Genomic DNA, 57671 nt, shown 5'->3' with positions numbered 1-57671 from the left:
CCATATTATTGTTTTTATATCTGTATCTCGCTGCTTTACACAAACGAACACCATCAATGATTGATGCGTGATTCAGCTCATCTGAAATAATAGCATCTTCTTCTGTAAACAATGGCTCAAAAACACCTCCGTTGGCATCAAATGCTGCTGCGTAAAGAATAGTATCCTCAAGACCTAAGAAATCAGCAATTTTTTTCTCCAAATCCTTGTGAATATCCTGTGTTCCGCAGATAAAACGTACAGAAGACATTCCGTATCCGTGAGATTGGATCATTTCCTGAGAAGCTTTCATCACTTCCGGATGGTTGGATAATCCCAGATAATTGTTCGCACAGAAGTTCAAAAGCTTTTTTCCGTTTGCTTCTATTTCTGCGCTCTGCTGAGAAGTGATAATTCTTTCTCTTTTGTAAAGTCCGTCATTCTCAATATTCTGAAGTTCGTTCTGTAAATGTTGAAGGTATTTTTCAGAGATCATTTTTAGTAATTTTTTAGATGTGCTAATTTACTAAAAAGGCAGTAAAATAAAACCTTTTATATGCTTAATTCTAAAAAATGAATATAGATTTCAGTTTTAACATTATTAGTCTATAAATTTAGTAGGATAATATTTATATTTGTTTAAAATTTTAATGCATGAGATTAAAGCCGGTACAAAAAATAAAGATGATCAGTTCAGAAACCTTTATCAATAACCATATGAAGCCAGGAGTTCCGGTTATTATTGAAGACTTTGTTCATCCGGAAAGTCCAGCTTTCAAAAAGTGGAATTATGAGTATTTCAAAGAAGTTGCAGGAGATCATATGGTGAATATCTACGGCAGTGAGCTTGATTCCCTGGACAGAGTGGCCAGTGATCCTATTGCACAGACTACATTTTCAGAATATCTGGATCTCATCCAATCTGCTCCCACTGAACACAGGCTTTTCTTATTTAATTTATTAAAAATAAAACCTGAATTGAAGAATGATCTCATCTACAATGATGTAACGAATGGTAAAATACTGAAATGGCTGCCCTTTATGTTTTTTGGAGGAGAAGGTTCTGTCACCAGAAATCATATTGATATTGACATGTCCCATGTTTTTATCACCCAATTTCAGGGAATCAAAAGAATCTGGCTCTTCCCGTGGGAACAGTCTGACTTCATGTATAAACTCCCCTACAACTTCCACAGTCTGGCTCAAATTAAAAATCCAGATTACAGAAAATATCCGGCGCTACTTTATTTAAATGGCTATGAAGCTGTCATTCATCCTGGCGAAACCCTTTATATTCCTTCCGGCTGGTGGCATTATATTCAATATGATACGGAAGGTTATTCGATATCAGTAAGAGCGCTGCCGTCAAGTGCCCTTGAAAAATGGCGTGGATTTAAAAATCTGGTCATTACCAGACATTTTGATAATCTCATGAGAAAAGTGTTCAAAGAAAAATGGTTTGAGTATAAAGTGAAAACAGCCAGAAAAAGGGGGGCCAGAGCAGCAAGAAAACAAAGAAGCTTTCAAATCTGAAAGCTTCTTTTGTGATATTTTGATTGATTTTGGTAAAAGTAATCATTCATACTTTACCGTTTTTCATTTTAATGTTTGATAAATTTAATATTCTTTTCATCAATCGTAATGAAATAAGCTCCCGGAACTAATTCTGCTATTCCAATCGCTTTACCTGGATGATATGTTCCTTTTCCAACCAGTTTTCCGTCTATGGCATGAATCGTAAAGTCCATAGCCTTATTAATTCCTTTCAGATTAATTTCATTTTTTGCAGGGTTCGGATACAAACCAAATTCTTCTTTCTCCACAGAAGAAACACTTAATGTATTATCCTGAACAACTGTAGAGTTCTTCTCAAGAATCTGGTATTCATAATTAAACTGAACACTTGCGATCGGGAATGTTACCGATTGTAAAAAGCTTTGGTTATTGGATGTATTATTAAGAACAAAATAAGCAGTCTGACCTGCAGTTCCGGTTACTTTAATAGGTAAAGGCATTTCAAAAAAGCTAACGTTAGCACTGCTTTGCGTCTGAGAAACTTTAAATAAAGCCTGATTTCCGCCCTGCATCCACTTGATGGTGTAAGTAGGATATCCTTCGCCATAAACCCAGTCATTGAAAAATTCTGTAAAGTCTTTTCCGGTAGACTGAAGCAAAGAAGCATTAAAATCAGCTGTACGCACATAGTTGTATGCCAGGTTCGGCCTCGCATGATAATCTTTAAGTGCCTGATAAAATGCAGCATCACCTAAAATCCACTTCAGCATTCTCAAAACATATCCTCCTTTAGCATAAGACAATCTGCTGTCAAATATCCTGTTGATGCTGGAAAGTCCGGAATCCGGGACATATACAGTTCCTGTTGTACTTGCAGTAATGTAGTTAGATTGACCTTGTAAGTAATTCAAAAATTCTGTATTGGTCATCAATAGTTTTTCATTGGCAAGGTGTTCTCCAAAAGTTGCAAAACCTTCATTCAGCCAGATATCATTCCATGCACCACAGGTTACTTTATCTCCAAACCACTGGTGAGTAAGCTCATGGGCAATCAGCTGCTTGCTCCATCCACCCATGGAAGACATGGTCTGATGCTCCATTCCTCCACCATACATAAATTCCATGTGTCCGTATTTTTCATTACGGAAAGGATAAGTCCCAAAATAGGTTTCAAAAGTATCCATCACCTGCTTTGTCCAGTTGATATTCGCAATGCTCGTTGCATTTGAATTTGTGGACGGATAGATATAGTTGACAAAAGGAAACGGAGGGTTTCCAATGGTATCAGTAAGTTTAACAAAATTGGTAATCGACAGTGCAATCAGATAAGCCGGCGTAGGATACATTGTTCTCCAGAACGTCAGTTTAGTGCCACCGGTAGGAAAAGTCTCAGACATCAGTTTTCCATTGGCTGCCACGCTGTAGTTTGAGGGAGTTGTAATTTTAAAATCAAATCTTTCAATTTTATCATTTAAACTTTGCTTTGTCGGAAACCAGTCCTGGGCGCCATAAGGTTCATTCAAAGTAGAAAGTACCGGAGTTCCGCTCTGAAGAGCAGTTTTGAATGCATCATTACTTGTGGACGGTGCTCCAGCATAATAAATGGTAAGAGAGTCCAATGTATTGGCAGGAATAGAAGCTGGAAAATCAATCTTCAGTTCTTTTGAAGGAAGCTGCTGAAAGCTTGTAATGTTGGTTCCATGATACTTCACCTGAGAAACGGTTAATGAATTGGAAAGATCAAAATAAATGCTTCCCATATTTTGATTAGGTTTAAAATGCGAAGTTACCGAACCGGAAATATTATACACCGCAGGATCCAGGCTCACATCCATTCTCTGATACTGCAAGTCGTAATTCAGCGTATTGGGATTGGTATTCCCGATGTTCATTTTTTGAGTGAAGAATTTTTTCTCTTTTTCAACGAGTCCCTTCATATCAATGTTTTGTTCTTGCTTCTGGCTATAGAACTGTTGGGAAAATAGAAATCCCAACACCAAAAGGTACAATTTTGTCATGTTTAGAAAAATTTAATCAAATATAAAAAAAACCTTTTAATCAATGATTAAAAGGCTGTTATAATATATAAAATAAAAAATTTTAAAGATCTAATGCGGGTTCAAGAATTTTTTCCATTCTTTTCTTCACCATATCTACTGATCCGGAATAGTTATTCACCATTAAAGAAAAAACTAACGTTTTTCCTGAATTGGTTTTCAGATAACCGGCTAATGTTTTTACTTTGTTCAAAGTTCCTGTTTTCGCAAAAACCTGTCCGTTACCTCCTGCATTGAACATTCTTTTCAATGTTCCGGATTGTCCTCCGATAGGCAAAGAAGTCAGATAAGATCTGTAGTATTTCTGATCCATCAGAGAAGTAAGAAATTTCACCTGGGAAATCGGGGTTACGTTATTACTTCTTGATAGTCCGCTTCCATCTATATAGTTAAGACCAACCATATCAAAACCGGCATCTTTCAGGTGATTAGTCACCACTATTCTTCCGGATTCTGAAGTCTGGTCACCCATTTTCTGATATCCTACCGTTCTCAGCAAAGCTTCTGCCAATGAATTGTCACTGTGCTGGTTGGTATAATAAATAATATCATTTAAAGTAGGTGATTTATACGCTGAAAGCATTTTTCTGTTTTCCGGCGCAGCATCTGTCATTTTCGGAGTTACTTTTCCGGTAACAGGAATTCCGCTTTTCACCAGTGTTGTTCTGAAAGAGTTGGCAAGATAAGCCGGTGCATCAGGAAGTTTGGTTGTTAAAACTCCGTTTCCTTCGTATTTATCAGCATACACCATCTGATGATTGTAAGGAGAAACGTAGAAAAATTTCTTTTCTGTAGAGAAACCACCTTTTTTAACGATCAGTTTTTCGTTGGCCGGGTTGATATCGCGGGTACTTCCTGCAGGTAAATAATAGTTATTGTTTTCCAACCATACAACATTTTCCGGAAGCACTGAAATATTGCCTTTGAAAAGCGCTGTCTGAATGATAATATCACCATTTACCTTTTTGATTCCCTCTCTTGAAACACCGCCTACGAAATCTGAAATAATATCTCTATAAGATGCTGCACCAGCTTTGTTGGTTCCCAAAGAAGGGTCTCCGCTTCCTATTATATAAAGATTTCCATTCAACACTCCATTTTCATCTATTGTTCCTGAGTACTCCAGCTGAGTCATCCAACGGTAGTTTTCACCCAGCATATTTAACGCTGTTTCCGTTGTAAGCAGTTTGGTAGTAGAAGCAGGTACTAAAGGAGTATTTTCGTTGTACGAAGAGATTACCTTCTTCGTTTTAGGATCATACACTACGAATCCCCAGGTTGCATTTTTCAGCACAGGATCCGCCATCATTGTGTTTACATTAATGTCTACCAGTTCTTTTGCTGACAAAACAGTTTTCTCCACCATCGTGGTAACGGGTGAAGGCAGGTTTAAACTGCTTTTCTGATTGTCATAATTCTGGGAATAAAGAACGGTAGATACGGTAGATTGAGCCAGGAAAAGACCAGAAGCCAACACCGCCGCACTTGAAATATATTTTCTGAAATTTACCATCTATCTTCTTTTTGTTCTGTAGTTTTGACTCTATAAAAAATGAAAGGTTAAATCATTCAGTAAAAGAGCCAAACACTTAATCAACGTCCAAAAGTAGAAATTATTGTTATATAACGGACCACCGCCCCGTTATAAAAGAGTGTAAAGTTTGTTAAAAATTGTTAAAAATCAACAAAAACATCTTTTTTAATGCTTTGATACGCAGTGATTTCATCAAATTCTTTCAAACTTATCAAAACCATGTTTTTGAATTTCTCATAGTTTTTCCCACGGGGAAGCTTCAGCATAATCTGGAACTGATAGAAGTTATTCAGTTTTGCAATCGGTGCTCTTTCCGGACCTAAAACACATTCTTCAGGAAGATATTTTCTGAGGATAGAACCCAGAAATTGTGATGCCCGATCAGCTTTATCCTCTCTTCTGTGTTTCAATTCAATCATGATCAGCTTAGTGAAAGGCGGATAATGGAACTTCTGGCGTTCGGTAAGGATATATTTATAGATCTTGGCAGGATTATTCATCTTGATCAGCTGAAATACGGAATGATCAGGATTAAAGGTCTGAATAAGGATTCTCCCTTTTCCGGAAACTCTTCCAGCCCTTCCCGAAACCTGTGTGATCAGTTGATACGCTCTTTCTTCCGCTCTGAAATCCTGTACATATAATAAGGAATCCGCTTTAGGAATTGTCACCAGTTCAATATGATCAAAATCCAGTCCCTTGGAAATCATTTGGGTTCCTACAATAATATCTGTTTCTCCGTCTTCAATCTTCTCGTACAATTTTTCGTAGGCGAATTTTTTGCGCATGGAGTCTACATCCATCCTGTCTACTTCATTTTCCGGAAACAATTTGGTAACCTCTTCATGAATCTGTTCTACACCTACTCCTCTTTCGTTCAGCTTTTCAGAATTACATTTCGGGCAGATTTTCGGTTTTGAAGCTCTTTGCCCGCAATAGTGGCATTTCATTTCATTTGCCGCTTTGTGATACGTCATGACCACATCACAATTAGAGCAGTAGTTCACATAGCCACAGCTTTCACATTCTATAACATTGGAATAGCCACGACGATTGTGTAAAACGATTGCCTGATTCTTTTCATCCACCGTTTTCTTAATCTCTTCGATAAGCTTCAGAGAAAAGTTCCCTGAAACCTTTTTAGATTCCTGAGCTTCCTTGAAATTGATCAGTTCATATTCCGGCAGATTGACATTCCCGAATCTTTCATTCAGGAAAACGTATTTCATTTTATCTTTCCTGGCACTGTAGTAGCTTTCAACAGAAGGGGTAGCTGATCCCAAAATCACTCCTGCGTTATACAGCCTACCTAAAACCAGAGAAGCGTCTTTAGCATTAAAATAAGGGGAAACTTCCCTTGGTCTGTACGCAGAATCATGTTCTTCATCAACCACAATAAGCCCAAGATTCCGGTAAGGTAAAAACAAAGCATTACGGGTTCCGATCAGAATACGGATGTCGTTCTGCTTAATTCTTCTCCAGACTTCTACCCTTTCAAAATCGGTCAGTTTTTGATGATAAAAACCGAGCTGTCTTCCATACTTCTTTTCTAATCTCTGGGTGATCTGTTTGGTAAGCGAAATTTCCGGAAGCAAAAACAAAACATTCTTTCCATCACGGACGCACTCATCAATTTTCTCTAAATAGATATGGGTTTTCCCTGATGAAGTAACGCCATGAAGCAGAACATTCTTCCCTTCTTCAAAAGCTTCATCAATTTCAGCTTTTGCTATTTTCTGCTGTTCGGAAAGCTCTTCAAGTTCCTCGATTTCTCCTTCATAGCTTTCAATCCTGTCTTTCTGCATAAAGTATTCCTCCACAAGGCCTTTGTCTGCCAAAGGTTTGAAGTGGGAACTTCCAAAATAACCGTCCTCAAACAGTTCAGATTTTTTGATGGGAACATCCGGATGTTCCGTCTGTTTTTCCAGAATAAGAAGGAAAAGATCTTTCTGTTTCTGCGCTCTGTTCAGTTTTAAAAGAATATCCGTAAGATTTTGATTGGCCAGAACCTCATCATTAATTCTTACGTAAGCCACTTCTTTGGCCTTATACTTTTCAGCAATTTTCTCATCAATTTCAATATACTGAAGGTCAATAAGAGAATTGATGGTTTTGATGATATCTTTTTTAGGAATAAAAGCTTCAATATCCGTCAGATTGATCAGCTGTCGTACTTCCAATGCCTGAATCAGATACATTTCGTTAACATCCAGATTTTCAAAATCTATAATGGCTCCTGGTTTTAGTTTTAAATAGGTTTCACTTTCCAGTTTTAAAGAAGAAGGAAACGAAAACCTGTAAATTTCTCCGAGGCTGCACAAATAGTATTCCGAAAGCCAGTTCCAGAAATCAATCTGTTCATGAGGAAGAATCGGTTGATCATCCAGCATGCTGATGACTTCCTTGGCTACAAAGTTTTCCGGTGCATTATCATGAAGCTCAAACACGATTCCCGTATAGATCTTCTTCCCGCCAAACGGTACCAGAACACGCATTCCAGGCTGGATTTCAGACATCATTTCCTGAGGAACTTTATAAGTGAAAGATCCTTTCAGGTTGAGGGGTAAAACAATTTGAGCGTATTGCAAGGGAAATATTTAAAGTGTAAAATTAGAATTTTCCTGAGAGAACTGCAACTTTGTGGAGATTCTTTAGTAATCTTTAACCAAGAACCTGAAACTGCATTCTATTCTTTACTTTCTCCTTATTTTTGTCTATTCCGTAGTAATGTAACCCATTCAGATATTTTTTAATGTCTAGAATTACATTGATCAAAAATAATGATATGACAGGCTGGATTCCTGCGGAATGACAAAGTGTGTAGATAAAAGAACAACCACAAATTCAGAAAGGATCGAAGAAAGGATTCATGAATGACTAAAAAAGAAGTTCTGTAATCTGATACCAGAATGCAGACGTAATAAATCCTACAATGATACTGACTCCAATGATCAGGTTGGTCAGTTTTGAGTTCAGCCTGAACTGTTCTGCAATAATACTTGAAGTAACCAAGGTTGGCATCGCTGCTTCAAATACTGTAATTTTAGCCACATCTCCTTTTATTCCGAATAACAGAGCCATTCCCAGAACAATTGCGGGTGCCAGAATCAATTTATAAAGCATGGACATCGACATTTGAGGAATCAGTTTTTTCCATCCGTTGAATTTCAGCTGTAATCCAACTGAAAACAGGGCTAACGGACTTACCGTTGCTGCCAGCTTATCAAAAAATGGTTCCGCAACAGTAAAGTCAATGAACTGAGACAATACCAAAGCTGAAATACAGCCAATTAATGGTGGAAATGTTATTAATCTCTTTAAAATAAATGCTGCACTCACCTTTCCTGATTTACTTCCTCCTTTTACTGCAGCAATAATTCCCAGGGTTGAAAGGGCAAAAAACATGGTCTGGTCACAGATAATGGCAATACTCAAAAGTCCTTCGCCATAAAAAGCACTGATCAATGGAAATCCGATAAAAGAGGTATTACTATATCCGCTTGCCAGTTCTAAAGTACTTCTGGACCGCCTTGAATATCCCCTGCTCTTACTGTAAAACATCATAAAAAAGAAACAGAACACAGAAATTAAAAATGTGGCTGCAATCGGGAACAGCATTTCTGTTGTCCATTTTACTTTGGGCAGATATTTAAACGAAACTGCCGGAAGAGCAAGATAAAGAATCCAGGTATTGATGCCTTTGTGAGCATCGGGGTGGATAGATTTTGTTGCTTTGAATATCATTCCTGCAATGATACACACTGCAATCAGAACAAAATTTACCATAACTGTAATAAAATATGAGGCAAATTTACGGCTGATTTTTGAGTTGGAAGGGTAAAATTTATATTTTTTTCGGTAGAATTTCTAATGAAACTTTCCAGTATTAAACCTTATAGGTTTAGAGACCTAGCTGCCGGAAATTTATAACTGCTTGAAATAATTTTTTCAGAATATATTTTACTTCTTTATCACCTCCCAAAGACTCATCACCTCTATATTTTCCAAAGGTTTTGAAAGGGTAATTCTTTTTGAAGTTCCTTGCAAAAGATCAAAGAAATTATCGCTGAAATGAGTATCGCCGATTAAATAAATGTCCTTAGCCAGCGTATCTGTTGAAATTTCAATTTCCGTGGGTGATATTTTTCTGATTTTAATATCAGGTTGTAAGAGTTTCAGATCTTTTGGTTTATTAAAGAAGAACAGCTTTTCGAATTTTGTATCTTTTTCGGAACTGACCTTTAAAACAGCTCCCGACAAATCAAACTGAGACAATTCCAATTTACTGATACTTCGTATTTTCTTGCTTGCATCAGCATTAATAAGATTTGACTGACTGGCTTTCCAAAGTATTTTTCCTTTGAAATCAATCAATTCAAATTTTGTCTCTGTTTTCAGTTCTTTCAGGAGATCGCTTATCAGATAGACATCATAGCTTTTTTCGGTTTCCGCTATTGATACCAAAACAGGTTCAAAGCTTCTTTTCGCCTGATAATGGAAGGCTTTCCAGTTTCCAAGATAATCAATGGAAGACCAGGAAACTACCGGCCAGCAATCATTCAGCTGCCAATACAAAGTTCCCATATTGTAAGGCTTTGCACGGCGGTGAGCTTCAATAGCAATCTGCATTCCTCTTGCCTGTAACAGTTGTGAAACGTAGTTGTATTGTGTAAAATCTGTTGGAATTTTATAATCACGCTTCAGATATTCATTAATGATGTTCCAGCCACGGGCGTGCTTTTCGTGAGCTTTAATGGTTGGATTCTGAAGGCTTAAATCCGGAGTTCCGGAGAACATTGATTTTGTAGTTTCAAGGCTAGGTGTACCCTGAAAGCCATATTCAGACATGAAACGCCCTACTTTTTCGTTGTAAATTTCAAAAGGCTGCTCACCCCACCAAACGCCCCAGTAATGAGAATCTCCTTCGGTAAGACTTTCTTTATGTCCCCAACCAATGGAGGGAGAACTTGGCCAATATATATTTTTATCCGATTTCAGATTTTCTGCCAATGCATTAGGAATTACCTCATGAAACAGCTTCTTATAATCTTTCCAAACCTGAAGAGAGTCATTTTTTGAATATTTAAACTGTTTCTGATAGCCCCAGTTGACAATCGCTTCATCAATTTCATTATTTCCGCACCACAAAGCAATGGACGGATGATTCTGAAGTCTGTTCACCTGATCTTTTACTTCTTCTTTTACATTGTTTAAAAATGCTTCATCTGCCGGATAAAAGCTTCCCGCAAACATAAAATCCTGCCATACTAATATCCCGTTTTCATCACAGGCTTTGTAAAATTCATCATCTTCATAAATACCTCCGCCCCAGATACGGATCATATTCATATGGGCATCTTTGGTATCTTTGATCAGTTTCTGGTATTTTTCTTTGGTCATCCTAGGTGAAAAACTATCTCCCGGAATCCAGTTTGTTCCTTTGATATATAATGGCTGTCCATTCACTTTAAAATAGAATGATTTTCCCTTTTCGTCTTTTTCCTGAACCAATTCTACCGTTCTTAATCCTATTCTGAGATTTTTAGCATCAATGTTTTTCTGATCTTTAGCTAATTTTACTTCAAAATCATAGAGATGAGCCTCACCACTCCCGTTAGGCTGCCAAAGCTTCATTCCGCCAGTTTCGTAAGGAACAGAGACTGTATTGATTCCTTTTTTCAGAGATACTTTTCTGTGGGTTTTATTAAGATCTAAGGTATAGTCTCCTGCATTTTCAGCATAAATTTCTATGTCAAAATGTAAGTCTGTAGAAGCTCCAGAGGTGCTTTTCTGAATATCTTTAACAGTTATAATTTTGGCGTTATTCCAGAATTCCAGCTGAACATCTTTCCAAATTCCTGCCGTAACCAATCTTGGTCCCCAATCCCAGCCAAACTGATATTGTGCTTTTCTCACAAAACTTCTTGGTGATTCCGGTAGGGTGAACGGAATTTTTTTCGCTAATTCCTTTCCGGTATTCACTGCAGATTTAAACTTAATCTGAACTGTATTTTTTCCTGTTTTCAGATATGGTTTCACCGGAATTTCCCATTTCCTGAACATATTATCTGTTTTCTTTAACAGTTTTCCGTTAAGATAAATTTCTGAAAATGTATCCAGACCGTTAAAAACAAGATCAATATTGTCATTTTTCAATTCCTGAGAAGAGACTGTAAATATTGCCTGATAATCCCAGTCTTCGTTTTCAACCCATTGTACTTTCTTTTCATTTTCATCGTGATAAGGATCGGGAATCACCTTGTTATTCATTAAATCCAGATGAACGGTTCCCGGAACTTTTGCAGGAAGCCAGTTTTGATCTTTTGAATTTTTAAGCTGCCAGTTCTCCAAAGACAAGCTTCTTTGTGAAAATTGCGCGGAAAGGATATTCTGCACAAAAAGGAAAACAAAAAGGATCGTTTTATTCATCAATAAATTTGTTTTGAATTGTTATCATACCAGCGATTTTGTCATTCCGAGGAATGAAGGAATCTCTATTTTTATTGGTTAAGTTCCCGCTACGCTTGGAATGACAACCAGAATGCATATTATTTATTCTTCAATGCAACCACTTCATCCGGGTTGGCAAAAGCCCCACCATCCGTAATGGCTGAAGAATGGAAGTAACCCGCATGAGTAAATGCTCTAATCTCTTCAATATTGGATGAACGCAGACCACCTCCAACAAGGATTTCTATTCTTCCACTGGAAAGTTCAACAAGTTTCTTAAGATTTTCTTTTCCTTCAGATACATTCGGTTTCTGACCGGAGGTAAGAATGGTTGTAAAACCACATTCGATTACTTTTTCCAGAGAATCTTCCAGACTTGCAGCACGGTCAAAGGCACGGTGAAAAGTACATGGAAACGGTTTTGCCAATTCGACTAAAACTTTATTCTGCTCTATATTAATCTCATCATTTTCATCCAGGATACCGAATACAAAACCATCTGCATGTAAAGATTTTAAATGAACCAAATCATTTTTCATCTGCTCAAATTCCGAATCCGAATAGGTAAAATCTCCACCTCTTGGACGAATCATCACAAAAATCGGGGCCGTAATTTTTTCACGAAGCTTCTTCATGGTTTCGAAATCCGGAGTAGTTCCACCTTCACTGAGTCCATCACATAATTCGATTCTGTCTGCTCCGTTTTCAAAAGCAATTACTGCTGATTCAGGATTAAAACAAGCTATTTCTATTTTTGACATTGTATTGTATCTATTAAATTTTATTTCGGTTCGTCTTGCCATACATCCGCAATTAGAAAAGAACCGTTTTCTTTTACTACTTTTATCACAGAGGGATATTGAGCTTTGAAGCCATCATCTCTCAATACTACATTGAATATATATTCATCCCTTGAAGACGACTTCAAATCGCAACTTTCTACTTCAATACTGTTCCAATCCTGAGCAGAGATCAAAAATCCTATGCCGACTCCAGCTTTACTGGTATCAAACTTAGACTTCCATTTATCCTGAAATTCTTTGTCGGTAAGACTTCCGTCTACATCCAGATTAACATTTGTTGCATCAGTTTTATAATCAAAATAATCTTTTGTGGTGATCTTCTGCATATTCTTTTCTTCACTTCCAATATCAGCTTTAAAATAGTGGACAATACTTTTTTCCAACCATTTTTGGGCTTCTTCAGCTTCATTGGACTCATTATGCAAAACTACTTTTTCTTTTATTGGCTGGATTTCACCATCTTTTTTTATCTCCTTCTTTTCTTCCTTGCAAGCAATAATCATAAACAAGCAAGCGATAATCGTTCTTTTCATATTTGTTTTATGTTTTGGCTAAAACCAATGGGTATCTTTTATTTGTTTAAATGGGCTGAAGCCCATTTCTATTGAATTTTTAATTATTTCAAAGCAAATTCAGGAGTTTCAAGGCGGTTTCCTTTCTGATCATAAACGGCAAAGTTGAATCCATCCTGAATACAATAAGATCCATATTCCCCCTGTTTATTGATGGCTATAAAACCTACCTGAATATCTTTCAGATTTTTATTTCTTCGCTGATTGATTTTTACAATTCTCTCTACAGCTTCTTTACAGGCTTCCTGTGGATTTCTGCCCTGTCTCATCAACTCAACCACAAGATGGGTTCCCACGGTTCTTATCACTTCTTCACCATGACCTGTTGCGGTAGCCGCTCCCACTTCATTATCTACAAACAGACCTGCTCCGATAATTGGGGAATCTCCTACCCTGCCATGCATTTTGAAAGCCATTCCACTCGTCGTACAGGCACCGGAAAGATTTCCTTGGGCATCCAAAGCAATCATTCCTATGGTATCGTGATTTTCAATATTGGCAATGGGTTTATATTGGCTGGTCTTTAACCATTCTTTCCATTCTTTTTCTGATTCGGGAGTGAGAAGATTTTCTTTTTTAAAACCTTGTGAAAGGGCAAACTGTAATGCTCCGTCACCAACCAGCATAACGTGTGGTGTCTTTTCCATGACAGCTCTGGCTACAGAAATAGGATTTTTAACATATTCCAGGCAGGCTACAGAACCGATATTATAATTTTCATCCATGATACAAGCATCCAGCGTTACCCTTCCGTCTCTGTCCGGACGTCCTCCATATCCTACACTTCTTTCTTTTGGATCTAATTCTACAAGACGGACTCCTTTTTCTACAGCATCCAAAGCTCTTCCTCCTTTTCCAAGGATTGTCCAAGCTTCTTCGTTGGCTTTTAATCCGAAATTCCAGGTGGAGAGTACAATAGGTTTGTTGACGATTTTTTTACTTTCAGGCAGATTTCCGGCCATCACATCTAAAGGATTAATGGTAAGGGCTGCTGTGGCAATTCCCAGTTTTTTAATAAAACTTCTTCGGTTATTGTTCATTGTATGTCAAAATTATTTAATACAAAGCAAATATCTTAAAAAAAATCGTTGAAAGTCTTATGGCTTTTTCACTATTTTTTCTTTCCTATTTTTTCTTATTTTTATATTGGTTATTATAATGAATATTTATGTTTAAAACGTTTAGAAGAATGGATTGCTTTAAGGAATTATCTGATGAAGAAATACAGGTCCTTGCAAGCATCAGTACTCCCAAACTTCTTCGGAAAAAAGAAAAACTTTTAGAGCCTGGCCAGCCATTTAACCATTTATTTATATTGACAGGTGGTCTTCTGAGATTTTTCTTTGATGATGAAAACGGAGTTGAAATCAATACTTTTCTGCCCTCAGAAAAAGAGGTTGCTTTTATGGAAAGCCCGGAATCTTATTCCCCGGAAGGCACAAAAAAATATACCATACAGGCTGTCATTGATTCTCAAATTTTTCTTTTTAATAAAGGCGAATTTGAGCAGACTGCATTTCAGCATAAAGGAATTTACAATTTGTACTTAAAATCTTTAAAGCAGATTATCAGCATCTTATCCGCACGTACAGAACAGTTTTGCAAAAGTTCTCCGCTTTCCCGCTATGAAGATTTCCTGAGCAGCCATCCGTTTGTGTGTCAAAATGCAAACAGAAAGTATATTGCCAATTTTTTGGGTATTACCCCTAATTCTCTTTCCCGTATAACTGCCCGTGACAATAAAAAAAAGAATCAAGGAAAAAAATAACTTAAGAATATTTTTAATTATTCTGTTCAGTATAATTTTGTCCGGTCAAAAACTTGTTCTTCACCAATAAAAAAACCAAATGAAAAAAAATATAATCATCTTCCAAGCAATACATCTTATAGAATAGTCTTTACATCTTAAAAGAGTAGTATGTGAATGTCCGGGTTTTCATCCGGGTATTAATCTGTATTTTCTTAAGTCAACATTTTATTACCATTTTATACCAATTTATGCAAAGAATAACCACCATTCTCTGCCTGTTATTAGCATGCAATTTTGTGCAGGCCTCTACAGGCAATGTTGAAGACAAAATAGCCGACGGAGCATCCTGGCTTATCTTATTTGTATTGCCTATTGCAGGGATTTATCTCTTCTGGAAAGTTCATATTTACCCGGAAAAAGTAGCAGAAAAGAAAAACCATCCCCAGCTGAATGCTATCAAAAGTATGTGTCTTCTTTCTCTGATCTTTGGCGGTCTTTTATGGCCGGTTGCCTTAATTTGGGCCAACTATGACTATGGAAACCAGACGGCTCCTGAAAGAGAGAAAGACAACACAGATTTGCCTGAAGAAGAATTAAAACCTATCGAAAATTAAAAAACATGCTGGAATTACTAGTTGCAATATATGCCGGAATATGCTGGCTTCTTATTAAAAAATTAAAACTGATCCCGTGGACATTTACCACACAGGTAATCGTATATTCATTGCCTATCTTCGGATCTATCGCTTTGATATTAAGTTTAAATTATTATTGCCCTATTACCTCTGATGTAAAGGTGGGAAACAGAAGTGTGGATATTACTACGCAGGTTTTGGGAAAGGTGAAAAAAGTATATGTGAGTACCAACCAGGAAGTAAAAAAGGGAGATACTTTATTTGTACTTGACAGGGAACCTTATATACAGGAAATTAAATCACTGGAAGCTAAGCTGAGCAGTATGAAAGCTACTGTACATTCTTATGATGCAGATATTTCGGCTTCCAGAAAAAATATTTCTGCATTACAGTCTCAGCTTGATCTAGCCAACAAAAGAGTAGCGCAATATCAGGAGCTTGTACAGGCAGGAGCAGCCAACAAGTTCGATCTTGAACAGGCGATCACGAATGTCCGCGATCTTCAGTCAAGAATCAGTGCTGCACAATCACAACAGCAGTCTTTGGAAACAAAGTCCAATGCTTCTTATGGCGGAGAAAATTCATCAGTATCTGAGATTCAGGCTAAGCTGGATCAGGCAAAATGGAATCTTTCCCAGACCGTTGTTTTAGCACCAACAGATGGGATAATTCCGAATGTACAGCTGAATGAAGGAGCTATTATGGCTCCATTCAAATCAGCATTTGTTCTGATTCAGAAGCAGCAGTCAGTTATTGGATTTTTTGCTCAGAACGAGCTTGAATCTGTAAAAAATGGAAATGAAGTAGAGCTTGCTCTTAAAACAGAACCTGGAAAAGTGGTAAAAGCTAAACTTGAATATGTAATTGATGCTACAAGCCAGGGAATCATGAATAATGCAGGAGGAATGCTGGGTGGAAATGGTTCTACGGCAGGACTTCCTGATACGGCAAGACAATTACCTGAGACCGATGGAAAATTGATTGCCAAGTTTGTATTGGAAGATAACCAGAAACAACTTACAGTGGGAGCAAGAGGAATGGCTGTGATCTATTCTGATCATATTAAACCTCTTCATCTTATCAGAAAAGTAATGGTGCGAATCAACAGTAAAATCAACTTCCTGATTCCTAAACTTCATTAACATGTATAAAAAGTTAATTTTATTGAGCGTGCTCACTGTAAGCTTAAGCTCATGCATCGGTTATAAAGAAGCTACGAAGGAAAATATAAATGAGCTGAAAGAAAAAAGTGAAATTGCTTCTCATATACAAATTCCGGATGACTGGATTTTTGACAGAAAAGCAAATTCAAAATCAATTTCCTATGACTGGATCAATGATCTTAAGACCTCACAGCTTGAAGCTTTGATTAATGAAGGAATGTTGTATAATGCAGATCTGATTATTGCCAGAGAAAAGCTTAACCAGATTGAGCTGGCAATGGAAATTGCCGGAAGCGACCTTTATCCAAGCGTAAGTGCTGTAGCCAACAATTCGAATAATCTGGTTAGTGGCAGCCAGGTTCAGCGTCTTGCGTTAAAAGCCAATTGGGAAATTGACCTTTGGGGCAAAAATAAATCTTCACAGATGGCCAGCACCAGCAGCTATTTTTCTGCAAAACATCAGAATACACTGCTGCATCAGTCTATTGCAGGAATGATTGCCAAAGCTTATTTTCTGAATATTGCAGGAAACATTCAGGAAAATAAGATTGAAAGCTATATTCAGAAGACCAAAGACCTGGAAAAACTCTACATTATTCAAAAGAAAGTTGGAACGGCAAATGCTATTGATGTGTCCAATATTTCTGCCGAAATTATTTCCCTGCAGGGTTATCTTGAAAAGATTAAAAATGCCAATATGCAGTCGAGAAGGTCTCTGGAGCTTCTTACCGGAAAGTATCCGGAGGGAAAACTGGCAACCCAGAATTTCTTTAATACTGTAAAAAGCAGTATCCCTGCATCTTTTCCTCTGGAGCTTCTTGAAAACAGATCAGACATACAGGCGAGTCATTTCCAGATCGAAAATGCTTTTTATGAAGTACAGGAAGCTAAAGCGGCAAGACTTCCATCCTTAAATATAAGCTCATCGCTTGGGAGTGCAGGAAGTAATGTGGAATCTATTAATTCTTTATTTTCCAACCCTTTAATAAAAGTGGGCGGAGGATTAGTTTCTCCTCTATTCAATGGTGGAAAGCTTAAAAAGAATGTAGAAGTAAAAAATTCTCAGCAGAAACAAGTCGTTGAAGAATATTCTAAAGCTGTTCTGAATGCATTGAACGAAGTGGAATCTTCTTTAGCAAATCTCCGTTCTATTGAAAAACAGATGACTTATACAACTAATGCTGTCAATGAACTGAAAAACAATATTTCTCTTACTGAAAAACAAATAAAGGTCGGTACCAGCAACAGTTTTGTACTGATTCGTAAACAAAGGGACCTATTGAAAAATGAAATGAACCTCATCAATCTGGAACTTCAGTACAGAATAGAGCGTATAAATCTTTATATGGCTTTAGGTGCGGAGAACTTCATTTATTCATAATTTTTATACTTGAGAGACTGCAGATTTTTTCTGCAGTCTTTTTTATAATTTATCTGATATTAATGAGGCAGTTTATCTCTGAAATATCCATATACCCATGTTCCGGCAATTGCACTTAACAAAGTAACAGATACTGCTAAAGCTCCTGTTCCAATCTGAGCAAAAAGAGGTCCGGGACAGGCTCCAGTAATGGCCCAGCCAAAACCAAATATCAATCCTCCATAGATCTGACCTTTATTAAACGTCTTAGGGGTAAGAGTAATAGGTTCCCCATCAATTGATTTTACCTTAAATTTTTTAATCAGCCACACTGAAATCATTCCTACCAATACGGCACTTCCAATGATTCCGTACATATGGAAAGACTGCAGACGGAACATTTCCTGTATCCTGAACCAGCTGATCACTTCTGCTTTCACAAAAATAATCCCGAAAATAATTCCAGCGGCGAGGTATTTCAGATTGTGATACCATGGATGGTTAGCCGTACTTTCGTTTACACAAGTGGTATATATATATTGTTCTTTTTCTTTGATCATAATGCAATTCTCTTTTTAAATTATACTTATAGGGAAAGGATGATAGGCAAAATAAGGTTAGCCATTAAAAAGCCACCAATCATAAAACAGACTGTTGCCACCAAAGAAGGCCACTGTAAGTTGGAAAGTCCCATGATTGCATGACCGCTCGTACATCCGCCCGCATATCTTGTTCCAAAACCAACCAAAAACCCACCCACTACCATCATAATAAATCCTCTCAGGGTCAACAGGCTTTCGAAATTCATCAGTTGTTCCGGAACCAGATTACTGTAATTTGTGATTCCATATCCTGCCAATTCTGCTTTCAGATTGGGATTGACTGTTATTTCATTAGGATTCACTAAAAATTGGGATGTAATCAATCCTCCGAAGAAAATCCCCAGTACAAAAAATAAATTCCAGGCCTCTTTTTTCCAGTTGTATTTGAAAAAATTTACATTGGCAGGAATACAGGCTGCACAGATATGTCTCAGCGAGGAACTGATTCCAAAGGATTTATTTCCCATAATCAATAAAGCAGGAACGGTAAGTCCAATCAATGGTCCGGCAACATACCAAGGCCAGGGTTCTTTTATAATTTCTAACATTTTTTTATTTATTTAAAATTTTAGTCTGACACACAAAATCACTTTTAGGAATCTCTGTAGAGCTAATTGCTTTAAAACCTCCTTCAATTTCTGAAAAGTTTCTGTATCCTCTTGCCTGAAGGATGCTTGCTGCCATTGTACTTCTGTAACCGCTACCACAATGCATGTAGAAATGTTCTGTTGGTTTTATCTTATGAATCCATTCGTTGATATAGGCCAGAGGTTTGCTGTAAGCTTCATGAATATGTTCTGCGTTGTATTCACTTTCTTTTCTTATATCAATGATTTTGGCTTCTTTTTCTTTGATTTCACTTTCAAACTGTTCCGCAGAGATGCGATTGACAAAGTCTGTTTCTTTTCCGCTTTTTTTCCAGCTTTCAAAACCTCCATCCAGAAAACCTAAAATATGATCGAATCCTACTCTGCTCAAACGAGTTACCGCTTCTTCTTCATATCCTTTTTCAGTAACCAGCAGAATAGGCTGGCTGACATCAGCAATTAAAGCTCCTACCCACGGGGCAAAATCACCATCCAATCCTATATTGATAGACTGTGGGATAAAACCTTTGGCAAATTCACGATTGGATCTTACATCTAAAATCAAAGCACTTGAGGCTTCAGCAATTTCCTCAAAGTGTTCAGGAGAAAGAGCGTGCAACCCTTTTGAAAGTACTTCATCAAAACTACTGTACCCTTTTTTATTCATCATCACATTCATTCCGAAATAAGCTGGCGGAGGCAAAAGCCCATCTGTTACTTCTTGTATAAAACTCTGTTTATCCTTTTGATTCAAGGCATAATTGGTTCTTTTTTGATTTCCCAATGTATCTACGGTTTCTTTCTGCATATTTTTGCCGCAGGCTGAACCGGCTCCATGAGCGGGATAAACCGTAATATCATCTTGTAAAGGCAGAATTTTATGATACAAACTATCATATAAAAGACCTGCCAGCTCTTCCTGAGTCATATTTGCTCCTTTCTGTGCCAGATCAGGACGGCCTACATCTCCAAGGAACAAGGTATCACCGCTAAAAAGAGCCTTTTCATTACCATTTTCATCAATCAAGACATAACACGAACTTTCAAGCGTGTGTCCTGGTGTATGAAGAACTTTAATTTTAATATCTCCTAGTTCAAATATCTGTTCATCTTCTGCAATAACAGCATCAAACTCGGGATTGGCTGTCGGTCCATAAACAATTGGAGCTCCGGTTTTAAGGCTTAAATCCAGATGTCCACTGACAAAATCTGCGTGAAAATGAGTTTCAAAGATGTACTTCAATTCTACTCCATCGTCCTTCAGTCTGTTGATATAAGGCTGTGTTTCTCTTAAAGGATCAATAATTGCGGCTTCGCCGGCTGAAGTAATATAGTAAGCACCCTGTGCAAGGCATCCTGTATAAATCTGTTCTATTTTCATTTTATTTTATTTTGATTTGTTATCTGATACAAATTTCCAGCTTTCTGCTTTCCCGTACAGCTACTTTTGTTACATAAGAACATTAAAGGAAGATTTCTTTCGTAATGATATAAATACCCATGATCAGGATAAACCACCCAAATGCAGGTTTCAGTTTTTTGCCGTCTATCTTTTTTGATAGTTTTGAGCCCATTATAATTCCTGCAACAGCAATCACCGTAATAGAAACCAGCAGTTTCCATTCTATTTTCACCTGGTTTACTGAAGAGAGGAAACCGATTAAAGAATTGAAAGAAATAATCATTAAGGAAGTTCCTATTGCAGTTTTCATGGGCACTTTTAATAGATTCACTAATGCCGGGATAATCATAAAACCGCCTCCTGCTCCTACCAATCCAGTTAAAACACCTACTATTGAACCCTGTCCTGCTGCCAGAAAAGCACTATTCTTATTCGTAATGCATTCTAAAGATTCTTCTGAAGAATTTCTTTTTATCATTTTATAGGAAGCCAGAATCATTAAGCCTGCAAAAATCAGTAGTAAAAAAATATTTTTGGTAACCGTAAAGTTCTGTATCTGGAATACGTTTTCAGGAATTAAAGGAAGAAGATATATTCTGGTCAGAAAGATAGAAATTACCGAAGGAAGTCCGAATACCAAAGCCATCTTAAAATTAACCAATCCCTTTTTAAAATAGGATACAGAGCCTACAAGACTGCTGATTCCCACTACAAAGAGAGAATATTCTGTTGCCAGAAAAGCATCAATCCCGAAGAGATAAACAAGTACGGGAACCGTGAGAATACTTCCTCCACCTCCTATTAAACCGAGAGAAACTCCTATTAAAACTGCGGCTGCATATCCTATAATTTCCATTTTTATTCAACTAATTCTGATGCAAAAATGGGAATGCGGAAAGAAAGCTACAGCTACTTTTGTTACATAAGGAGATTTTTTAACACAAATGAAGACTAATGGTTTCACAAAGGACACAAAGAATTTAGAGTAATTCCGCTTCTTTGAGATTGCTTCACCTTTGGTTCGCAATGACTTTAACTACCCCGTCAAAAATTCTTTGAACTTTTGCCACCCTTCCAAGAAAGAGAAATATGAGTATTTTTGATTAAATTGAGAGAGAATTTATGAGTTCAGGGCTTTCAGGAGGGTGATTTTATTTCTGCCTAACATGAGTTTTCCGTCTTCTTCCAGTTGCTTCAAAAGTCTTGACACCACTACTCTTGCGGTTCCCAGCTCATTGGCAAGCTGCTCATGAGTGGTATGAATGGTTTCAGAGCCGGTGAGTTCAGATTTTTTCTGCAATAGGTTGAGAAGTCTTTCGTCTACTTTTTTGAAAGCGATGGCATTGATGATATCTAATAGCTCTTCAAATCTTTTATGATACAGTCTGAAGATATAATCCAGCCATTCCGGATGTTCTTTGATGAATAAAGAAACTTTGTCTACGGGTAAGAAAAGTATTTCTGCATCCTCTTCTATCTCTGCTTTTACAATACTTTTTTCATTATGCATACCGCCCAGAAAAGACATGATACAGCTTTCTCCGGCTTTGATGTAGTATAATAAAATTTCACGTCCGTCTTCTTCTGTTCTGATCACTTTCAGCATTCCTTTCATCACAATAGGAATGGAACGGATGGAAGCATTTTCATCTAGAATAATATCTCCTTGATGGTAATTCTTCGTTATACCATATTGATACAGTTTTTCTACCAATTCTGGTGATGATGAGAATTCTGAAGAAAGTATCGTGTCGTTCTGCATTTTTTTATTCTAATTTACGCCAATTTCATCAACAAACAGCCATGCTTTGGAATCTGCACCAGGATTTCCTGCCGGAATAATGCCTGCATTTTCAATAGTTACTTTCAGATATTTCGCGTTCTGCGTTCCTACATTCACTTTGATTTTTCCGCCGGCCTTCTGAATTTCAGGCGTGCCGATCTCTTTAATCAGTTTGAAATTCTTATTATCATCAGAAACAAAAATCTTTGCAGATTTAGCCAGATGAATCCAGCTTCCTTTATTTTCAAGGGTATTGAAATACACTTCTGAAAAAGTTGTTTTCTGCCCCAAATCTATTGTTGCCACTACATCTTTTCCCTGAAAGCCCAGCCATGTTTTACCCAGTTTTTTTACATTTCCGATAATACCATCTACTAAGGTGAAAGCACCTCCAAAAGAATAGTTTTCGCTAGGTTGTTGTTCTAAAGTTATCTTTTTTCCGGTAGTCTTTGAAATGATAAATTGCTGTGTAGACACGGCACTTTTCAACTGCCCCTCTTCAAAATAAGCTGATTTAATGGTTAAAGAATTAGGAATCTCAACTGCCGTCTGATACGTTTTAGAATTGATGGAAGGGTTTGTTCCATCCAGCGTATATCGGATACCGTTTGAATTCTGCGAAGTAGACAGTTCATAAGCAATGCCGTTATTGGAAGGAATTACTTTTCCGGTGATGTTATAAATGCTTCTTGCATAGTTGACCTTCATACCATCCAGAACTTTAAACTGGTTAATCACTCTGTTTTCAAATTCTTTATAGTTCTTAGGATCTGATGTTCCCCATACTACTTCAGAAAGTGCCATTAATCTTGGGAAAATCATGTACTGTACCTGCTTAAAATCTAAAATATATTCTGTCCACAGATTCGCCTGAACACCCATGATGTACTTAGCCTGCTCTGCATTCAGTTCGGAAGGAACAGGATTGTAAGCGTATACTTTTTCTAAAGGCGTAAATCCTCCAAAAGCATTAGGTTCAGACTGTGGATCTCCCTGATAATGGTCAAAATAACAGTAGGCACCAGGAGTCATGACGGCAAAGTGTTTTGATTTTGCAGCTTCAATACCTCCATTCACGCTTGTCCAGCTCATCACAGCGGCGTTGGGAGCTAATCCGCCTTCTAAAATCTCGTCCCAGCCTATGATTTTTCGCCCTTTACTGTTAACATATTTTTCAATCCGATGAATAAAGTAGCTCTGTAAGCCGTGTTCATCTTTTAAATTATTTTTCTTAATCAGCTCCTGGCAGTGCGCACATTCCTTCCATCTTGTTTTCGGGCACTCATCACCTCCAATATGAATGTATCGGGAAGGGAATAATTGGATTACCTCATCCAGAACATTTTCAAGAAACGTAAAAGTTTCATCTTTCGGGCAGAAAACATCATCAAAAACGCCCCATTTTGTAGCAGGTTCAAAAGGACCTTTGGTACATGCCAGTTCAGGATATGCAGACAGTGCGGCCAAAGCATGCCCAGGCATTTCAATTTCAGGGACCACAGTAATGTGTCTGTCCTGAGCATATTTCACCACGTCTTTTATTTGTTCCTGTGTATAAAAATAAGGACCGTAAGGTTTTCCATCAAACGTGTTATCCACATAGGCTCCAATCATGGATTCTTTACGTTTTGAACCGATCTGAGTAAGCTTAGGATATTTTTTGATTTCAATCCTCCATCCCTGATCATCCGTTAAATGCCAATGGAAAGTGTTCAGTTTATACATCGCCAGATAATCTATATACTGCTTCACTTCATCTACTGTGAAAAAGTGGCGGCAGACATCCAGGTGCATTCCTCTCCATGCAAATTTCGGCTGATCTTCGATTTTCATAGCCGGAATATTCTTTCCTTCTTTATACTGTTCAATAAGCTGGATCAAAGTTTGAAGAGCCAGAAAGTATCCTTGTTTAGTGTAAGACTTTATATGTATCTGTTTTGGAGAAATTTCTATGGAGTAATACTCTTTTTTCTGTTCAGAATCTGCTCCTGATGCCTGAGGAATTATAGAATTCGTTAAATGAATTTCACCACCCTTCTTAGCATATTGAAATTCCACCTGAGAACCTATTCTCTTTTTGAAATATTCTGTTTCCTCTTTTGGCAGATCACCACTTAATACGAAAGCTTTTGGTATTGCAAATTCACCCTGTAAAAGTTGAACTTTTTGAGGATAAGGGATTAGATTTAATTTATTTTGGGCAAAAATCATGTTTGAAATCAATACAAAGAGTACTAGAAAAGTCCGTATCATGAGATGGGGTTAAGGTTTGAGCTAAGATAATTATTTTTCAAAACTCTTTGAGCCTTTTTAAAAACAAATTAAATACCCTATTTCAGACTCCTGTAAAATGAATAATTTACAGTTTTCAATCATTCTATATAGATATTATTCTATTAAATATGGGATATTGTGGTTTGCTTTTTGATCAATGTAGTCGACTTAAAAAAATTAAAGGTTTAAATTTGTAAAAAAATAAGATGAAAAAAAATATTTTTCTGGCAGCCGCTTTATTATTTTCTTTATCAGCTCAGGCACAAATTTTTGATATTATAAAATCTGCTGTTAAAGACAAAACAGGTGTAGATCTTAATGTTCCTGTTAAAAATAATGGTACGGTAACTTCTACTAAGACGACGACTACCACTTCAGGTAATTCATCTGCCAATATTGGAAACCTTACTTCAAGTCAGATTTCTTCAGGATTAAAAGAGGCCTTAAGTATGGGCGTAACGGATGGAGTAAAAAAACTAGCGGTAACGGATGGTTTTTTCAAGAATGAAGCCGTAAAGATTTTAATGCCTGAAAAATTAAGAAAAATTGATACAACACTACGTTCCATCGGAATGGGAAGCCTTGCTGACGAAGGCGTAAAATTGTTAAACAGAGCTGCTGAAGATGCCGTAACAGAAGCTGCACCTATTTTTACAAATGCTATTACTTCTATGACGATTACAGATGCCAAAAACATTTTATTAGGGAGTAATAACGCCGCAACAAGTTATCTTCAGGGAAAAACCCAGACTCAGCTGTTCAATGCCTTTCAACCCAAAGTAAAAGCTTCTTTAGGGAAAGTAGGTGCTGACACCCTTTGGAAAAACCTGATTTCAAAATATAATACGTTTACCGGACAGGCTGTTACTACAGATCTTAACGAATATGTTACTACAGAAACCATTAATGGAGTTTTTAAAATGGTAGCAGATAAGGAAAGCGGAATCAGAAATACACCTGCCATGAGAACTACAAGTATTTTGCAGAAGGTTTTTGGAGCGCAGGATGGGAAATAAATAAGATTAGACTAAATATATAAAGCTGTTTCATGATGAAGCAGTTTTTTTATGTTTAATTTCTTTTGTCTTGAAACAAAAGAAACAAAAGTTCAAGACCTGGACCTCTTCGCTAAAAATAATTCCTGTTCTCTAAAAATTCTAAACTTGCGCGAATCATTATTTCTTTATCGGTTCTGATTTTGCCTCGCGCTTCGGACAGGAGAATTTTCTTAACGTTCACAGGACTTATTTTTTTAACGCTGCGAGTTCCAATGTCAGTTTTAGGTAGTAAATAGAACTATTTGTTTGTGTCTAAATGAAGAAAGGACCGTTTTTTATTGTATTATTTTCTTTTGTCTTAAAACAAAAGAAACAAAAATTCAAGACCTGGATCTCTTCGCTAAAAATAATTCCTGTTCTCTAAAAATTCTAAACTTGCGCAAATCATTATTTCTTTATCGGTTCTGATTTTGCCTCGCGCTTCGGACAGGAGAATTTTCTTAACGTTCACAGGACTTATTTTTTTGACGCTGCGAGTTCCGATGTCGTCTTTAAAAAGTTTCGGCCTCACTTTGTGAGGCCGAAACTTTTTTATTTATTATCAGATTAGAACTGCATTTCAGGAATCTCTCCTTCAATAATCAGATCTGCTTCTGTTGCTTTGATAATATCTTCTACTGAAACTCCCGGTGCTCTTTCCACCAGCTTGAATCCTGCCGGAGTTACATCCAGAACGGCTAATTCAGTAACTACTTTTTTCACACAGTTTACACCCGTTAAAGGAAGTGTACATTTTTTAAGAATTTTACTTTCTCCTGCTTTGTTTACGTGCATCATGGCTACAATAATATTTTCAGCAGAAGCTACAAGGTCCATCGCACCTCCCATTCCTTTTACCATTTTTCCGGGAATCTTCCAGTTGGCAATATCTCCGTTTTCCGAAACTTCCATCGCTCCAAGAATGGTAAGATCCACTTTCTGACCACGAATCATCCCGAAACTGAAGGCAGAATCAAAGAATGAACCTCCTTCCAGAATAGTAATAGTCTGTTTTCCGGCATTGATGATATCAGCATCTTCTTCTCCTTCGAAAGGAAAAGGGCCCATACCCAATACTCCGTTTTCACTCTGGAATTCTACGGAAATACCTTCCGGAACATAGTTGGCAACCAAAGTAGGAATTCCAATTCCCAGGTTTACATAATAACGATCTTTCAGTTCTTTTGAAATTCTTTTGGCAATTTGTTCTTTTGTAAGCATAATAAAAACTTAGACTGCAATTTAATTATTTTCACTTGAATACAAAAGAGCTTTGTTGTATTCAACAATTAACACTGTTAGTTAAAATAATATCTGTAATTTTGTTCTATTATTTTTTAATAGAATGAAAATACTTTTTAGATATCTTAAACCTTATCAGTGGCTGATAATCATCTCTTTATTTTTGGCTACTGTCAATCAGGTTTTTTCTTTATTTGCTCCGGCGATCACAGGAAATATCCTTGATCAGCTGGTTACCCATCCCAACTTTTTTGATAAAGAAAAGCTATTGCCCAGAAGCCTGAATGAATATTTATACGGAAGTTCTGTATATCATGGGGCTTTTTACTTTTTGGGGCTTCTTATCGGAACTGCAATGGTAAGCAGAATTGCCAAAGCTTTTCAGGATTATGTGGTAAGCGTGATCACTCAAAAGTTTGGAGCGAAAATATTTACAGACGGCTTAAAGCATTCGATGGCACTGCCTTATCAGGAATTTGAAGACCAGAGAAGCGGTGAAACGCTGTCTATTTTAACAAAAGTAAGAGAAGATACGGTAAAATTCATCACTAATTTCATTAATATTTTCTTCGGAATTCTCGTCAGTATTATTTTTGTCTCGGTGTATGCGATCCGTTTACACTGGTCTATTATGCCGGTTTATATCTGTGGAATTTTCTTTATTGCCATTGTTACCAATTTATTGAGTAAGAGAATCAAAGTGATCCAGAAAAATATTGTAACGGAAACCACCGCTTTAGCCGGAAGTACTACTGAAAGTCTTAGAAATATTGAAATTGTTAAAAGTTTAGGATTAACCAATCAGGAAGTAATCCGTTTAAATAACAATACGTATAAGATTCTTGGCCTTGAACTGAGAAAGGTGAAAAGCATCCGTTCTTTAAGTTTTATTCAGGGTACCATGGTCAATTTTCTTCAACAGATGATTACTCTGACTTTATTGTATTTAATTTTTAAGAATATTGTTACACCAGGTCAGTATTTATCTCTGATGTTTTATGGTTTCTTTATTTTCGGACCAATGCAGGAAATTGGAAACATTATTATTTCTTATCGTGAGGCAGAAGCTTCTCTTCAGAATTTTGACCGTTTGATGAAAAAAGAGGTAGAAGAAAAACCTCTTCACCCTAAACAAATCGGGGCTATTGAGGAACTGGAATTCAAACATGTTTCATTCAAGCATCAGTCTGCGCAGTATAAAGCTTTAAATAATATTTCTTTTGATCTTAAAAACGGTGAGACCATTGCTTTTGTGGGACCGAGCGGTTCCGGAAAAAGTACCCTGGTGAAACTATTGGTTGGATTGTACAGACCTCAGGAAGGGAATATTTTTTACAATGGAATCAATGGAAAGGAATTTGATTTTGATGAGCTGAGAAATCAGATTGGTTTTGTAACACAGGATACCCAGTTATTTGCGGGAACTATTAAAGAAAACCTTCTTTTCGTTAATCCATCCGCTACGGAAGAGAAACTAGCAATTGCTTTACAAAAATCAAGCTGTACAGCATTATTGGAAAGAGCCGAAAAAGGAATTGAAACCGTAATTGGTGAAGGAGGTCTTAAGCTGAGTGGCGGTGAAAAACAAAGAATTGCCATTGCAAGAGCACTTTTGAGAAAACCTCATCTTTTAATTTTTGATGAAGCTACTTCTGCACTGGACAGTATTACCGAAGAAGAAATTACCACGACCATTAAGGACATTTCGAAAGAAAGGGAACAGATCACCGTTCTCATTGCGCATCGTTTAAGTACGATTATGCATGCTGATAAAATTTATGTTCTTGAACGCGGACAGATTGTAGAAACGGGTTCTCACGCCAATCTCATTGACGAAAAAGGGTTGTACTACGCCATGTGGAGACAACAGATCGGAGAAAGAAAAACACTTACTCCCCAAGCATAAAAAAAGCGCTGAACATCGATTCAGCGCTTTTTGTTTTTATTGTTTTGAACTTATTCTTTAGTTCTTACAGTTCTCTGCTCAATTCTTTTTTCAAATTTTTCTCCCTGGAAAATTCTCTGAACCATGATTCCCGGAATATGAATTTCGTTCGGATCTAATTGCCCCGGTTCTACCAGTTCTTCCACTTCAGCAATGGTAATTTTTGCCGCACCTGCCATCGGGTGGTTGAAGTTTCTTGCTGATCCTTTAAAAATAAGGTTTCCTGCATGATCGCCTTTCCATGCTTTTACGATAGAAAAGTCTGCATCGTAAGCGTGCTCCAGAATATGAGGTTTTCCTTTGAATTCTTTTACCTCTTTCCCTTCTGCTACTTCAGTTCCATACCCTGCCGGTGTGTAAAAAGCTGGGATTCCGGCCTGCGCAGCTCTGCATTTTTCAGCTAAAGTTCCCTGAGGAGTAAGTTCTACATCCAATTCACCTGAAAGCATCTGTCTTTCAAACTCAGCATTTTCTCCTACATAAGAAGAGATCATTTTCTTAATCTGTCTTTTGTGAAGCAGTAATCCTAATCCGAAATCATCTACTCCTGCATTGTTTGAAATACAGGTAAGATCTTTCACATCGCTTTCCACCAAAGCATTGATTGAGTTTTCAGGAATACCACAAAGTCCGAATCCGCCAAGCATCAGTGTCATTCCATCATTAATTCCTTCGATGGCCTCCTTTGCATTTTTTACTCTTTTATCTATCATGAAATATTAGATTTTTCTGTTGGCTAAATTTAATAAATTTTCTTGTATATCCTATGAGGGGAAACATTACTGAATTTGATACATTTTTTAAAAATCGATCTGAAACTTTTAAAAACATCATAATCAAAACATTACATCTAAAACTGAACAAGTCTGTTCATTTTTTATCTTATTTCTCATCAATTTCATCTATATTTGCCCTCTCAAAGCCGGAAATACTGTTTTTCAGTTCCGACGGAAATTTAAACACAACTTTAATGTAGAAATTATTTTATGGCAGATTACTACTGTCCTCATCACTTCTTTTGATCTCTATGAAGCTCTCTTTCAATATCTGCCATCTCACTAATCATATAAAAATATCAAAGCTTACATAAAAACATGAAAAAATTATTTACCTCAGCATTACTTGCACTGGTACTCAGCATCAATGTATGCGCACAGGAAAAAACGTATTTCGATGAAAACTGGAAAAAAACTACTCAGGACAATATGGAATATTACCGTGAAACGATTCCTAAAGGAAAGCTTACTCTTATCAAAGATTTCTATAAGGACGGAAAACTTCAAATGGAAGGACTGGCTTCAGACACTACTCCTAACAGTGAGGTTTTTGAGGGAAAAGTAACCTGGTATACTGAAGAAGGAAAGGTTCTGAATTTTGCCACCTATTCCAAAGGACAGCAGGTTGGCCCGGCACAGACTTATGATATGAATGGCAGACTGACAGAAGATGTGGTATATAAAGCTGACGGAAGTTTTTCAGGAAAGATGTTCAGTTATAAGGATGCTGAAGATGGAATGGTCTTTAATATTCTGGTCGATTACGAAAACTCAACGCCTGTAAAAACAACCGTTTATGATGATGACATTAAAGGGATCAGAAATGAAACTATCATTGATAAGGACGGTAATACCGAAACAAAATACTACGGTGAAAAAGGGAAATATCTTGGCAGCAGTACTACTTCCGGTGCGGGTGAAAATATGATGGTGGATTACTATTCCAGCCCAATGAGGATTTCTAAGATAGAAAAATACAGAAAGGACGGCAGTGTAAAAGAAGGCGTCATTTATAGCAAAAGCGGAAAGATCTTACAGGAACAGAAAATGAATAAAAAAGATGGCTATAAAACCACTTACGATGAGTCGGGAAAAAAAATAGGTCATCTTGTATACCAATATGATAAGGAAAATGATATTTATAATCCAATAGACGGGGATGATTATCATCTGGCTTATGAATATTCACAGATTTCCTCTATTGATACTTATGACAAAGGCTCAAAGGTAACCAGTAAATATTTTGATGAAGACGGAAAGTTATCCTCCGAGCAATTTTTAAAAGATGATCTTATCCAGGAAATCAAATATTATTCACCGGATGGAAAGCTGAAATCTACATTAACATACAAAGATGGTATCCCTTATAATGGTACTACTTATGAAGGTTTTAGTGAAACTGTTTATAAGGAAGGTATTATCATAAATATCAAAAACTTTTTTGAGGGTGACAATACAAAACTGAGTTTTGAAAAAAAGCTGAACGCTAAACAAACAGGCTATGATGCAACCGTTTACGATCCCAAAGGCACTATTCTATATACATTTACACAACCTATCACTGAAGACGGGGAAGATTATTCCTTCACAGCACAAATCACACAGTATGTAAAAGGAAAGCCTGCCAATAAGTCTTCTGTAAAAGCAGGTGTTATTCAAAGTGGAAAAATCAGAATAAAAACATGGGATGGAGCTAAAGAACTTGAACGCAGCGGGAAATGGATCTTGTTAAAACTTTATAATATGGATGGAAAGCTCATTCAGGAAACTAAAACGCTGGCCGATACTCAGGAGGAAGATGCTTCTGCCGAAAACCAGACGCTGATTAACGAAGATGATCTGCACCATTTATTTGACTAATTACCACAACTATATATCAAAGGCGGTTTCATTTTTTTGGAACCGTTTTTTGTTTAACCACAAACGGGCACAGATTTTCACAGATAATTATGGAAAATTATACTTTTTTACATCCATAAAAAAGAGGCTATCATTGCTGACAGCCTCTCCGTTATAATTGTGTTTTAATTTACCTTACTGAATGATCAGCTTTAAAGTAAACAGTTTTCTTCCGTGTACTTTTACATAGTAAACGCCTGCCGGAAGATTTTCATTCACCAAAGAGAAACGTTGGTTATTGATATTTTTCGACACATACAGTAATTCTCCTGAAGCTGAAACCAATTCAATTTTTTCAATCGGATAATCACTTTTAATAAAAGTAGGCTGTCCCGGTTTGGTTGGATTAGGATACAACACTACATTTTTCTCTGTACTTCTTGTTTCTTCCGTTCCTAAAGTAGGTGAAGCCACCTGGAATTGTACTCTGTTCGAAACTTCTGTGTAGGAATCATTGGTAAACATCACCATGTAGTAATTTCCCGGTGTTGCAGGTACTGCTGTTCCCTGAATAGTTTTTGTTCCCTGAGTTATTCCGTCAAAATAGGTATAAGAAACAAAATTATCATCCGGTGTCTGAACACTCTGAGGATATATTCCCAACCAGTCTTTGATGATTCCCGGAGAATCCGTCCATGAAGCCGTAATATTTTCACCCAAGGTATAAACAGGTTTGTTGATCCAAAGATCAGTAACGATATCTCCTACTTTGAAGAACGCCTTCTCCCCGATTCCGTTATATCCGTCTTCCAATAAATACTGAGCATAATAATACCCTTTTGGAAGTCCTGTGAAATTAAGAGTTCCTGATGCAGTTGTTACATAGCTCCATTTGATAGAAGCTGTAGTTCCCGGAGTTTGTCCCATTTTGTAAATTCCGATCCAGTCTTTCTGTAAGTTGGGTCCGTTTGTAAAATTAATAGTAACGGTTCCTCCCACAGGATACGTATCAGCAGTAGTCTGCAGCTGTACTTTCGGTCCTACATAGAAATTTTTTCTTGGAGTGATTTCTGTATAGCCGTTGTTGGCAAAAAATCCTGCAAAATACTGACCTTTAGTAGCCAGACCATTATTGAAAGTTACTGTTCCTGCAGTCTGCCCGTTCGTATAAATATAACCTTGTGAAGTGGTAGAAGCAGGAGTCTGTCCTTTTTTATAGATTCCTACCCAATCCTGCTGATTTCCCGGACCACCTGTAAACGTAGCCGTAATTGCTTCATTTTGCGCATATTCTGTTTTGTTTAAAGTAAATGTAGGATTTGACACTACACTTCCTGTAATTTCGAACTGCTTCACATCACTCCAGTCGCTCCACTCAAGGTTTCTGTCTCTGTAACGTGTTTTTACATAATAGATTCCGTTGGGAATAGAATTCGCTGCCAATGTCGCTTTGGTGATGTCTACTCCATCATTCAGGTTTTTCGTTTTATCAGGAGTTCCGTTTCCGTCTTTTCCGAACCAGTTTTCAAAATCGCGGTAAAATTCCTTTTCAATCACAGAGAAGTTCGAGGCTTTACTGATCTGGAACTGTGTTGTATTTAAAAGCTCTCCGTTAGAAGATGAAAATGCACTTCCATTTAATGTCAAAGGTAAAGTAATGGGTCCTGAGAACGTATTGGTAATGGATGGTTTTGCAGGTTTAGGTTGATTTTTATATCTGTGGAAAGAATCTACCAACACATTGTTTTTCTTATTGTAAATTCCACCGATTGAATAACATTCGACATCTACTTTTCCGGTTGGGACATCTACTTCCACGATCTGATAGGTCCAGTCTGTCAAAGTTTTCTGAACATCGTCAAAATCCTGTTCATTAGACATTCCCCAATACTGATCCCATGCAGTTCCTCCGGAAATAATCTGATAATTCGGTGTGTTTTTAAGCTGACCTCTGTGGTATAAATGATGGTGGGCTCCTACGTGCATTAAATATTTATCAGAAGTTACCAGAAGCGGTACGGCATTTTCTCTTACCCATGTAGAAATATCTCCCACATACTGCTCAGCCTGATAAGGTCTGTGACTTAAAGAAATAATCCAGTCTACCGTAGAATCATTGTTGGCTGCCGTTAAAATCTGCTGAAGCCACGTTTGCTGTGCTGATCCTGTATGTTCAGAACTTAAACTTACAAATAATACATTTCCTGCCTGCTGGGCATAATAATTTTCATTTCCTGAGCTTATACCTTTATAACTGATTTCATCAATATAAAAATGGGCATAGTAGGAATTCATTCCCATCGTTCCGTAAGTTTCATGATTTCCTACCGTTGTCTGAATAGGCAGATAAGGTGATAATTTGATATTCTTTTTAAAGTGAACATTTTCATAATGGTCCAATGTACCTACGTCTACCTGGTCACCTACCATAAAAGTAAGCGCAATATTATCTGACGGATCTGAAGCAGCTCCGAATTTTTCCTTTAATTTTTTATAGGCATTCAAAGTAAGCGTATCATATCTCGGTTCTGCTTTGATCTGGTTGTCCCCCATAATAAGGAAGCGGATCTTTCCATTGGCAGTTACCGCCTGTCCCGGTAAAGGAAGTGTTCTGAAATTATAAACGGCAGACTCGCTGGTTCCTGTTTTGATCTTATAATAATATTTGGTATTCGGCTGAAGGTTAGTAATCTTTGCTGTGTGGTAATAGTAATTGTTGTTGTATCCCGTATCTGAGAAGATGTTGGTAGTTCCCGTTACGGTAACATTCAGATTCGCTGGAGAATCTCCGTAGATCACTGTTGTTTCATTATTGGAAGCTGTTTTCCAATTGACGATCATAGAATTCGGAGTCGGGTTTTGTAAATAAGGGAACAAAGCCTGCCCGAAAGCCATCTGGACCGCGAAACAAAAAAAGAAGAAATAATGTTTCATAATCGTTTTCGTTTTAAAATAACATATAGAATTTCGAATTGTAAATCAACTATTTAAAAATCCTTGCTAAGATTTTTTACTTCGGGCAAAAGTAGAACTCCCATATAAACTCTGTCTGATGGTATTTTAAAGAAACCGTTAATTTTTCAGCGAAACCGGAATGAAAAAATTATAGTTTTTAGCACATTAAATATTTGGTGTATTCAAAAACTATTTTGTACATTTGCAACCTGTTATTCAACCTCTGACGAAGAACGTGTAAGTTGCTTAGCTTTAACATTTTATTTTATTAATAATGGATTTATTAAAGTACGTACAAGACAAGTACATTGCGAAAAAAGAATTCCCTGAATTCAAAGCAGGTGATACAATTACTGTGTATTACGAAATTAAAGAAGGACAAAAGACCAGAACTCAGTTCTTCAAAGGAACAGTTATCCAATTAAGAGGTACTGGTTCTACAAAAACTTTCACTATCAGAAAAATGAGTGGTGATGTAGGTGTAGAAAGAGTATTCCCTATTAACATGCCTGCACTTCAAAAAATCGAAGTTGATAGAAGAGGTAGAGTTAGAAGAGCTAGAATTTACTACTTCAGAGACCTTAGAGGTAAAAAAGCAAGAATCAAAGACGCTGCTTACAAGAAGAAATAATTCAGACAACAATACATACAAAAAGAGGCTGTTTACGTGTAAACAGTCTCTTTTTTTGTTTCAATATTTTTTACTTTTTATAGGGAACTCCTTCTCCGGTTTCCAGAAATTTTTTCAGACTGCCTATAAATTGCAGCCAACCATTTGAACAGATCTCATAACATTCAATAGCCGGGTTCAGACCGATATGAGTAAGTTTTATCTGGCAACCCCCTTTCTTTTCCTCTATTTCCCATACAATTGTTGTTCCGATCCATTCTGTTTGGTTCTTTAAATCGGGAAGAGCAATTAATGAGTCTTCAACAGACCATACAACTTTTACATTGGCGGTTAATTCTTTCACACGCATTGTTTTGTGAATCTGATCTCCAAATCTTATGGTGAAAAGATTTCCCTCCTCCGAAGATGAACCTTCAAACAATTCAGTCCACCAAAGAGGAATTTCATGAGTCAAAGCATGGTACATTTTATCTACAGTAGTGTTGATCTCAACTATATGCATGTAATTCTCAACGTTACTGGTACTCATTGTTTTCATAAAATATATATTAGGTAATACAATTTTATGAAATTTACTATGAATCAGGCTTTTCATAAGACAAGAAATATACATTGCAATTCTTGAATAGAAGTCTTTTTGAAATTTTATATTATTACAATCCTGTCAAGGTTTAAAACCTTGACAGGATTCACAATCAGTACTTTAATCAGTTGCAAAAAGACTATTCATTCTTCATAAGATATTGCAAAGGTGTTGAACCTGTGTGTTTTTTGAAAAACTCAATAAAAGCACTGTCTGATGAAAAGTCAAGGATATGCGACACCTCTCCTATTGAATTACCTTCCACCAAAAGTTCAATAGACCGCTGTAACCTCCATTGCTGTCTCCAATCCTGATAAGACAGTCCGGTTTCTTTTTTAAAAATACGGCTGATCGTTTTCTCCACTGCTCCGGTTTTTTCTGCAAGATTTTTCAACATTGGAGGTATAGACTGACGTAGCGTCCACTCTTCAACGATTCTCTTAAAACGTCTGTCCTGCGGCATTTTAAGTTCCAGTTTTTCTTCCTGAGCCCTTTGCATTTCATCCCAGAATACGTTTAAAAGATTGGTTTGGTCACTTTTAAGAGCTGACCATTCCCAAAAGCAAATCCTTTCTATAATTTCCTTTAACAAGGTGTTGACATGAAGAACTTTCAGATCTAATTTTATATACTTTTGGGAATAATCTTCATCAAAATAGATGGATCTGTAGGCTACAATGTTTCTGAAATTCACACGATGAACTTCATGGGCAGGAATCCAAAGCATTCTGAACGGAGGAAGAACCAACTGTCTGTCAGAAGTAGTCACTGTCATACAGCCTGATGGCGCATACAACAACTGAGACTTTGTTTTATGAAAGTGAAAACCGGAATCATGCAATACCATATCAGAAGCTATTCCAATTACATTTTCGTGAAGGGTATCTGCATTAAAACTTTCATTTTGCTTCAGTATAGCCATGTCCTATTTTTGATACTTTTTGTTTTTACATCATTATAAATATACATGGATTTTTTGGAAACTTTGCAGAAAAAAATGAAAAAGACAAATCCTATCTGGCTGCTGACTCTACTTGTGATGCTTCCTCAGTTTGTAGAAACCATCTACAGTCCAGTTTTACCAATGGTACAGGAGAAATTTGGAGTGAATGAAGAATCAGTTACCTTAACGATCAGTTTATATTTTATAGCATTTGCGCTGGGGGTAGCATTCTGGGGTATTCAATGCGACAGGATCGGAAGAAAAAAATCAATGGAATATGGTCTCATTACCTATGGAATCGGAAGCCTGGCAGCTGTTTTTACTTCTGATTTTATGATTCTTCTTACAGCCAGGATTATTTCAGCATTTGGAATTTCAGTGGGTTCCATTGTGACTCAAACCATTTTAAGAGACAGCTATGACAAAGATAATCTGAGTAAAGTATTTTCCTGGATCGGAATCGGCTTATCTGTAAGCCCTGTAGTAGGAATGATTACCGGTTCGGTATTGGCTTCTTCCTTCGGATATCCGAGTGTATTCATCACATTATGTATGCTGGCAATCCTATTCTTCATGCTCTCCCGACAGAAAATTTCGGAAACCCATCATTCGGAAAAGGAAATCAGCATGAATATTTTGATACGTTTGCTCAAGCGGATGCTCTGTGATCAGGACATCATCAGATGCTGTTTATTAATCATGAGTTTCAATGTTTTATTATTTTCATACTATTCGCTGGCTCCTTTTATTTTTAAAGAAAATCATTATTCGTCTTATGTCTTTGGGTACAGCAGTATGATACTGGCAACAGGTACATTTGCAGGAGCAAAAATTAACAGATACCTGTTATTCAAGAATATACAACCTAACTATTTAGTAAAAGCAAGTATATGTATAGCATTTATCGCCTCTATTTTCGTATGGATTCTGATAGGTACAGGAATATACTTTTTAATTCCTTATTTCTTCATTGTGATGGCATTCAGCATGGCTATTCCTAATATTTTGAGTACTGCCCTCATTCATTATAAAAGTGAGACAGGAAGTGCCGGAGCTTTATTGGGATTGATTTATTATATCCTGATAGGTTCAGGACTAATAGCGATTGGTTTTATACAGAACCTGGGAATTGCGTGTGTCTTGTTTTCTGGAATTGGAGTTTGTACTTTATTGCTGTTTGGGAACAAAAAGAATTGATTTTGAAACATTAAGTTAATGAAGTTAATAAGAATAGTTAAGTTTCATCAAAGATGAAAAATTAAGCAAAATGTTTATAAAGCTTATTATTTTTACTCACTTGCAAAAACTTAATGTTTCCAATATTTTATATTTTTAAATTAATTTATTGTATAAAATCATACAGTGCTTCCATGAACTTAGGGTAGACCTCGATATGCGGAAGATGCCCTACATTTTCAATTTCGACAAGCTTTGAACCCGCAATTTCACGTTGAGTTTTCTTTCCCAATTCCTGATATTGCCCCATTTTAGGTTGAAGTTCTTTAGGTGCTCTGTCCTTTCCTATTGCGGTTCTGTCTCTTGTTCCAATGATAAGCAAGGTAGGAACTTTGATATTTTTAAACTCATAACATACCGGCTGATTGTAAATCATATCCGAAGTAAGTGCAGCATCCCAAGCTACCTGAGGATAATCTTTATGAAGAGTCCATCCTGCGATTAAGTCAAGCCAGGGTTGATATTCTTCTTTCCATTTGTTGTCGTAATAGAATTTAAGCTGATAATTCTTATACGTTTCAGCTGTATTTTTAAGTTCAGACTGATAAGCCTGGTCAATGGTCTGGTAGGCTGCAAAAGTTTTATAATCTTCCAGTCCGATCGGGTTTTCGAGAATCAGTTTCTGTACTTTCTCAGGATATAGTAATGTAAATCTGGTGGCCACCATTCCTCCCATTGAATGTCCCAATACTATGGTTTTATCAATTTTCAATACATCCAGAATTGCCTTTGTATTTTCTGCCAGTTGCGAAAAAGAAAATTGGTAAGTATGAGGCTTTGAAGATTTTCCAAATCCTATCTGATCAGGAATCACTACCCGGAATCCTTTGGCAGAAAGGTCTTTTGCTGTTCTCTCCCAGTACGCTCCATTAAAGTTTTTGCCGTGGAGAAGCATGACCGTTTTTCCGTTCGGTTTTTGCGGTCTTACATCCATATAAGCCATTTTCAAATCTTCGCCCTGAGACTTGAAATTGAGATAATGTACTTCGTAAGGATATTGATAATCAGACAGCATTGCATCCAGAGGTTTCACCTGTGAAAACATAAAACCTGAGACTGTCAAAGAAAAAACAGTCATTATATTTGTGAAATGTTTCATGAAACGTTTATTTTAAAGATAAAATTAAAAAAAACCGCTCCAAAAGGAACGGTTTCAACTGTTATTTTTAGTTAAATATTTTTTAGACAATTATGCCATTGAAACTTCTTTTTCTTTTTTTGAAGGTAAATTCATCAAAACAATGGCAAAAAGAATCAGAACAATTCCTACCCACTGGATCAGAAATACTTTCTCTCCCAACAAAACAAAAGCCATGGTAACAGAAACCGGAAGTTCCAGTGATGAAACGATACTTCCAAGTCCCAATCCTGCATTGGGAAACCCAACATTGAATAAGATTGGCGGGATAATTGTTCCAAAAAGAGCCAGTACAAATCCATACGTGAGAAATATTGAATAATTAAATGAATGGATATGTTCTGTATTATCAGTAAAATTCAGGTATAATGATTTTAAACCATCAAAATACATAGGCCCTATCTGGGCAAAGAATAAGAATGCAAAAACTACAACAGAACCACCTGCCAGCATAATAATACTCTTTCTGAAAACCGGAAGATGAGTAGCCAGTGTGTTTGAAGTGAACATCGTCAAAGTATAGGAAGCTGCTGCCATCAGTCCCCAGAAAACCCCATGCCAGTCCAGTTCTATTTCCATATTAATAAGATTCGTTGCCAGAACCGTTCCCAATAATACGATAACCACAGAGACCACTTTCCTTGTATTAGGCAGCTTTTTTGTAATAATACTCTCTACTACCACACTAAACCATACCGACTGCATCAATAATACAATAGCAATGGAAACATTGATATATTGTACGGCAATATAATAAAATAAACTGGTACCTCCCAAAGAAGTTCCTGCAAGCAAGAGCATTCTTACTTCTTTAGAACTTGGCATTGATAATTTCTGCTTTGAGGTTATGGTCTGAATAAAGTTGAGGATCAAAAGTCCTGTCAAACCTAAAACGAATTGGGAAGTAGTAACTTCTGAGGTTGTAAAACCATTATGATAAGCCATTTTCACAAAAGTGGCTAACATACCGTATATACTAGCTCCAATCCCTACAAATAAAACACCTTTTAGTATATTTTTCTTCTTCATAATTTTTTTAACAGCCTGCAAAGGTACGACATATTAATTTAATCATTCTGAAGTGTCATGGTAATAGATAAATAAAATCGCCACAAGCAAGCTTGTGGCGATTTTGAGATTGTTTATAAAAGTAAATTATTTTTTAACCATTACTTTCGAAGCAGCTTCGAAACCTAGTCCTTTGATTTTAACCATATAAGTTCCGTTAACAAGATTGCTTGTAGAAATTGCTTTCTTAGCATCCGGTGAGATTTTATCTTCTGAAGAAACCAGCTTACCAGACATATCGTAAAGTTCTACACTTACTTTTCCAAGAGTATTGCTTGGGAACTTAATATAGAACTCGTCCTTGGCAGGATTTGGATAGATAGAAACATTATTGTTCTTATCTGCATTTACATCATTAGTAGCCAACAAACATGCCTCCGGAACATTAAAATCCTGAACCTGGTCATTAATATTATTTTTAACTCCCGCTGATGCATTTACCCCTAAACCTCTTCTTGCAAACACACCCCAGATCATACATTTATCCTGTCCCTGAGTAGTTGCCAGCTCAGCTGCTAAAATTGCATTTCTTCCATCAATAAAGCTAGGGTTACAACCCTGAAGTTTAAGAGCATCCGTTACTAACTGTAATACTTTTGTGCTTCCATTAGGCGTTGTGGACAATACGTCTGAAGAATAACCATATTTTTCAACATATTTCCAGTGAAGATCCCATAACATGGTTGCCCAAACAAAACCAATAGAGTGTACATCCGGAACAACCGATGATCCGTTATTGTATTCCATTCCGTTGGTGTTTCCGTATGTAAATCCGTTAACTGCAAGACTTGTAGAATATTTTGCAGGTCTGATACCTGCTCCTGTAATAGCCTGACCTAATGCATAAGTCCCTGTACCTCTAGCCACTGTAGCATTATCACCAGCTTTATTAGTCAGCATTAAAGCAAAGAAATCAGACCATCCTTCTCCCATTTGTTCTTTACTCACTCCCGAATTCAGACAGTTGTAACCGGTACCGGTCATTCTATTTGATATCCCGTGACCATATTCGTGAGTTACGATTCCGTTATCAAAGCTTCCGTCAGGGGTCATATTTCCTTTTAAGGTAACATTTACTGTAGTACTTGCAGCAAGCTGAGTTTTGATATATTCTCCTTCTGCATTAGTAATCAATACCGAAGGGATTGTAATTGTCGGATCATCACCCGCCATATTTCCCAAAGTAGAACCGTTTACTGCATTATTATACACAATAGCAGCTTTAGCTCCTGCATCCTGAAGGTTTTTCACTTTTATGGCAAAAGCACATGTTCCTCTCTCAACCAGTCCTATTTTATCAATCAATGAACTTGCAGGCAAAGCAGTACACCCGTCCAAAACTGATGAAAGGGCCACATCTCCTGTTATTCCATTCATAGGTAAAGGACTACCAAACTGTGCAGTACCGGCTCCCGGTGTACGGGAAACAGCAGCAGTAGGTGCATTATAGAAAAATACTCTTCCAACCGGAGACCAAAGATACATCTGCATTTTACCATTATATCCGTCTGGTGGTGAAGAGAAGTTAGCATTATTTAATCCACTTCCATCCTGAGCCTCTGCATATACAGAATCATCATCTCCTCCTACAAGTCCATTTCCAAAATTGTTCTGCTGAAAATTTCTTCCGTTTTCTGTAAATCCGAATTTATAGAAAACATCATGAATTTTATTATTCAGATAAAATAAATTTGTGATGGCAGCATCTCTATTATTTACTGGTGATTCATTAATACTAAAAGGAAAATCAAAATTCCTTGTTACTCCTCCATCTGCCGGAGTTCCAGCAAGGTAATCAGGGGCTGTTAAAGCTGTTCCTGATACATCTTCATAGGCAAAAACATTATTCCCTCTTGTGGTAGTATAATGATTAGTTCCGTCAGAATGCCATCCTTCAGGAGAAGCACTCAGAATCCATGGATTGTTAATGATGGATCTTGAACCAAAAGTGGGTGCTTCAATTGGTAATGGAAATACGTTATATGATGCATTATCAGGTAAAAGCAATGGAATATTATTATTCTGTGCTACACTATTCTGAGGCCCAACTAATGTATTTTGAAAATGATCAGCATGGCTTTCCCCTACTTCTGAACCGTAAGCATCATGATGGAAATTACATGATAGTGTCAGATTGTTTTTCAACAGGATATTTCCATTGTTGGCATCTACTAAAATATTCCAGTAATTGGGAGATTTTGGCTCCATTAAAATATATTCGTAAGCCAAACGCAAGTTTCCATTCTCGTCATTTGTATAAACTAATCTTTGATTAGCAGATGTAGCTCTTTTCTGAGTCTTTTCAAGATATCCGAGAATGGTGAAATTCGCAATATCAGGATTCTTCAGATCCTCAGCAATTTTTTGAAGAGCTGTATATTTATTAATAGCAGCTGTACCTGAAGTAGATGTAGTATAATCTGTAACAAAATTATCTGTGTAGTAAATAATTTTATTGTCCCTGATCAATGCTGTTCCTACAGAACTGTATACCGGCAAACCATTATAAGTCTGTAAAAATTTAACCACATTACCATTCAATGATTTTGACGGATCTATATTATCAACAATGATATTATTAAGATCAGACTTTTTATATTCCCTTATTTTATTTTGAGAAATATAATCTTTAATCAGTTTTTCATTATCCTGTCCGAATAATATTGCAGGAAATGCAGAAAATACTGCAAATAAAAGAGGTAGAGCTTTGTTTTTCATATCCATTATTAAAGGCGCTAATCTACAAATAATTCACAAAACTTTACGATTTTTTTTAACAAAAATAAATATGTAAATAAATACCTATATAAAACAAAAAAAATCAAACTATTTTACATATTCCTCAATTAATAGAATAAAATAATATACTTAGATATTCAAGATTGTTTTTATTCTGTTTCTTTGATTTTTTTAGTTTAAATATTTCACAATACAAATAAATCTTTAATATAAAATTCTCATACAAACAAGACTCAACTATTTTTTATAATGTTATGTCTAATTTTTAAGAAACTCTCCTTTCCAATATCTTACATACAATTCTGCTATCCTATGTATATTCATAAAAAAAGCCGCTCGGATGAGCGGCTTCATATTTATATATGGTTCAAAGATTATTTACCTTCTTCCATTTTTCTTTTCAACTCTGCTAATGCATCGATGTCTCCAAGAGTAGATCTTTCTTCGTTGTTAGAAGAAGAAGTTACGTTTCTAGAAGAAGCTTCTTTTACGTTTTTCTTCTCTTCGTCTCTGAAGATACCTGTGTGAGATACTACTACTCTCTTGAATTCTTTGTTGAATTCGATTACTTTGAACTGAGCATCTTCACCTTTTTTGATTTTAGATCCATCTTCTTTCTCTAATAATCTTGAAGGGCAGAATGCTTCTACTTCAGCATCTTCGAATTGAACAGAAGCTCCTTTATCGTGAACTTCTACAGCTTTACCAGCGTGGATAGTTCCTTCAGCATATTTAGTTTCGAATTTATCCCATGGGTTTTCAGTCAATTGCTTGTGACCTAGAGATAATCTTCTAGCTTGGATATCTAATTCAAGAACTACAACGTCTAATTTATCACCTACTGCGCAGAACTCAGATGGGTGCTTGATTTTCTTAGTCCAAGAAAGATCAGAGATGTAGATTAATCCGTCGATACCTTCTTCTAACTCTACGAATACACCAAAGTTAGTGAAGTTTCTTACAGTTCCTACATGCTGAGATCCTACCGGATACTTAGCTTCGATGTTTTCCCATGGATCTTTAGACAACTGCTTGATACCAAGAGAAATTTTTCTTTCTTCTCTATCTAAAGTTAATACTTCAGCTTCTACTTCATCACCTACTTTTACGAAATCTCCAGCAGATCTTAAGTGAGTAGACCAAGACATTTCAGAAACGTGGATTAATCCTTCAACACCTGGAGCAATTTCTACGAATGCACCATAGTCAGCAAGAACTACTACTTTTCCTTTTACTTTGTCACCTACTTTCAAGTCAGCAGAAAGAGCATCCCAAGGATGAGCTTCTAATTGCTTCATACCTAATTGGATTCTTGTTTTCTCATCATCGAAATCAAGGATTACAACTTTTACAGTCTGTCCGTCCTCTAGGATTTCAGATGGGTGGTTCACTCTAGACCAAGAAAGGTCTGTAATGTGGATCAATCCATCAACACCTCCTAAGTCAATGAATACACCGTAAGAAGTAATGTTCTTAACAGTTCCTTCAAGAACCTGACCTTTTTCAAGCTGAGCGATGATTTCTTTTTTCTGACCTTCGATATCTGCTTCGATCAATGCTTTGTGAGATACTACTACGTTTTTGAACTCAGGGTTGATTTTCACAACTTTGAACTCCATAGTTTTTCCTACGAACTGATCGTAATCTTTAATTGGCTTAACGTCAATTTGAGAACCAGGTAAGAATGCTTCGATTCCGTGAACGTCAACGATCATACCACCTTTAGTTCTAGATTTAACAAAACCGTTAACGATTTCTCCAGTTTCGTGAAGTTCGTTTACTTTATCCCAAGCTTTAAGCGTTCTAGCTTTTCTGTGAGATAATTGTAATTGTCCAGTTTTGTCTTCTCTCTTGTCAACCATTACTTCTACCTCGTCACCTACTTTCAGGCCTTGGTTGTAACGGAATTCGTTTAGAGAGATAACACCTTCAGATTTGAAGTTGATGTCTACGATAGCTTCTTTATCAGTTAATCTTACAACTTTACCAACTAAAACGTCGTTATCGTCAAGGTTGTTTAATGATCCGTTGTAGATTTCTTCTAAATCGCTTTTTTCTTTTCTCGCATCTGCATCAAGACCTGATTCGAATGAATCCCAATCAAATTGTTCTGGTGCTACGTTTTGGTTTAATAAAACCTCTGCTGAATTTGTCTCTTTTGACATTTTCTAATAAAATTTGTATTCCTTCTTTTTTAACGGTTTGAATAAATGCGGATTAAAAAATACGGAAGTAATTAATTGTAAGTAATTTACTCTTCAAACCTTTTTGCCCCAAAAGTGGGTGCAAAGATATGAATTTTATTTAAAATAAGCAATAGATTTCAGTAGACTAATATTTAATATATATATTTAAAAATCAATACTTTGATTAAAAGAATGCTTCAACTGAGCCCAACACGGCATCCTAATATTAACTGCCTTACATTCAGAATGAAGCAGTATCAGCTGTTATGCCGGGCATGAGCTGAAAGTTTACGAACGTAATTCACGAATCATCTGTAATAAATAGGATAACTCAATGTGCTTCTTCATTTCGCTACCCTTCATTCAGAGTGACAGGAACACAGAAATAAAGAAGAGCAATACTTTCCTACTCTAAAACTCTAAGGCCCTACCACTCTCAAACCCTCGAACTCCAAAATTCATTACCTTTGCAGCATGGAATTAGAATCAATCTATCAAAAACTGCAGATTCAGGATATGAATCAGATGCAGAAATCTACTTATAAAGCTTCTGAAAACAATACAGACATTGTTTTACTTTCTCCTACAGGATCCGGGAAAACGCTTGCCTTTTTATTTCCTGTTCTCAGAAATCTGAAAAAAAACGTTCAGGGAGTTCAGGCATTGATATTAGTTCCGGCAAGGGAACTTGCTTTACAGATTGAGCAGGTTTTTAAATCCATGGGGACAGATTTTAAAGTTTCTGTCTGCTATGGTGGACATGACAAAAAAATTGAGGTTAATAATTTGATTGAAGCTCCGGCTGTATTAATCGGAACTCCTGGAAGAGTTGTTTACCATTTAAGAAATAATAATTTTGATCCGAAAACGATTAAAACATTAGTTCTTGATGAATTCGATAAAGCTCTGGAATTGGGGTTCCATGATGATATGGAATTTATTTCCAATTCTTTAAAAGGTCTTTCTCAAAGAATTTTAACATCTGCCACAGCTATGGATGAAATTCCGGCTTTTACAGGCTTAAAAGATGAAAAAATAATCAGTTTCCTTAAAGAAAATGATGTAAAACCGGATCTCCAACTGAGAAAAGTAATGACGATTCCTGAAGAAAAACTGGATACGCTTTTCAATCTGGTTTGTAAAATCGGGAACAAAAGGACTTTGATTTTCTGCAATCACCGTGAGGCTGTAGACCGTATCTCTGAACTTCTCAACCAAATGGGAATCGACAGAGAAACCTTCCACGGTGGTATGGAACAGGATGAAAGAGAACGTGCCTTACTGAAATTCAGAAATGATTCTGCAAGAATTCTTATTACCACAGATCTGGCTGCCCGCGGGCTTGATATTCCTGAAGTAGAATCAATTGTTCATTATCAGCTTCCTCCAAAAGAAGATGCTTTCATTCACAGAAACGGCCGTACAGCAAGAATGAACGCCAAAGGTTTTGTATACCTGATCATGACGGAAGATGAAAACTTTCCGTTCATTAAAAACAATACTCCTGAAGAAAATGTTGCCGGATTTACTAAAGTTCCACAAAAAACACCTTTCCAGACTGTTTATATCAGTGCAGGAAAAAAAGATAAAGTTAATAAAGTGGACATTGTGGGATATCTGCTAAAGAAGGGAGAGCTGCAAAAAGAAGATGTTGGAATTATTGAAGTAAAGGACACCACATCCTATGTTGCCGTTGCCAGAAATAAAGTAAATGCTCTTTTAAGAAAACTTCAGAACGAAAAACTGAAAGGTAAGAAAGTGAAAATGGAGGTTGCATATTAAACCTTCCACTCTACACTTTATTGTCATTGCGAGGAACACAGCAACGAAGCAATCCGCCCTCCCCGCAATGACATAATATTATTTAATTCCTCTCACCCTTGTAGGGAAAGTATATACAGATTTCGAGGCAGTAATGAAGAGAATATCATTGTTTTTGCCACCAAAAGTCACATTGGATGTCCATTTCTCAGGAATAGAAATATGATAGATTTTCTTTCCCAAACGGCTAAAAACATGTACACCATCTCCCGTTAAGTAAAGATTTCCGTGTTTATCCAGTTCCATTCCATCTGAGCCCATTTCGCAGAAGAGTTTTTTCTCAGACAATTTTCCTTCTCCCAGTATATCATATACGTAGGTTTTTCCGGCATCAATATCAGAAATATAAAGTTTCTTTAATTTTTCGCTTCCAACAATTCCATTAGGTTGTGTGAAGGTATCCAGTTTCGTTACTTTTCCGGTTCTATCCCTGTAATAAAGGCTTTTATGCTGGATCTCCTGTTTAAAACCAATCCAGTAATCTCTTTCATACAAAGGGTCTGTAAAATACATCCCTCCAAATTCATCATTCCATACATCATTAGGCCCATTCAATCTTTTTCCTTCAAAACCTTTTAACAGGACTTCTACTTTTTTATCTTTGGAAATCTTCCAGATCTCACCCTGATCGTCTGAACAGGTAATCAAATAGCCGTCTTTGTCAAAATGGGTTCCGTTGGCTCTTCCAGTTTTATCTAAAAACTCTATCACTTTATTGCTTTTCCAATCCCAATAATAAATTTTATCATTAGGCTGATCGGTAAAGTAAACATTCCCTTCTTCATCTGCTGATGGTCCTTCTGTGAAACTGAACTTATCGGAAACCATTTCCGGTTGTACTCCTTCATAAAACATTTTACTATAATTTACTGATTGACAGTTTACCAATGCGAAAACCAAACCAATCATACTTATTTTAAAGATATTCTTCATACTTCATTTTTAAAGCTGCAATTTACGATATGACCCAAAAGCATCAAAATATTTTCTCACTTTGACACAATAAAAATCACAGAAGTAAAATGTCTCAATTGTCCTATTTTGGACGTAGATCATATTAGTAATAAAAAGATATAATCCGGAGCTTTGCAGTAACAGAACCGGTCACTTTCTTCAAGAAAAAATATCTTAAAAAATGATGAGTCCGGACGAAAATTGTACCAAAATACTTTATAGCATACAACAATGAGCGCAGAGTCCAACAATATCAAGTCTTTGGAAATTGAAAATGAAGATTTCAGAAATTCCGTAGGAACTATGGATGAAACCGGGAAAAGAAAATGGATTTTCCCCAGAAAACCAAAAGGAAAGTATACCAACTACAGAAATTACACCAGCTATATTCTTCTTGCGATTTTCTTTGGGTTGCCTTTTGTAAAGATCAATAACAATCCTTTTCTTCTCATTAATGTGATCGACAGAAAGTTTTTTATCATTGGACAACCTTTCTACCTGCAGGACTTTTTTATCCTGGCTTTAGGAGCAGTAACCTCCGTGATTTTTGTAATGTTATTTACAGTAGTCTTCGGAAGAATATTCTGTGGCTGGCTTTGTCCGCAGACCCTTTTCATGGAAATGGTTTTCCGCAAAATCGAATACTGGATTGAAGGTGACCGAAATAAACAAATGAAACTTGACAGACAGGAATGGGATGCGGAGAAAATAAGAAAGAGGCTGACTAAATGGTCTGTTTTTCTTCTTATTTCACTGATTATTTCTCACTTTATGTTCATGTATATTGTGGGCTACGAAGAAGTTTTCCGTATTATGAGTGAAGGACCGGAAGGAAACTCACTGAAGTTTCTTGTGATGATCTTCTTTACCCTGACGTTTTATTTTGTATTTGCATGGCTTCGTGAGCAGGTCTGCACACTGGTTTGTCCTTACGGAAGACTGCAAGGTGTATTGATTGACAAGCAAACCATTAATGTATACTATGATTTTAAAAGAGGGGAAGGCCGTGCAAAATGGAGAAATAACGAAGACAGAAAAGCAGCAGGAAAAGGAGATTGTATCGACTGTAACCAATGTGTTGTGGTATGTCCTACAGGAATCGATATCAGAAACGGACAGCAATTGGAATGTGTAAACTGTACAGCCTGTATCGATGCCTGTGATGAAGTCATGGAAAAGGTTGGTTTGCCTAAAGGTCTGGTACGTTACGCAACAGAAGCCGAGATTGAAAACCAGGATAAATTCCGCTTTACGCCAAGAATGAAAGCCACAACTGTTATCCTTGCATTATTAATCGGATTCCTTGGATTTTTAATGTACGACCGTGGTTCTATGGAAGCAAAATTCATCAAACCGGCAGGTTCTACATTCTTTGTTAAAAACGGTAAAATCACCAATACCTTTATTTATACTCTTCTGAATAAATCTAATGAAAAGAAAACCCTTTTCATCAAAGTGATTACTCCAACAAATGCAGAAATCACTTACTTCGGTTCTGAAAAAATTATATTGAAAGGAGATCAGATCCTGAAAGGAAACATTAACATTTCCTTCCCTGAAGAAGAAATTAAGTTCTCAAAACAGAATATGGTCATCGGCGTGTTCGATGAAAAAGGAAAACTTGTAGATTCGTTTGAAACGACTTTTGAAGGACCATTTAAGTTAGCTCTTTAGATTACAGATGATAGGTTGCAGGTCGTGGTGATTAGAAAAAGTAGTTGACATTTCCCTTATTCCCCTCCTCTGGAGGGGTGTCAAAAATTCAAAGAATTTTTGGCGGGGTGGTTTTCCAACACATTTCTCCCCAACCTTAAACCTTAAACTTTGAACTCATTAAGCCTTATATTTCCTCATGAACTGTGTAGGAGTCATTCCGGAGCTTTTCCGGAATACTCTTACAAAGTAGGAATATTCTTCATATCCTAAACGGAAAGCAATTTCAACCAGGCTTTCGTCCAGATACATGAGCATTCTTTTAGCTTCCAGCACTACCCTTTCTGTAATTACATCAGTGGCTGTTTTTTGAACAACAGTCTGGGCAATTCTGTTCAGATGTTTGGATGAAATCCCTAATAAAGAGGCATAATGGGTAATGGATTTATGTTTTGTAAAGTTCTGTTCAATCAGATTTTCAAAATCCTGATAATGTTTAAAATAAGAAAGTCCGGCCGCTGAATCCATTGTATCAAAGTCCTTTGAAAACAATCTTGAAGCATTGATAAAAATCTGAGACATCAATGATAAAATCAGCCCTTCTTTCATGATACTTTTAGTCTGATGTTCTTCTCCCAATTCCTGAAATAAGCTAATATTTTTTTTAAGCTCACCAGCATCCAACTGCAGTTTTCTTGGAAAAGATACAGACCCAAAAAAGGGAAAATTTCTTAGCTTCTGATTCACATAATGCATTTCATAAAATTCCTGAGAACAAAAGAAAATATACCCCTCAATATCCTCCGATAGCTCCCAGCTGTGAATCTGCCCCGGCGACAGAAAAAAAAGGCTTCCTTCCGAAACTTCGTACCTCTGAAAATCTATTTCATGTACGCCTGTTCCTTTGGTAAAGAGAACTGCTGCATAAAAATCATGCCTGTGAGGCTTCTCTATATGACGATGTCCCACCACCAAATGATTCTTCATCGTGTTAAAATAAAAATCTGAAGTATTTTTACCCGCCTGGAAAAGATCGATATGAAGAACAGAAATTGGATTCATTTATATTTATGTATCGTAAGAATTCACAAATTTAGACAAAAAAGAGCTGGCATATAACGGTCCTTTGTATATGCTACAATAAATCTGTGCCATTGAATCATGAATTTGACCCTATAAATTCCTTTGAAACAAAGTATGACCGCACTTTTTACAATATATTTTGGGTGAAACTTTAAAAAATTTTTATCTTTGAAGTTTAGGAGTTGTAAAATGAAAATAAATTTACCTGATAAGCTGTATTATTCGATAGGAGAAGTTGCGAAAGCATTCGATGTAAACACTTCATTAATACGTTACTGGGAACAGGAATTCCCGATTATCAAGCCTAAAAAAAACAGAAAAGGAAACCGGTATTTCACTCCTGAAGACATCAAAAATCTTCAGATGATCTACCATCTGGTAAAAGAAAAAGGATATACCCTTGACGGAGCCCGCGTTGCCCTGACCACCAACAGTAAAATTTCTGAAACCATCACTCTGATCGACCGCCTGGAATTTGTAAAAGCTGAATTGATTAAGCTGAAAGAGTCTTTGGGAGAAAGAGAAGAAGAGTAATTTCTTTGAAAATATAAAAACCTCCGCTGCAATTCATTGCAGCGGTTCTATATTTTAAATGAAGACTAACCTGTATAATTCTTTAAAAATTTCACACCTTTCTTTTCCAAAATATTTTTAATTTCTTTTGATTTTTCTTGGGGTAAAATTTCAATAATTTCGTTTTTACTATTTAACGTAATATGCCAGTTTGTTGTGTTATATGTAATAGCCATTTTAGCTAAATTAAGATTTTCATAAGGAATCTCCTTAAATGTTTTTTCTAACAAATAAGACTTATCTAAATCTTCACTAATAATTAATTTATATCCATTTACTTCATACACTTTGGAATATTTAAAATCCATTAATAATGCTGGATTTACAAAACACAAATCAATCCAGTAATTTCCATTTTTAGCATTATCACCTTGAGCACCAATAATGATGATATTCGTTTTTGGATTTATTGCTTTTTGTTGACTTCTAAATTCTATGTAACTGGCAACAATGTTTCTTGCTGTGTTATTATCCTTATTAAAACCCGTTGTACTACAACTAAGTATTAAAACAAAGAAAATCAGTAGACAATATATATTCTTTTTCATTTTTAATTCTTTTTATCTCCAATAAATGTTGCGTTTTTTGAGTCGTATTTAAAATATCCTTTGCCAGGAGTTGGCCATTTCCAAGTACTATATTGATACGTATTTGTAATTTGAGGGTTATTACTTCTAAATTTTGCATCTCCTTGTTTTAAACCGTAAGTCATTACTGGAACATTATTTATAAATCTATCATTCCAACCTGATGGGCCTACATTTGCACTAAGAGGGTGGGAGTGTACATTTTCAAAATGGGTTCCATCTTGTATAATATGTCCTCCAAAACTATATGCTCCCAACATACCCCCAGCATTCACACTTTGATTAACAGAATGATTGGTACTTATAATACTGGTACTATACCCATCACTAAAATTAAATGTATCTTGAGAAAACTCTACTTTTGTATTTTCCGCAGCAAATTCAAAAAATTGGGTGGTTACATCATAATTCTGTACCTGCAAGTAACTGTATGTTGAACTTGCACTTCCTTCCATTCCATCACTTTCAGGCAAATCAAAAGCTAATGATTTCATATTCCCTATCTGTGAATCTCCTGTTGGATTCTTTTCTGTCACATTTGTACGGGCAACCTGGATAGACTTAGACTCATCTTCGTTTGTAATAGTATCATACGCATTATTGTCATTTGTTCTTTCTATGTTACCATTGTTAAAGATCTTAATCTTATCTTCTGCCTGCATTCCATCCGGATCAATAAACCTAGTCGGATTGTTATAAGCATAATTATACGGACTATACCTTATCATTTTCTCTGCTAGCGGATCCACCACTCCCCATCTTCCAATATCGGGCTTATAGAATCTGGCTCCATAATCATACATTCCTGTTTCCTCTAGCTCCTTCCCATTGTACTTATAATTTTTATAAGTCCCTTGTCCAAATAAAGCATTACCTGTTTTCAGGTGGTTCATCCCAAAAGGGTAATAATCATTAGCATCTGTGATTTCAAGAGCGCCTGCGCTGTTTCTTGCAAAACTTATCCTTGCATTTCCAAGATGATTCCTTATACTGATAAATATAATAGTTTTTGATGATGAAAGAGCAAAAACCACTGCGTTAGCGGTGGTTTCCTGTTTTTATTTATGAATACAAACCAAATATTCAAGTAGAAGTTGTTGCGCAAAGCTAAAAGCTGAGAAAATTTGCGTAGTGGGAATTTATTAAGATCTGTCTTTTATCTTTTTACATAATCATATTGTTGTTGAGTTATTATTTTTTTTTCCAACATTTTTCTTAGCCAATCTTCTGCTTGTCTTTTTGATGCAGATGGAATTTTTGATATATCAATACTATAAAAATTATCATAGTTAATTACAACCTTATTTTTCCTTAATAAAGCATCAAAATAATCAAAATAAGCACCTCCATAGTTATACTTTTCAGCCATTATTTTTGAATATATCATAAGGCTATCTGTTCTTTCTGATTCGTTTGAGTCCATAAAACTATTAAAAAGCTCATCATAAGCATCTATATCTCCTTTATACTTCACTCTTTTAATAAGAGTATCGTAATCTGTAGTGCTTTGACTCATTGTAACAACTGTATCACTATTTTTTACTATATCAATTTTTTGTTTTTTTTGACAAGAAATAATGAAAATTAATATTAAAATTGAGTATTTCATAATATTATTAATTAAATATTTTATCCCATAGACTTCTCTGATCTTTTCCTTGGGGCTTAGTATTTCCGGGTTGTTGATTAATTTGCTTACCGTTTTGAAAAGAATTCCATTTTCCAAATTGTCCAGTTTGCCTACCTTTTTCATTTTTGGGTGTGTTTGGAAGATACTCACCATTTCTATCTGTACTATAAGTTGACTGAGGGCCAATTTCAGTTCCTTTATTAGAAAAACCATCTCTCTCATCCGGGGCAATAATAGTAACGCCCTTCATTTCTTTAGATTCTGAAATTTTTTCTGCTACAGATTCTATAACATCTCCATTTTTATCAATGGTCGTTCTTCCTGTTCGACAAGAATGTAATACAATAGTAAAACCTTCTTTGTTTTCAGAATTTTTCCATAATTCACTGCTTTGTTCTAAAACTTCATTTAATCCTTTGCCTGTATTTACTGTTCCTTTGCCACTATCTTTAGAAACATTTTCATTATAAAAAGCTGAAGGATTTCCATGTGCAAAGATGTGTATTGTTTTTGTCTTAGGATTGTCAGCATATTGACCATTATTTGCCGTTTTAATGATTGCTATATTGTGTTCATTATCTTTTAATAAAATTGCTTCAAGTCCCTCCAATTCTCTTGCGTCAATTACACGATTTTCAGAAAAGTTATAATGGGATTGGTAAGAATACTTTTCACTCAAAGGATCGATATTAAAGAATCTTCCTACATCCGGCATATAGTTCCTCCACTTAAATGAATAAAAACCCGTTTCTTGTAACTCTTGTTCCTGATATTTGTACTGATAAGCATTCTGAGTAGTTGCAGTATAATTATGCAGTAATCCAAAAGGATAATAAGTATTGATTTCTACAATTTCTCCGGGCATGCTTGTGCTAATGCAATTAGGTATTTGGAACGGAGGTATAAAAGGGCCATCGCAAGTTTGTGAAAAATACTGCCTTGGCTGTATGATTCCATCTTTATTGGTATCAGTATAGCTTAATCTCACATTTCCTAAATGATCCGTAAAATTATAGACGTACTGATTCAATAAGGCATCATAATATCCTTCCGAAGTAGGGATTATCCTTAATTTTATTTGTGCTACATCATTAGGATCATCAATACTACCTATTCCTCCAACTGATGATTCTGATGGCTTAGTACTTTTATACTGAAACCCGTCCAGGTAATCTGCTTCTATATCTCCAAAAAGCTTCTTTACCTTTACCCCGTCTGCTCTGTAAAGATAGCTTGTCAATTTTGAATTTTGGGTAATCTTATCTGGTAAATTTAAATAATTATATTGGAAGGAGAAATGTAATTATTAACCAGTTATACATATAAAATAAAAGCCACTGTAATAGCAGTGGCTTTTATTCTTACCTCCCACACGAAAGGATTCGTGCGGTAGCAGGGGCCTTGTTTATAACTATACATTAATGTGTAAGTTGTATGCAATCAGGAGAAGGATTAGAAAATGTAATATCTTCGTATGAATTCGAGAATTTTAATTTTTTATTCATTAAAATTGATTTCATGCATCCTGAAATTGGAATAGGTGATAAAAAAGTTATTTCATCTCTTTTATTTAAAACAATATGCCAATTTTCAAAATCGTCATTAATCGTTGTTTTCTTTTGATTAAAATTTTCATATGTTACTTTTTTAAACATTTTCTCTATGCTTTTACATTCATTATCTGGTAATATAAGTTTATATCCTTCGAATATATAAACATCCTTATATTGAATACCTTCCATAAATTCAGGTTTAAAAAAAGCAATATCAATTGAATATTCACTTTTCTCTTTTATTTGGTCGTGAAAGGTTACTGCTAATATTTCATTCTTATTATCAATTTTTCTTTTTTTAGAAATATATTCTATATATCCTTTGATAATATTATGTAAATCTTGCTTCTTAATAGCACTTTTATTAAATGTAAAAAAGAAAATAAGAATGATTAAAAGTATTTTTTTCATAGATTTAAGTTAAATTATTTTTTCTTTCCTGTATATACCGCCTGGTTGTAATCATATTTCACATAGCCTCCATTTGCTCCATTATTTTTTAACCATGTATTATACACATACTTAGATATTGCATTATTACTTTTTGAACGCCCTTTATCTCCTGCATCTTTATATGCTGTACCAAATGTTGGATTTCCCTTGTTCCAATTTCCTTCACTAAATCCAGATGGATTATATTCAAATCCAGGATGTGAATGAACAGCTTCAGAATATACACCATCTTTAGTTATATGCGTTGTACCAGAACCCATACTCAGATTATTATTTGCTAATACATCAGCAGCACTTGCATGTTTAGTAGGATCATAGTTTGTACTTATTACATTTGTAGAAAATCCATCAGAAAAATCAAATCTATCCTGTCCAAATTCTACAGAAGTATTATCAGCTATAAATTCAAAAACTTGTGTCGCTGTGTCATAATCATTGACTTGAAAATAACCAAAATTAGATCCTGTTCCTGCAATTGCGATTTTTTGATTTTTTAGCTCTCCTATCTGAGAGTCTCCTGTAGGGTTTGATTCTGTCACATTGGTACGGGCTACTTGTATAGACTTAGATTCATCTTCATTGGTAACAGTATCATAGGTATTATTGTCTTTTGTTCTTTCTATATTACCATTGTTAAAAATCTTGATTTTATCTTCTGCTTGCATCCCATCTGGATCAATAAATCTGATTGGGTTATTGTAGGCATAGGTATAAGGACTCCAACGACGAGAAGTTTCCGCGAGCGGATCCACAACGCCCCATCTTCCAATATCCGGCATATACATTCTCGCTCCATAGTCATACATTCCCGTCTCTTGTAACTCTTTGCCGTTGTACTTGTAGTTGTAATAACTTCCAAAGTTGGAATAGGAAGAACCACCAATATGGTTTAATCCAAATGGATAATAATTGTTGGTATCTATAGATTCGAGCATTCCGGCATTATTTTTAGCAAAAGTAACTCTTGTATTTCCCAAGTGATCCTTGTAATTGTAAATATAGCGGTTTCTCTATAATAGAGTAAAAGCCACTGCAAAAATAGTGGCTTTTTGTTTTATTTACGGACACGAGTGAGACGCTCGCGCCACCGGGGGGTTATTTTATAATTTCTCCATTAAGATTAAATCTTACATTGAAAACATTATCTCTCATTACAGTCATTTTTCTTATACTCTCTTCTTGTTCAAGTTTTCTTAATACCAATTTTTCATCTTCAGGATAAGAAAAGTATTCATCTGATTCAAGTACAAGAGGATATGTTTTCTCCTTTATAAGTATAACTCTATTTGTATTTTCTACCCAAAATTTATATTCATCCTGTTTCGGCATATTTATATAAATAATATAATTTCCTCCTGTATCATTACCTAAAGTAAACGAAATTCCATCAGTATTGTCAATCATTTTTAATTTTTCATATATTTTTTCTGTTACCACAAAAGGTAAAGTATAAATAATTTTTGATTTTACTTTTTGTGAAGAACAACTAACTAAAGATAGTAGTATTAATAGTATTAATATTGACTTTTTCATTATGGCTTCTTTTGTTTTTCTATATAATTATTTAAAGCATTTGATCCCATATTGAATCCCGTTGTTGTACCAACATTGTTCGTCTGAGCTCCATCTCCTGTTACTCTGTGAATAGCGTTTCCTCCTGTTTGGACACCGGTCCAAGAGTCTATTGAATAGATTGTAGTATTAAATCTTTTTGCAGTATTCACATCTTTTTTAGATGTTCCAATATCATTAGTCATCCCAGGAGCTGTTATCGTATTATGAGTATGAGCGCCTCCTAATAATGGCATATTGGTACCATCTACAGTTCTTCTAACGTAACCTGTTGACTTATCAGTCTGTTCTCCTGCTATAAAAGTAGCTTCCCCATCAACTCCATCTGCTCCTCTAACAGAAGTTACTTCAGCTTTTGGAATATCACCACGGGTCACGTTCAATCCTAAATACATCTGCCTTTCTTTAGTTTGATCGGCAATCGTTTCATTATTTGCATTATTTAGATCATTACTAATCTGAGTCGTATTTATTGTAACAAGTGAGCTACTTGCTTGTAAAGCTGATGTAGCATCTGCTGACATAGATCCACCTTTTTCTTCAATAATATTATTCCAATCGACCTTATTTATAATCCTAATATTTTTAGTGCTAGCTCCATCACTCCCTAAATATTTACCACTAGCATCAATATAATCATCTGGAGGTGTAGCAAACATTCCATCATAATCAACAAACATAATAGGGTTATCCCAAGTATAATTATATGGACTAAATCTTGTCATTTTCTCTGCGAGAGGATCTATCACACCCCATCTTCCTAAATCCGGCATATAGAATCTCGCTCCATAATCATACATTCCCGTTTCTTGAAGTTCCTTTCCGTTGTACTTATAGTTGTAATAACTTCCAAAGTTGGAATAGGAAGAACCACCAATATGGTTTAATCCAAATGGATAATAATTGTTGGTATCTATAGATTCGAGCATTCCGGCATTATTTTTAGCAAAAGTAACTCTTGTATTTCCCAAGTGATCCTTGTAATTGTAAATATAGCGGTTTTCTGTG

Annotated in this window: 47 protein-coding genes (1 of these 47 running past the window's edge); 13 read left to right on the top strand and 34 right to left on the bottom strand. The window is 36.1% G+C overall.

Going from position 1 to position 57671, the window contains the following annotated elements; translation table 11 throughout:
• Positions 1-475 carry the 5' end (the start) of a glycine C-acetyltransferase gene (kbl, locus tag DEU39_RS00265; protein WP_062671009.1) on the bottom strand. Its footprint begins 722 nt before the window's first position, so only the first 475 of its 1197 coding nucleotides appear in the window; the start codon lies at positions 473-475; its stop codon lies beyond the left edge, outside the window.
• Positions 476-633: 158 nt separating this feature from the next.
• Between kbl and DEU39_RS00260 the strand changes: the two genes are divergently transcribed.
• On the top strand, positions 634-1512 hold the full coding sequence (locus DEU39_RS00260; RefSeq protein WP_120230496.1) for a cupin-like domain-containing protein: 879 nt from the start codon (positions 634-636) through the stop codon (positions 1510-1512).
• A gap of 68 nt (positions 1513-1580) precedes the next feature.
• Here DEU39_RS00260 and DEU39_RS00255 read toward each other — a convergent pair whose 3' ends face one another.
• The 8 genes from DEU39_RS00255 to DEU39_RS00220 all read right to left on the bottom strand — a co-directional run bounded on the left by DEU39_RS00255 (position 1581) and on the right by DEU39_RS00220 (position 13950).
• A complete protein-coding gene (locus DEU39_RS00255; protein ID WP_120230495.1) occupies positions 1581-3512 on the bottom strand; it encodes a M1 family metallopeptidase in 1932 nt (643 codons plus the stop codon).
• Positions 3513-3594: 82 nt separating this feature from the next.
• Positions 3595-5064, bottom strand: a complete 1470-nt coding sequence (gene dacB, locus DEU39_RS00250; protein WP_120230494.1) for a D-alanyl-D-alanine carboxypeptidase/D-alanyl-D-alanine-endopeptidase — start codon at positions 5062-5064, stop codon at positions 3595-3597.
• Between the two features lie 161 nt (positions 5065-5225).
• Positions 5226-7673 (bottom strand): primosomal protein N', encoded by a 2448-nt coding sequence (gene priA, locus DEU39_RS00245; protein WP_120230493.1) that lies wholly within the window; start codon positions 7671-7673, stop codon positions 5226-5228.
• 289 nt (positions 7674-7962) lie between these two features.
• A complete protein-coding gene (locus DEU39_RS00240; protein WP_062671019.1) occupies positions 7963-8871 on the bottom strand; it encodes an AEC family transporter in 909 nt (302 codons plus the stop codon).
• 174 nt (positions 8872-9045) lie between these two features.
• Positions 9046-11514, bottom strand: coding sequence for a beta-mannosidase (locus DEU39_RS00235; protein ID WP_120230492.1), 2469 nt, complete (start codon positions 11512-11514; stop codon positions 9046-9048).
• Between the two features lie 119 nt (positions 11515-11633).
• Entirely contained in the window at positions 11634-12296 is a 663-nt protein-coding gene (locus DEU39_RS00230; RefSeq protein WP_120230491.1) for a copper homeostasis protein CutC, read from the bottom strand.
• A 20-nt stretch (positions 12297-12316) separates the two neighbouring features.
• Complete coding sequence (locus DEU39_RS00225; RefSeq protein ID WP_183037353.1) at positions 12317-12871, bottom strand: hypothetical protein; 555 nt, start codon at positions 12869-12871, stop codon at positions 12317-12319.
• An 83-nt stretch (positions 12872-12954) separates the two neighbouring features.
• Positions 12955-13950, bottom strand: a complete 996-nt coding sequence (locus tag DEU39_RS00220) for an isoaspartyl peptidase/L-asparaginase family protein (protein WP_062671028.1) — start codon at positions 13948-13950, stop codon at positions 12955-12957.
• 128 nt (positions 13951-14078) lie between these two features.
• On the opposite strand from DEU39_RS00220, the gene DEU39_RS00215 reads away from it, so the two are divergent.
• From DEU39_RS00215 to DEU39_RS00200, 4 genes are all read left to right on the top strand, one after another.
• Positions 14079-14678 carry a Crp/Fnr family transcriptional regulator gene (locus DEU39_RS00215; RefSeq protein WP_228432251.1) on the top strand — a complete coding sequence of 200 codons (600 nt, stop codon included), beginning with the start codon at positions 14079-14081 and terminating at the stop codon, positions 14676-14678.
• 230 nt (positions 14679-14908) lie between these two features.
• Positions 14909-15274 (top strand): DUF3302 domain-containing protein, encoded by a 366-nt coding sequence (locus DEU39_RS00210; RefSeq protein WP_062671030.1) that lies wholly within the window; start codon positions 14909-14911, stop codon positions 15272-15274.
• 5 nt (positions 15275-15279) lie between these two features.
• The gene (locus tag DEU39_RS00205) at positions 15280-16437 is read left to right on the top strand and encodes an HlyD family secretion protein (protein ID WP_062671032.1); all 1158 of its coding nucleotides are present in this window, start codon (positions 15280-15282) and stop codon (positions 16435-16437) included.
• A 1-nt stretch (position 16438) separates the two neighbouring features.
• A complete protein-coding gene (locus DEU39_RS00200; protein WP_120230490.1) occupies positions 16439-17839 on the top strand; it encodes a TolC family protein in 1401 nt (466 codons plus the stop codon).
• A 59-nt stretch (positions 17840-17898) separates the two neighbouring features.
• On the opposite strand, the gene DEU39_RS00195 is transcribed toward DEU39_RS00200, so the two are convergent.
• The 6 genes from DEU39_RS00195 to DEU39_RS00170 all read right to left on the bottom strand — a co-directional run bounded on the left by DEU39_RS00195 (position 17899) and on the right by DEU39_RS00170 (position 24445).
• Entirely contained in the window at positions 17899-18378 is a 480-nt protein-coding gene (locus DEU39_RS00195) for a DUF6691 family protein (RefSeq protein ID WP_120230489.1), read from the bottom strand.
• A 26-nt stretch (positions 18379-18404) separates the two neighbouring features.
• The gene (locus DEU39_RS00190; protein WP_120230488.1) at positions 18405-18968 is read right to left on the bottom strand and encodes a YeeE/YedE family protein; all 564 of its coding nucleotides are present in this window, start codon (positions 18966-18968) and stop codon (positions 18405-18407) included.
• Positions 18969-18972: 4 nt separating this feature from the next.
• Positions 18973-20388 (bottom strand): MBL fold metallo-hydrolase, encoded by a 1416-nt coding sequence (locus tag DEU39_RS00185; protein WP_120230487.1) that lies wholly within the window; start codon positions 20386-20388, stop codon positions 18973-18975.
• 82 nt (positions 20389-20470) lie between these two features.
• On the bottom strand, positions 20471-21265 hold the full coding sequence (locus DEU39_RS00180) for a sulfite exporter TauE/SafE family protein (protein ID WP_120230486.1): 795 nt from the start codon (positions 21263-21265) through the stop codon (positions 20471-20473).
• A gap of 264 nt (positions 21266-21529) precedes the next feature.
• The gene (locus DEU39_RS00175; RefSeq protein WP_062671045.1) at positions 21530-22171 is read right to left on the bottom strand and encodes a Crp/Fnr family transcriptional regulator; all 642 of its coding nucleotides are present in this window, start codon (positions 22169-22171) and stop codon (positions 21530-21532) included.
• A 9-nt stretch (positions 22172-22180) separates the two neighbouring features.
• Positions 22181-24445, bottom strand: a complete 2265-nt coding sequence (locus DEU39_RS00170; RefSeq protein ID WP_120230485.1) for a family 20 glycosylhydrolase — start codon at positions 24443-24445, stop codon at positions 22181-22183.
• 227 nt (positions 24446-24672) lie between these two features.
• On the opposite strand from DEU39_RS00170, the gene DEU39_RS00165 reads away from it, so the two are divergent.
• Entirely contained in the window at positions 24673-25482 is an 810-nt protein-coding gene (locus DEU39_RS00165) for a DUF4197 domain-containing protein (RefSeq protein ID WP_120230484.1), read from the top strand.
• Between the two features lie 588 nt (positions 25483-26070).
• Here DEU39_RS00165 and DEU39_RS00160 read toward each other — a convergent pair.
• Entirely contained in the window at positions 26071-26724 is a 654-nt protein-coding gene (locus DEU39_RS00160; protein WP_002980639.1) for a CoA transferase subunit B, read from the bottom strand.
• Positions 26725-26848: 124 nt separating this feature from the next.
• On the opposite strand from DEU39_RS00160, the gene DEU39_RS00155 reads away from it, so the two are divergent.
• Positions 26849-28651, top strand: coding sequence for an ABC transporter ATP-binding protein (locus DEU39_RS00155; protein ID WP_120230483.1), 1803 nt, complete (start codon positions 26849-26851; stop codon positions 28649-28651).
• 50 nt (positions 28652-28701) lie between these two features.
• Here the strand turns inward: DEU39_RS00155 and DEU39_RS00150 are convergent, their stop codons facing one another.
• Positions 28702-29403 (bottom strand): CoA transferase subunit A, encoded by a 702-nt coding sequence (locus DEU39_RS00150; protein ID WP_062671053.1) that lies wholly within the window; start codon positions 29401-29403, stop codon positions 28702-28704.
• Between the two features lie 381 nt (positions 29404-29784).
• Here DEU39_RS00150 and DEU39_RS00145 point away from each other — a divergent pair, with 381 nt between their 5' ends.
• Positions 29785-31326 carry a membrane-binding protein gene (locus tag DEU39_RS00145; RefSeq protein WP_120230482.1) on the top strand — a complete coding sequence of 514 codons (1542 nt, stop codon included), beginning with the start codon at positions 29785-29787 and terminating at the stop codon, positions 31324-31326.
• A gap of 174 nt (positions 31327-31500) precedes the next feature.
• Here the strand turns inward: DEU39_RS00145 and DEU39_RS00140 are convergent, their stop codons facing one another.
• Complete coding sequence (locus DEU39_RS00140) at positions 31501-34239, bottom strand: fibronectin type III domain-containing protein (RefSeq protein WP_120230481.1); 2739 nt, start codon at positions 34237-34239, stop codon at positions 31501-31503.
• Between the two features lie 295 nt (positions 34240-34534).
• On the opposite strand from DEU39_RS00140, the gene rplS reads away from it, so the two are divergent.
• Positions 34535-34891 (top strand): 50S ribosomal protein L19, encoded by a 357-nt coding sequence (gene rplS / locus DEU39_RS00135; protein ID WP_002980648.1) that lies wholly within the window; start codon positions 34535-34537, stop codon positions 34889-34891.
• A gap of 70 nt (positions 34892-34961) precedes the next feature.
• Here rplS and DEU39_RS00130 read toward each other — a convergent pair whose 3' ends face one another.
• Positions 34962-35429 (bottom strand): SRPBCC family protein, encoded by a 468-nt coding sequence (locus tag DEU39_RS00130; protein WP_183037352.1) that lies wholly within the window; start codon positions 35427-35429, stop codon positions 34962-34964.
• Positions 35430-35613: 184 nt separating this feature from the next.
• Positions 35614-36396, bottom strand: coding sequence for an AraC family transcriptional regulator (locus DEU39_RS00125; RefSeq protein WP_120230479.1), 783 nt, complete (start codon positions 36394-36396; stop codon positions 35614-35616).
• A gap of 75 nt (positions 36397-36471) precedes the next feature.
• Here DEU39_RS00125 and DEU39_RS00120 point away from each other — a divergent pair, with 75 nt between their 5' ends.
• Positions 36472-37614, top strand: coding sequence for a multidrug effflux MFS transporter (locus DEU39_RS00120; RefSeq protein ID WP_120232172.1), 1143 nt, complete (start codon positions 36472-36474; stop codon positions 37612-37614).
• Positions 37615-37759: 145 nt separating this feature from the next.
• Here the strand turns inward: DEU39_RS00120 and DEU39_RS00115 are convergent, their stop codons facing one another.
• The 4 genes from DEU39_RS00115 to rpsA form a co-directional block, all read right to left on the bottom strand.
• A complete protein-coding gene (locus DEU39_RS00115) occupies positions 37760-38731 on the bottom strand; it encodes an alpha/beta fold hydrolase (protein WP_410493205.1) in 972 nt (323 codons plus the stop codon).
• A gap of 111 nt (positions 38732-38842) precedes the next feature.
• The gene (locus DEU39_RS00110) at positions 38843-39820 is read right to left on the bottom strand and encodes an EamA family transporter (protein ID WP_120230477.1); all 978 of its coding nucleotides are present in this window, start codon (positions 39818-39820) and stop codon (positions 38843-38845) included.
• Positions 39821-39946: 126 nt separating this feature from the next.
• Positions 39947-42577, bottom strand: a complete 2631-nt coding sequence (locus tag DEU39_RS00105; protein ID WP_228436585.1) for a T9SS-dependent M36 family metallopeptidase — start codon at positions 42575-42577, stop codon at positions 39947-39949.
• A 395-nt stretch (positions 42578-42972) separates the two neighbouring features.
• A complete protein-coding gene (gene rpsA, locus DEU39_RS00100) occupies positions 42973-44763 on the bottom strand; it encodes a 30S ribosomal protein S1 (protein WP_034695342.1) in 1791 nt (596 codons plus the stop codon).
• Positions 44764-45258: 495 nt separating this feature from the next.
• Between rpsA and DEU39_RS00095 the strand changes: the two genes are divergently transcribed.
• A complete protein-coding gene (locus DEU39_RS00095) occupies positions 45259-46566 on the top strand; it encodes a DEAD/DEAH box helicase (protein WP_120230475.1) in 1308 nt (435 codons plus the stop codon).
• A gap of 78 nt (positions 46567-46644) precedes the next feature.
• On the opposite strand, the gene DEU39_RS00090 is transcribed toward DEU39_RS00095, so the two are convergent.
• The gene (locus tag DEU39_RS00090; protein ID WP_062671071.1) at positions 46645-47538 is read right to left on the bottom strand and encodes an SMP-30/gluconolactonase/LRE family protein; all 894 of its coding nucleotides are present in this window, start codon (positions 47536-47538) and stop codon (positions 46645-46647) included.
• 252 nt (positions 47539-47790) lie between these two features.
• Here DEU39_RS00090 and ccoG point away from each other — a divergent pair, with 252 nt between their 5' ends.
• A complete protein-coding gene (gene ccoG / locus DEU39_RS00085; RefSeq protein ID WP_062671073.1) occupies positions 47791-49233 on the top strand; it encodes a cytochrome c oxidase accessory protein CcoG in 1443 nt (480 codons plus the stop codon).
• 159 nt (positions 49234-49392) lie between these two features.
• On the opposite strand, the gene DEU39_RS00080 is transcribed toward ccoG, so the two are convergent.
• On the bottom strand, positions 49393-50274 hold the full coding sequence (locus DEU39_RS00080; RefSeq protein ID WP_120230474.1) for an AraC family transcriptional regulator: 882 nt from the start codon (positions 50272-50274) through the stop codon (positions 49393-49395).
• Positions 50275-50484: 210 nt separating this feature from the next.
• Between DEU39_RS00080 and DEU39_RS00075 the strand changes: the two genes are divergently transcribed.
• A complete protein-coding gene (locus DEU39_RS00075) occupies positions 50485-50829 on the top strand; it encodes a MerR family transcriptional regulator (RefSeq protein WP_034695336.1) in 345 nt (114 codons plus the stop codon).
• A gap of 65 nt (positions 50830-50894) precedes the next feature.
• On the opposite strand, the gene DEU39_RS00070 is transcribed toward DEU39_RS00075, so the two are convergent.
• The 8 genes from DEU39_RS00070 to DEU39_RS00035 form a co-directional block, all read right to left on the bottom strand.
• On the bottom strand, positions 50895-51416 hold the full coding sequence (locus DEU39_RS00070) for a hypothetical protein (RefSeq protein WP_120230473.1): 522 nt from the start codon (positions 51414-51416) through the stop codon (positions 50895-50897).
• 2 nt (positions 51417-51418) lie between these two features.
• Complete coding sequence (locus DEU39_RS24615; RefSeq protein WP_228436583.1) at positions 51419-52489, bottom strand: RHS repeat-associated core domain-containing protein; 1071 nt, start codon at positions 52487-52489, stop codon at positions 51419-51421.
• Positions 52490-52611: 122 nt separating this feature from the next.
• A complete protein-coding gene (locus DEU39_RS00060; RefSeq protein ID WP_120230472.1) occupies positions 52612-53064 on the bottom strand; it encodes a hypothetical protein in 453 nt (150 codons plus the stop codon).
• A gap of 7 nt (positions 53065-53071) precedes the next feature.
• Positions 53072-54325, bottom strand: a complete 1254-nt coding sequence (locus DEU39_RS00055; protein WP_228436581.1) for an RHS repeat-associated core domain-containing protein — start codon at positions 54323-54325, stop codon at positions 53072-53074.
• Positions 54326-54503: 178 nt separating this feature from the next.
• Positions 54504-55049 (bottom strand): hypothetical protein, encoded by a 546-nt coding sequence (locus DEU39_RS00050; RefSeq protein ID WP_066692464.1) that lies wholly within the window; start codon positions 55047-55049, stop codon positions 54504-54506.
• 14 nt (positions 55050-55063) lie between these two features.
• Positions 55064-56068, bottom strand: coding sequence for an RHS repeat-associated core domain-containing protein (locus DEU39_RS24245; protein WP_183037351.1), 1005 nt, complete (start codon positions 56066-56068; stop codon positions 55064-55066).
• A gap of 118 nt (positions 56069-56186) precedes the next feature.
• Positions 56187-56624: a hypothetical protein gene (locus DEU39_RS00040; protein ID WP_147367536.1), complete on the bottom strand. Its 438-nt coding sequence runs from the start codon at positions 56622-56624 to the stop codon at positions 56187-56189.
• Positions 56624-57671, bottom strand: a 1048-nt coding sequence (locus DEU39_RS00035) for an RHS repeat-associated core domain-containing protein (RefSeq protein ID WP_147367589.1), incomplete at its 5' end; no start/stop codon positions are given. The genes DEU39_RS00035 and DEU39_RS00040, both read right to left, overlap by 1 nt.

This window comes from Chryseobacterium sp. AG363 (assembly GCF_003610675.1).
GTDB lineage: Bacteria > Bacteroidota > Bacteroidia > Flavobacteriales > Weeksellaceae > Chryseobacterium > Chryseobacterium cucumeris.
This window is presented reverse-complemented; position numbering and strand designations above follow the sequence as displayed.

Bases quoted from the DNA above. Each gene is read 5' to 3' on its own strand.
- DEU39_RS00260 (WP_120230496.1), top strand. From the start codon at position 634: ATGAGATTAAAGCCGGTACAAAAAATAAAGATGATCAGTTCAGAAACC.
- DEU39_RS00255 (WP_120230495.1), bottom strand. From the start codon at position 3,512: ATGACAAAATTGTACCTTTTGGTGTTGGGATTTCTATTTTCCCAACAG.
- dacB (WP_120230494.1), bottom strand. From the start codon at position 5,064: ATGGTAAATTTCAGAAAATATATTTCAAGTGCGGCGGTGTTGGCTTCT.
- DEU39_RS00240 (WP_062671019.1), bottom strand. From the start codon at position 8,871: ATGGTAAATTTTGTTCTGATTGCAGTGTGTATCATTGCAGGAATGATA.
- DEU39_RS00235 (WP_120230492.1), bottom strand. From the start codon at position 11,514: ATGAATAAAACGATCCTTTTTGTTTTCCTTTTTGTGCAGAATATCCTT.
- DEU39_RS00230 (WP_120230491.1), bottom strand. From the start codon at position 12,296: ATGTCAAAAATAGAAATAGCTTGTTTTAATCCTGAATCAGCAGTAATT.
- DEU39_RS00225 (WP_183037353.1), bottom strand. From the start codon at position 12,871: ATGAAAAGAACGATTATCGCTTGCTTGTTTATGATTATTGCTTGCAAG.
- DEU39_RS00220 (WP_062671028.1), bottom strand. From the start codon at position 13,950: ATGAACAATAACCGAAGAAGTTTTATTAAAAAACTGGGAATTGCCACA.
- DEU39_RS00215 (WP_228432251.1), top strand. From the start codon at position 14,079: ATGTTTAAAACGTTTAGAAGAATGGATTGCTTTAAGGAATTATCTGAT.
- DEU39_RS00210 (WP_062671030.1), top strand. From the start codon at position 14,909: ATGCAAAGAATAACCACCATTCTCTGCCTGTTATTAGCATGCAATTTT.
- DEU39_RS00205 (WP_062671032.1), top strand. From the start codon at position 15,280: ATGCTGGAATTACTAGTTGCAATATATGCCGGAATATGCTGGCTTCTT.
- DEU39_RS00200 (WP_120230490.1), top strand. From the start codon at position 16,439: ATGTATAAAAAGTTAATTTTATTGAGCGTGCTCACTGTAAGCTTAAGC.
- DEU39_RS00195 (WP_120230489.1), bottom strand. From the start codon at position 18,378: ATGATCAAAGAAAAAGAACAATATATATATACCACTTGTGTAAACGAA.
- DEU39_RS00190 (WP_120230488.1), bottom strand. From the start codon at position 18,968: ATGTTAGAAATTATAAAAGAACCCTGGCCTTGGTATGTTGCCGGACCA.
- DEU39_RS00185 (WP_120230487.1), bottom strand. From the start codon at position 20,388: ATGAAAATAGAACAGATTTATACAGGATGCCTTGCACAGGGTGCTTAC.
- DEU39_RS00180 (WP_120230486.1), bottom strand. From the start codon at position 21,265: ATGGAAATTATAGGATATGCAGCCGCAGTTTTAATAGGAGTTTCTCTC.
- DEU39_RS00175 (WP_062671045.1), bottom strand. From the start codon at position 22,171: ATGCAGAACGACACGATACTTTCTTCAGAATTCTCATCATCACCAGAA.
- DEU39_RS00170 (WP_120230485.1), bottom strand. From the start codon at position 24,445: ATGATACGGACTTTTCTAGTACTCTTTGTATTGATTTCAAACATGATT.
- DEU39_RS00165 (WP_120230484.1), top strand. From the start codon at position 24,673: ATGAAAAAAAATATTTTTCTGGCAGCCGCTTTATTATTTTCTTTATCA.
- DEU39_RS00160 (WP_002980639.1), bottom strand. From the start codon at position 26,724: ATGCTTACAAAAGAACAAATTGCCAAAAGAATTTCAAAAGAACTGAAA.
- DEU39_RS00155 (WP_120230483.1), top strand. From the start codon at position 26,849: ATGAAAATACTTTTTAGATATCTTAAACCTTATCAGTGGCTGATAATC.
- DEU39_RS00150 (WP_062671053.1), bottom strand. From the start codon at position 29,403: ATGATAGATAAAAGAGTAAAAAATGCAAAGGAGGCCATCGAAGGAATT.
- DEU39_RS00145 (WP_120230482.1), top strand. From the start codon at position 29,785: ATGAAAAAATTATTTACCTCAGCATTACTTGCACTGGTACTCAGCATC.
- DEU39_RS00140 (WP_120230481.1), bottom strand. From the start codon at position 34,239: ATGAAACATTATTTCTTCTTTTTTTGTTTCGCGGTCCAGATGGCTTTC.
- rplS (WP_002980648.1), top strand. From the start codon at position 34,535: ATGGATTTATTAAAGTACGTACAAGACAAGTACATTGCGAAAAAAGAA.
- DEU39_RS00130 (WP_183037352.1), bottom strand. From the start codon at position 35,429: ATGAAAACAATGAGTACCAGTAACGTTGAGAATTACATGCATATAGTT.
- DEU39_RS00125 (WP_120230479.1), bottom strand. From the start codon at position 36,396: ATGGCTATACTGAAGCAAAATGAAAGTTTTAATGCAGATACCCTTCAC.
- DEU39_RS00120 (WP_120232172.1), top strand. From the start codon at position 36,472: ATGAAAAAGACAAATCCTATCTGGCTGCTGACTCTACTTGTGATGCTT.
- DEU39_RS00115 (WP_410493205.1), bottom strand. From the start codon at position 38,731: ATGACTGTTTTTTCTTTGACAGTCTCAGGTTTTATGTTTTCACAGGTG.
- DEU39_RS00110 (WP_120230477.1), bottom strand. From the start codon at position 39,820: ATGAAGAAGAAAAATATACTAAAAGGTGTTTTATTTGTAGGGATTGGA.
- DEU39_RS00105 (WP_228436585.1), bottom strand. From the start codon at position 42,577: ATGAAAAACAAAGCTCTACCTCTTTTATTTGCAGTATTTTCTGCATTT.
- rpsA (WP_034695342.1), bottom strand. From the start codon at position 44,763: ATGTCAAAAGAGACAAATTCAGCAGAGGTTTTATTAAACCAAAACGTA.
- DEU39_RS00095 (WP_120230475.1), top strand. From the start codon at position 45,259: ATGGAATTAGAATCAATCTATCAAAAACTGCAGATTCAGGATATGAAT.
- DEU39_RS00090 (WP_062671071.1), bottom strand. From the start codon at position 47,538: ATGAAGAATATCTTTAAAATAAGTATGATTGGTTTGGTTTTCGCATTG.
- ccoG (WP_062671073.1), top strand. From the start codon at position 47,791: ATGAGCGCAGAGTCCAACAATATCAAGTCTTTGGAAATTGAAAATGAA.
- DEU39_RS00080 (WP_120230474.1), bottom strand. From the start codon at position 50,274: ATGAATCCAATTTCTGTTCTTCATATCGATCTTTTCCAGGCGGGTAAA.
- DEU39_RS00075 (WP_034695336.1), top strand. From the start codon at position 50,485: ATGAAAATAAATTTACCTGATAAGCTGTATTATTCGATAGGAGAAGTT.
- DEU39_RS00070 (WP_120230473.1), bottom strand. From the start codon at position 51,416: ATGAAAAAGAATATATATTGTCTACTGATTTTCTTTGTTTTAATACTT.
- DEU39_RS00060 (WP_120230472.1), bottom strand. From the start codon at position 53,064: ATGAAATACTCAATTTTAATATTAATTTTCATTATTTCTTGTCAAAAA.
- DEU39_RS00050 (WP_066692464.1), bottom strand. From the start codon at position 55,049: ATGAAAAAAATACTTTTAATCATTCTTATTTTCTTTTTTACATTTAAT.
- DEU39_RS00040 (WP_147367536.1), bottom strand. From the start codon at position 56,624: ATGAAAAAGTCAATATTAATACTATTAATACTACTATCTTTAGTTAGT.